The organism is Modestobacter excelsi (genome assembly GCF_005930495.1).
GTDB classification, from domain to species: Bacteria; Actinomycetota; Actinomycetes; order Mycobacteriales; family Geodermatophilaceae; genus Modestobacter; species Modestobacter excelsi.
Genome location: NZ_SJEX01000004.1, coordinates 1 through 57,671, shown reverse-complemented (window position 1 = coordinate 57,671; position 57,671 = coordinate 1). Strand labels below are relative to the sequence as shown.

General features: G+C 72.7%; 48 protein-coding genes, 2 tRNA genes and 3 pseudogenes (1 of these 53 running past the window's edge). 34 read left to right on the top strand and 19 right to left on the bottom strand.

Annotated elements, in window-relative coordinates; genetic code table 11:
• Nucleotides 1–226, bottom strand: partial view of a CCA tRNA nucleotidyltransferase gene (locus FHL80_RS02690; protein ID WP_246078414.1) — the start only. 1,277 nt of this gene lie to the left of the window's left edge; only the first 226 of its 1,503 coding nucleotides appear in the window; it begins with the start codon at nt 224–226; its stop codon lies off the left edge, out of view.
• Nucleotides 227–284: 58 nt separating this feature from the next.
• Between FHL80_RS02690 and FHL80_RS02685 the strand changes: the two genes are divergently transcribed.
• From FHL80_RS02685 to FHL80_RS02645, 9 genes are all read left to right on the top strand, one after another.
• Nucleotides 285–761: an NUDIX hydrolase gene (locus tag FHL80_RS02685; RefSeq protein WP_138731919.1), complete on the top strand. Its 477-nt coding sequence runs from the start codon at nt 285–287 to the stop codon at nt 759–761.
• Nucleotides 758–3,052, top strand: a complete 2,295-nt coding sequence (locus FHL80_RS02680; protein WP_138731918.1) for a DUF6049 family protein — start codon at nt 758–760, stop codon at nt 3,050–3,052. The genes FHL80_RS02685 and FHL80_RS02680 overlap by 4 nt, the downstream gene beginning before the upstream one ends.
• A complete protein-coding gene (gene murJ / locus FHL80_RS02675; RefSeq protein ID WP_138731917.1) occupies nt 3,049–5,019 on the top strand; it encodes a murein biosynthesis integral membrane protein MurJ in 1,971 nt (656 codons plus the stop codon). The genes FHL80_RS02680 and murJ overlap by 4 nt, the downstream gene beginning before the upstream one ends.
• A gap of 70 nt (nt 5,020–5,089) precedes the next feature.
• Entirely contained in the window at nt 5,090–6,706 is a 1,617-nt protein-coding gene (locus tag FHL80_RS02670) for a hypothetical protein (protein WP_138731916.1), read from the top strand.
• Nucleotides 6,707–6,741: 35 nt separating this feature from the next.
• Nucleotides 6,742–7,758, top strand: coding sequence for a thioredoxin-disulfide reductase (trxB, locus tag FHL80_RS02665; protein ID WP_246078413.1), 1,017 nt, complete (start codon nt 6,742–6,744; stop codon nt 7,756–7,758).
• A gap of 34 nt (nt 7,759–7,792) precedes the next feature.
• Nucleotides 7,793–8,122 (top strand): thioredoxin, encoded by a 330-nt coding sequence (gene trxA, locus FHL80_RS02660; protein ID WP_014743508.1) that lies wholly within the window; start codon nt 7,793–7,795, stop codon nt 8,120–8,122.
• Between the two features lie 152 nt (nt 8,123–8,274).
• Nucleotides 8,275–9,405 (top strand): N-acetylmuramoyl-L-alanine amidase, encoded by a 1,131-nt coding sequence (locus tag FHL80_RS02655; protein WP_138731915.1) that lies wholly within the window; start codon nt 8,275–8,277, stop codon nt 9,403–9,405.
• A gap of 52 nt (nt 9,406–9,457) precedes the next feature.
• The gene (locus FHL80_RS02650) at nt 9,458–10,840 is read left to right on the top strand and encodes an aminotransferase-like domain-containing protein (protein ID WP_216870366.1); all 1,383 of its coding nucleotides are present in this window, start codon (nt 9,458–9,460) and stop codon (nt 10,838–10,840) included.
• Nucleotides 10,837–11,817, top strand: coding sequence for a D-alanine--D-alanine ligase family protein (locus FHL80_RS02645; protein ID WP_138731914.1), 981 nt, complete (start codon nt 10,837–10,839; stop codon nt 11,815–11,817). Before FHL80_RS02650 ends, FHL80_RS02645 begins: the two co-directional genes overlap by 4 nt.
• 51 nt (nt 11,818–11,868) lie before the next feature.
• Here FHL80_RS02645 and FHL80_RS02640 read toward each other — a convergent pair whose 3' ends face one another.
• The 8 genes from FHL80_RS02640 to rpmH form a co-directional block, all read right to left on the bottom strand.
• The gene (locus FHL80_RS02640; protein WP_138731913.1) at nt 11,869–12,918 is read right to left on the bottom strand and encodes a ParB/RepB/Spo0J family partition protein; all 1,050 of its coding nucleotides are present in this window, start codon (nt 12,916–12,918) and stop codon (nt 11,869–11,871) included.
• Nucleotides 12,919–12,985: 67 nt separating this feature from the next.
• A complete protein-coding gene (locus FHL80_RS02635; protein ID WP_138731912.1) occupies nt 12,986–14,047 on the bottom strand; it encodes a ParA family protein in 1,062 nt (353 codons plus the stop codon).
• Nucleotides 14,048–14,117: 70 nt separating this feature from the next.
• Nucleotides 14,118–14,810, bottom strand: coding sequence for a 16S rRNA (guanine(527)-N(7))-methyltransferase RsmG (gene rsmG / locus FHL80_RS02630; RefSeq protein ID WP_138731911.1), 693 nt, complete (start codon nt 14,808–14,810; stop codon nt 14,118–14,120).
• Complete coding sequence (locus FHL80_RS02625; RefSeq protein WP_138731910.1) at nt 14,807–15,478, bottom strand: Jag family protein; 672 nt, start codon at nt 15,476–15,478, stop codon at nt 14,807–14,809. Before FHL80_RS02625 ends, rsmG begins: the two co-directional genes overlap by 4 nt.
• A gap of 68 nt (nt 15,479–15,546) precedes the next feature.
• Nucleotides 15,547–16,677, bottom strand: a complete 1,131-nt coding sequence (yidC, locus tag FHL80_RS02620) for a membrane protein insertase YidC (protein ID WP_246078412.1) — start codon at nt 16,675–16,677, stop codon at nt 15,547–15,549.
• A complete protein-coding gene (gene yidD / locus FHL80_RS02615) occupies nt 16,670–17,047 on the bottom strand; it encodes a membrane protein insertion efficiency factor YidD (RefSeq protein WP_138731909.1) in 378 nt (125 codons plus the stop codon). The genes yidC and yidD overlap by 8 nt, the downstream gene beginning before the upstream one ends.
• Nucleotides 17,044–17,460: a ribonuclease P protein component gene (gene rnpA, locus FHL80_RS02610; protein WP_138731908.1), complete on the bottom strand. Its 417-nt coding sequence runs from the start codon at nt 17,458–17,460 to the stop codon at nt 17,044–17,046. The genes yidD and rnpA overlap by 4 nt, the downstream gene beginning before the upstream one ends.
• Before the next feature lies 1 nt (nt 17,461).
• The gene (rpmH, locus tag FHL80_RS02605) at nt 17,462–17,599 is read right to left on the bottom strand and encodes a 50S ribosomal protein L34 (RefSeq protein ID WP_014743519.1); all 138 of its coding nucleotides are present in this window, start codon (nt 17,597–17,599) and stop codon (nt 17,462–17,464) included.
• 676 nt (nt 17,600–18,275) lie between these two features.
• On the opposite strand from rpmH, the gene dnaA reads away from it, so the two are divergent.
• The 14 genes and pseudogenes from dnaA (at nt 18,276) to FHL80_RS02535 (ending at nt 35,411) form a co-directional block, all read left to right on the top strand.
• Nucleotides 18,276–20,135, top strand: a complete 1,860-nt coding sequence (dnaA, locus tag FHL80_RS02600) for a chromosomal replication initiator protein DnaA (RefSeq protein WP_138731907.1) — start codon at nt 18,276–18,278, stop codon at nt 20,133–20,135.
• A 608-nt stretch (nt 20,136–20,743) separates the two neighbouring features.
• The gene (gene dnaN, locus FHL80_RS02595; protein WP_138731906.1) at nt 20,744–21,904 is read left to right on the top strand and encodes a DNA polymerase III subunit beta; all 1,161 of its coding nucleotides are present in this window, start codon (nt 20,744–20,746) and stop codon (nt 21,902–21,904) included.
• A 133-nt stretch (nt 21,905–22,037) separates the two neighbouring features.
• Nucleotides 22,038–22,991 (top strand): annotated as a pseudogene (gene gnd, locus FHL80_RS02590) (phosphogluconate dehydrogenase (NAD(+)-dependent, decarboxylating)); the annotation flags it as partial.
• Nucleotides 22,992–23,042: 51 nt separating this feature from the next.
• Nucleotides 23,043–24,239: a DNA replication/repair protein RecF gene (gene recF / locus FHL80_RS02585; protein WP_138731904.1), complete on the top strand. Its 1,197-nt coding sequence runs from the start codon at nt 23,043–23,045 to the stop codon at nt 24,237–24,239.
• Nucleotides 24,232–24,732, top strand: coding sequence for a DciA family protein (locus FHL80_RS02580; RefSeq protein WP_138731903.1), 501 nt, complete (start codon nt 24,232–24,234; stop codon nt 24,730–24,732). The genes recF and FHL80_RS02580 overlap by 8 nt, the downstream gene beginning before the upstream one ends.
• Nucleotides 24,733–24,762: 30 nt before the next feature.
• Entirely contained in the window at nt 24,763–25,605 is an 843-nt protein-coding gene (locus tag FHL80_RS02575) for a hypothetical protein (protein WP_138731902.1), read from the top strand.
• Nucleotides 25,488–27,392 (top strand): ABC transporter ATP-binding protein, encoded by a 1,905-nt coding sequence (locus tag FHL80_RS02570; protein ID WP_246078411.1) that lies wholly within the window; start codon nt 25,488–25,490, stop codon nt 27,390–27,392. Before FHL80_RS02575 ends, FHL80_RS02570 begins: the two co-directional genes overlap by 118 nt.
• Before the next feature lie 88 nt (nt 27,393–27,480).
• Entirely contained in the window at nt 27,481–28,884 is a 1,404-nt protein-coding gene (locus FHL80_RS02565) for an APC family permease (protein WP_138731901.1), read from the top strand.
• A gap of 280 nt (nt 28,885–29,164) precedes the next feature.
• On the top strand, nt 29,165–31,201 hold the full coding sequence (gene gyrB / locus FHL80_RS02560; protein WP_138731900.1) for a DNA topoisomerase (ATP-hydrolyzing) subunit B: 2,037 nt from the start codon (nt 29,165–29,167) through the stop codon (nt 31,199–31,201).
• Nucleotides 31,202–31,322: 121 nt separating this feature from the next.
• On the top strand, nt 31,323–33,791 hold the full coding sequence (gene gyrA, locus FHL80_RS02550) for a DNA gyrase subunit A (RefSeq protein WP_138731899.1): 2,469 nt from the start codon (nt 31,323–31,325) through the stop codon (nt 33,789–33,791).
• A gap of 156 nt (nt 33,792–33,947) precedes the next feature.
• Nucleotides 33,948–34,904 (top strand): DUF3566 domain-containing protein, encoded by a 957-nt coding sequence (locus tag FHL80_RS25185; protein ID WP_216870365.1) that lies wholly within the window; start codon nt 33,948–33,950, stop codon nt 34,902–34,904.
• A 58-nt stretch (nt 34,905–34,962) separates the two neighbouring features.
• Nucleotides 34,963–35,036 (top strand) — tRNA-Ile (locus FHL80_RS02540).
• 116 nt (nt 35,037–35,152) lie between these two features.
• Nucleotides 35,153–35,296 (top strand): DLW-39 family protein, encoded by a 144-nt coding sequence (locus tag FHL80_RS25180; protein ID WP_216870364.1) that lies wholly within the window; start codon nt 35,153–35,155, stop codon nt 35,294–35,296.
• Between the two features lie 42 nt (nt 35,297–35,338).
• Nucleotides 35,339–35,411: transfer RNA gene (locus FHL80_RS02535), tRNA-Ala, on the top strand.
• Between the two features lie 205 nt (nt 35,412–35,616).
• Here the strand turns inward: FHL80_RS02535 and FHL80_RS02530 are convergent.
• The 5 genes and pseudogenes from FHL80_RS02530 to FHL80_RS02515 form a co-directional block, all read right to left on the bottom strand.
• A pseudogene (locus FHL80_RS02530) lies at nt 35,617–36,585 on the bottom strand (tyrosine-type recombinase/integrase); the annotation flags it as partial.
• 105 nt (nt 36,586–36,690) lie between these two features.
• Complete coding sequence (locus FHL80_RS02525; RefSeq protein WP_138731898.1) at nt 36,691–36,915, bottom strand: helix-turn-helix transcriptional regulator; 225 nt, start codon at nt 36,913–36,915, stop codon at nt 36,691–36,693.
• A 269-nt stretch (nt 36,916–37,184) separates the two neighbouring features.
• Nucleotides 37,185–39,856, bottom strand: a pseudogene (mobF, locus tag FHL80_RS02520) (MobF family relaxase); the annotation flags it as partial.
• A 1,308-nt stretch (nt 39,857–41,164) separates the two neighbouring features.
• Entirely contained in the window at nt 41,165–41,317 is a 153-nt protein-coding gene (locus tag FHL80_RS25175; protein ID WP_216870363.1) for a hypothetical protein, read from the bottom strand.
• 164 nt (nt 41,318–41,481) lie between these two features.
• Complete coding sequence (locus FHL80_RS02515) at nt 41,482–41,943, bottom strand: hypothetical protein (RefSeq protein ID WP_138731897.1); 462 nt, start codon at nt 41,941–41,943, stop codon at nt 41,482–41,484.
• 191 nt (nt 41,944–42,134) lie between these two features.
• On the opposite strand from FHL80_RS02515, the gene FHL80_RS02510 reads away from it, so the two are divergent.
• The 3 genes from FHL80_RS02510 (at nt 42,135) to FHL80_RS02500 (ending at nt 44,940) form a co-directional block, all read left to right on the top strand.
• A complete protein-coding gene (locus tag FHL80_RS02510) occupies nt 42,135–42,437 on the top strand; it encodes a putative quinol monooxygenase (RefSeq protein ID WP_138731896.1) in 303 nt (100 codons plus the stop codon).
• Between the two features lie 129 nt (nt 42,438–42,566).
• A complete protein-coding gene (fucP, locus tag FHL80_RS02505; RefSeq protein WP_138731895.1) occupies nt 42,567–43,907 on the top strand; it encodes an L-fucose:H+ symporter permease in 1,341 nt (446 codons plus the stop codon).
• Nucleotides 43,908–43,974: 67 nt separating this feature from the next.
• The gene (locus FHL80_RS02500) at nt 43,975–44,940 is read left to right on the top strand and encodes a carbohydrate kinase family protein (protein WP_138731894.1); all 966 of its coding nucleotides are present in this window, start codon (nt 43,975–43,977) and stop codon (nt 44,938–44,940) included.
• 34 nt (nt 44,941–44,974) lie between these two features.
• Here the strand turns inward: FHL80_RS02500 and glgA are convergent, their stop codons facing one another.
• Nucleotides 44,975–46,213, bottom strand: coding sequence for a glycogen synthase (gene glgA / locus FHL80_RS02495; RefSeq protein WP_246078410.1), 1,239 nt, complete (start codon nt 46,211–46,213; stop codon nt 44,975–44,977).
• Here glgA and glgC point away from each other — a divergent pair.
• Entirely contained in the window at nt 46,100–47,518 is a 1,419-nt protein-coding gene (glgC, locus tag FHL80_RS02490) for a glucose-1-phosphate adenylyltransferase (RefSeq protein ID WP_281283420.1), read from the top strand. The two genes, glgA and glgC, sit on opposite strands and share 114 nt — an antisense overlap.
• An 86-nt stretch (nt 47,519–47,604) precedes the next feature.
• Nucleotides 47,605–49,248: a phosphoglucomutase (alpha-D-glucose-1,6-bisphosphate-dependent) gene (pgm, locus tag FHL80_RS02485; protein ID WP_138731892.1), complete on the top strand. Its 1,644-nt coding sequence runs from the start codon at nt 47,605–47,607 to the stop codon at nt 49,246–49,248.
• 752 nt (nt 49,249–50,000) lie between these two features.
• Here the strand turns inward: pgm and FHL80_RS26885 are convergent.
• Entirely contained in the window at nt 50,001–50,396 is a 396-nt protein-coding gene (locus FHL80_RS26885) for an ATP-binding cassette domain-containing protein (protein WP_342777308.1), read from the bottom strand.
• Nucleotides 50,397–50,563: 167 nt separating this feature from the next.
• On the bottom strand, nt 50,564–51,019 hold the full coding sequence (locus FHL80_RS02475; protein ID WP_281283419.1) for a DUF6326 family protein: 456 nt from the start codon (nt 51,017–51,019) through the stop codon (nt 50,564–50,566).
• Nucleotides 51,020–51,303: 284 nt separating this feature from the next.
• Here FHL80_RS02475 and FHL80_RS02470 point away from each other — a divergent pair, with 284 nt between their 5' ends.
• From FHL80_RS02470 to FHL80_RS02455, 4 genes are all read left to right on the top strand, one after another.
• The gene (locus FHL80_RS02470) at nt 51,304–52,368 is read left to right on the top strand and encodes a sensor histidine kinase (RefSeq protein WP_246078408.1); all 1,065 of its coding nucleotides are present in this window, start codon (nt 51,304–51,306) and stop codon (nt 52,366–52,368) included.
• Nucleotides 52,365–53,012 carry a response regulator gene (locus FHL80_RS02465; protein WP_138731889.1) on the top strand — a complete coding sequence of 216 codons (648 nt, stop codon included), beginning with the start codon at nt 52,365–52,367 and terminating at the stop codon, nt 53,010–53,012. Before FHL80_RS02470 ends, FHL80_RS02465 begins: the two co-directional genes overlap by 4 nt.
• A 179-nt stretch (nt 53,013–53,191) precedes the next feature.
• A complete protein-coding gene (locus FHL80_RS02460) occupies nt 53,192–53,728 on the top strand; it encodes a peptidylprolyl isomerase (protein ID WP_138731888.1) in 537 nt (178 codons plus the stop codon).
• A 143-nt stretch (nt 53,729–53,871) separates the two neighbouring features.
• Entirely contained in the window at nt 53,872–54,615 is a 744-nt protein-coding gene (locus FHL80_RS02455; RefSeq protein WP_138731887.1) for a rhomboid family intramembrane serine protease, read from the top strand.
• A gap of 7 nt (nt 54,616–54,622) precedes the next feature.
• Here FHL80_RS02455 and FHL80_RS02450 read toward each other — a convergent pair whose 3' ends face one another.
• Both FHL80_RS02450 and crgA read right to left on the bottom strand, forming a co-directional pair.
• Nucleotides 54,623–55,024, bottom strand: coding sequence for a PH domain-containing protein (locus FHL80_RS02450; protein WP_138731886.1), 402 nt, complete (start codon nt 55,022–55,024; stop codon nt 54,623–54,625).
• A gap of 597 nt (nt 55,025–55,621) precedes the next feature.
• Nucleotides 55,622–55,894, bottom strand: coding sequence for a cell division protein CrgA (crgA, locus tag FHL80_RS02445; RefSeq protein ID WP_138731885.1), 273 nt, complete (start codon nt 55,892–55,894; stop codon nt 55,622–55,624).
• Nucleotides 55,895–56,049: 155 nt separating this feature from the next.
• Here crgA and FHL80_RS02440 point away from each other — a divergent pair, with 155 nt between their 5' ends.
• The gene (locus FHL80_RS02440) at nt 56,050–56,805 is read left to right on the top strand and encodes a DUF881 domain-containing protein (protein ID WP_138731884.1); all 756 of its coding nucleotides are present in this window, start codon (nt 56,050–56,052) and stop codon (nt 56,803–56,805) included.
• A gap of 56 nt (nt 56,806–56,861) precedes the next feature.
• The gene (locus FHL80_RS02435; protein ID WP_216870362.1) at nt 56,862–57,527 is read left to right on the top strand and encodes an aminodeoxychorismate/anthranilate synthase component II; all 666 of its coding nucleotides are present in this window, start codon (nt 56,862–56,864) and stop codon (nt 57,525–57,527) included.
• The last annotated feature ends 144 nt before the right edge of the window (nt 57,528–57,671 follow it).

Here is a 57,671-nt window from a genome sequence, read left to right as displayed (position 1 = left end):
TGGTCAGGTCGAGGTCACCGGGGGCCACGGGCGCGCCGGTCGACCCGGCGGCGAGCAGGGCGTCCCGCACCGAGCCACCGACGAGGTGGACCTGGTGACCGGCGGCGGTGAAGCGCCGGCCGAGCTCGACCAGCACGGGGGAGACCTCGACCAGGTCGCGCACCGTCTGCTGCACCGCCGGCGGGACGGGCAGGGGCTCGGGACGGCGGGGCGGCTCTGCGGACACGACGGTCGAGGGTAGTGGCCAGCCGGGTACGGGCCGTCGCGCGCGCTACCCTCCTGGCATGGCTGGGACGGGCGGGCGGCAGCGCCCCGGCCGCCGGCTGCGCCGGGTCGACGAGACCTCGGCCGGAGGTCTGGTGGTCGCCGATGACGACGGCACCGGCCCGCGCGCGGCCTTGATCGGCCGCACCGACCGCCGTGGCCGCCTGCTCTGGTCCCTCCCCAAGGGGCACATCGAGGAGGGCGAGACGCCCGAGGACACCGCCGTCCGCGAGGTGGCCGAGGAGACCGGGATCCTCGGCGAGGTGGTCGCCCCGCTCGGGATCATCGACTTCTGGTTCGTCGCCGACGGCCGGCGGGTGCACAAGACGGTGCACCACTTCCTGCTGCGGGCTGTCGGGGGCGCGCTCTCCGACGCCGACGTGGAGGTCACCGAGGTCGCCTGGGTGCCGCTGACCGAACTGGGTGGGCGGCTGGCCTATGCCGACGAGCGCGCGCTGGTGGAGCGCGCGCCGGGCCTGCTGGCCGACAGCGCGTGAGACGGCGGGCCGCCGGCCGCGCCGACGGCCGCCCCTCGACCCCCGCCCTGCTGCTGGTCGCCGGCGCCGCGCTGCTGGCCGGGCTGCCGGCGGCGCCGGCCGCGGCTGCCCCGGCGCCGGACGGTGCACCCGACGGCCGCCCGGTGCAGATCACGGTGGACCGGCTCGAGCCCCGCACCGTCGTCCCCGGTTCCCCGATCGAGGTCAGCGGCACCCTGGTCAACGACAGCACCGAGACCTGGTCGGACCTGTCGGTCCGGGTGCAGCGCGGCGACGTCCTGACCACCCGGGACGCGCTGGTCGGCGAGCTGGCCGACCCCAGCGAGGCGACCACCGTGACGGCGCCCTTCCTCGAGGTCCCCGGCGACCTCGAGCCGGGCCGCTCGCTGTCCTTCGACTACACGACCACCGCGGACGTCCTGCAGCTCACCGCCGACGGCGTCTACCCGGTGCTGGTCAACCTCAACGGCACCCGCGAGGACGGCGGCCCGGAGCGGGTCGGTCAGCTCTCCACCCACGTCGTGGTCGGCCCGCCGCTGCCCACCGCCCGCACCTCGGTGGCCTGGCTCTGGCCGATCACCGACCGCCCGCACCGCGACGCGACCGGCCGGTTCGCCGACGATGACCTGGCCGGCGAGGTGGCCGACGGCGGCCGGCTGGACCGCGTCGTCCGGGTGGTCGAGCAGCTGCCGACGGTCCCCGGCGCCGATCCGGCCGAGACCGACCCGGCGGTCCCGGTGACCCTGGCCGTGGACCCCGCACTGCTCGAGGAGCTGTCGCTGATGGCGGCCGGTCCCTACACCGTCGGGGACGACGACGGCACCGGCACCGCGGACGCCGGGGAGCTGCTCGACCGGCTGCGCGCCGTCGCCGGGGAGCACCCGGTCGTCGCGCTGCCCTACGCCGACGTCGACGCCGACGCGCTGGTGGCCACCGGCCAGTCGGCGGTCGTCACCCGCAGCCTGCCCGGCACGGCCGAGGGCACCGCTCAGCAGCCCGCCGACGACGGGGGTGCGCTGACCCCGGCCGACCCGACCGCCGGCAGCACCGACGGCGCGGCGGGGACCGGCGCGGGAGCGGCGATCGTCCGCGAGGTGCTCGGCGTCGCGCCGCGGACCGACCTGGCGTGGGCGGCCGGCGGCGCGCTGTCCGGCCCCACCCTGGACACGCTGCAGGCCGGCGGGGTGGACATCGTCGTGCTGTCCGACGAGGGCCTGTCCGACGGCGAGCAGGCCGTCGGCGCCGGCGGTGCGCCCGCCGCCGCCCGCAGCAGCCAGCACGCCGCCTCCGGCGACGTGACGACGCTGGTCGCCGACAGCCGGCTCACCGGGATCGTCGCCGAGGCCACCCCCGACTCCGGCGTGGGCCGGCTCACCGAGCAGCGCTACCTGGCCGAGCTGGGGGCGCTGAGCCGCCAGCTGGCCGCGCGGGAGGCCGGCACGCAGCAGACCGTGCTCGTCGCCCCGCCCCGCGCGGTGGACCCGGACCCGGCCGTCGTCACGGCGATGATGGCCGACACCGTCAGCCAGCCGTGGCTGGCGGCCGTCCCGGTGGACGCGCTGACCACCGGGCCGGAGGTGGCCACCGGCGACCTGGTGGCCAGCACCGCCGTCCTCCCGGCCGAGGGGATGACCGAGATCGCCGAGACCTCCCGGGTCCGCGACGACTTCGCGGCCGCCGTCGTCGGCGACCCGGACACCGTGCTCGCCGGCTACGACGCGGCGATCGCCCGGACCGGCTCCGCCGAGTGGCGCGGGGACGACGAGGGGTTCGCCGCCGCCGCGGCGGACCTGCGGGACACCGTCGCCCACCTGCGCGCCCAGGTGACCCTGCTGTCGCCGGTCGACGGCACCTACAGCCTGGCCTCCAGCGACGCCCCGCTGGTGCTCACCGTGCAGAACGACCTGCCGTTCGCCGTCGAGGTGCGGCTGGAGCTGCGCACCCGCGGCAACGTGGGCCTGACGACCGACGACATCGGGGTCACCACGCTGCAGCCCTCCTCGCGCACGCCGCTGCAGGTCCCCGCGCACGTGCGGCAGTCCGGCGGCTTCGCGGTCAGCGCGCGACTGACCACGCCCGGCGGCGGCCCGCTCGGCGAGGCCGTGACGATGCAGGTGAAGAGCACGGCCTACGGCTGGATCACCCTCGGCATCACCTTCGGCGCGGCGGCCCTGCTGGCGCTGCTGTTCCTGCGCCGGGCGGTGCGCTTCGTGCTCAAGCGCCGCCGCGGCGAGCCGGAGGACCAGTCCCCGCTGGACGCCGCCGTGCCGCCCACCCGGAGCCCGGTGTGAGCGAGCCGAGGACCGACGTGCCGGCGGGCGAGCGGCCGCGGCCGGCGGCCCCGCTGCCCCCGCCGCCGTACAAGAACACCACCCCGGTGCCGGCACCGGCGCCGGAACCGGGGCCGCCGGCCGCCCGGCCGCGACCGCTGCCGCCCGTGCCGCCTCCTGCCGCACGGCAGGCACCGCCCGTCGCCGACGCACCCCGCCGGCGCACCGGCCTGCCCCCGGTACCGCCGCCGACCCGGGTGCGCCGGTTCGTGCCCGGGCCCGACGACACCCAGCTCATCCCCGCCTTCCCGCCGGTCCGTCAGGTCCCGGACGAGGAGGACGCCGCGGCGACCGAGCTGCGGGAGGGCCGTCCCGGCGCGAGCGGCGGGATCCTCCGGGCCGCCGGGACCATGGCGGTGGCCACGCTGGTCAGCCGGCTCACCGGCCTGCTGCGCACCGTCGTCATCGCCGCTGCCCTCGGCGTCCTCGCCGTCAACGACGCGTACAACACCGCGAACACGCTGCCCAACCTGGTCTACGAGCTGCTGCTGGGGGGCGTCCTGTCCTCCGTCGTCGTGCCGCTGCTGGTCTTCGCCCAGGAGAAGGACGACGACGGCGGGGTGGGCTACGCCCAGCGGCTGCTGACCATCGCGACCGCCGGGTTGGTGGTGATGACCGGCCTGGCGGTGCTGGCCGCGCCGCTGCTCACCCGGCTGTCGGGGATCGCCGGCGACGACGACCAGGTGGACCTCGCCAACTGGCTGGCCCGGCTGCTGCTCGTGGAGATCGTCTTCTACGGGCTGGGTGCGCTGGCCACGGCGATCCTCAACTCGCGCGGTGTCTTCGGTCCCCCCGCGTGGGCGCCGGTGCTCAACAACGTCGTGGTGATCGCCACCGGGTTCCTGTTCATCGCCGCCAGCGGCCCCGGTGACCTCGGCCCGGCCACGATCAGCGACTACCAGGTGTGGCTGCTCGGCATCGGCACGACCGCCGGCATCGCCGTGCAGTCGCTGGTGCTGCTCCCGCTGCTGAGGAAGGCGGGCGTGCCGCTGCGCCCCCGCTGGGGGCTGCGCGGGACCGGCCTGAAGGAGGCCGGCTCGCTGGGGCTGTGGGTGGTCGGCTACGCCGCCATCAGCCAGGTCGGCGTCATCGTGGCCATGCGGATCGCCAACGCCGCCCAGCGGGACGGCGGGCTGGGCTCCAGCGCGTTCGCCATCGCCAGCCTGCTGTTCCAGATGCCCTACGGGATCATCGGCGTCGCGCTGCTCACCGCGCTGCTGCCCCGGATGAGCCGGGCCGCGGCCCGGCACGACCTCGACGGGGTGGTCGCCGACCTGACCCTGGGCACCCGGCTCTCGGCGACCGGTCTGCTGCCGGTCACCGCGGTGCTGGTGGTGCTCGGCCCGGCGGTGGCGACGGTGGCCTTCGCCTACGGCAACACCAGCGTCGACCAGGCGCACGCCATCGGCGTCGCCCTGGCCTGGGGCGCCTTCGGGTTGCTGCCGATGGCGGTCACCCTGCTGCAGCTGCGCGTCTTCTACGCCATGAAGGACGCCCGCACGCCCACCTTCATCCAGCTGGCGATGGTCGCCGTCCGGGTGCCGCTGCTGCTGCTCGTGCCGGCCGTGGTGGAGCCCGAGCACGTCGTCGCCGGCCTGATGATCGCCACCAGCACCACCTACCTGATGGGCTGGCTGGCCGGCAGCATCGCGCTGCGCCGCACGCTCGGGGTGCGCAGCGGTCCGGACGCCGCCCGCACGGTGGCCCGGATGGCGATGGTCTCGGTGGTCGCCGGGGTGCTGGGCTGGGCTGCGGTGTCGCTGGCCGGCCGGTCGCTCGGCGAGTCGGTGCCGGGGTCGCTCGGGGCCGTGGTCCTGGGTACCGTTGTCATCGGCAGCGCGGTGGTCGCGGGTGCCGTGCTGGTCGGCGTCCCGGAGCTGCGGGACGCGGTGGCCGGCGTCCGGGCGCGGCTCGGGCGCTCACGGTGACGCGGGTGTCCGGCGCCCGACCCGGGGACGCCGTCCCCGGCAACGAGCGAGCAGGGGGTCGGCAGCGTCCGTGACGTCGACGACAACGGGCCTGCCCGACCGCTACCGCCCGCTCGACCAGGTGGCCCCCGACGAGGAGACCCCCACCGGGGTCATCCGTTCCTGGCGCGCCCGTGACCGGGTGCTCAACCGCGACGTGGCGCTGCGGGTGCACACCCCCGGCGGCCCGGCCGCCCGGGAGTGGATCACCCGCGCGCTGACCGCCGGCGGGCTGGCCACCCCGGCCCTGGCGATGGTCTACGACGCCGCCGAGGGCACCGGGGGCACCGAGCCCGGCGGCGCCGCCTACGTGGTCAACGAGTGGATCGAGGGCACCCGGCTCTCCGACCGGCTGGCCACCGACGGCCCACTGCCCGAGCGCGAGGCCCGGTCGCTGGTGCGCCGCCTCGCCGAGGGCGTCGCCGAGGCGCACCGGGTCGGCCTGGCGGTCGGCGGGCTGACCCCCGAGCACGTGGTGCTCCGGCCCGGCGGGCTGGTCGGGCTGCTGTCGGTCCCCGCGGCCAGCGGCACCGAGAAGGGCGACATCGCCGCCCTGGGCGCGCTGCTGGAGCTCTGCCTCACCGGCTCCCGGCCCCAGGACGCCGGCCGCGCCGGCATCGCCTCACCCGACCTGGCCGCCCTGGTCCGCCGGGCGCGGTCCGACGACCCGGCCACCGGGCTGTCCAACGTCAGCACCATGGTGGCGCTGCTCGCCGTGCCGCCCCGGCCGGGCACCGGCCCGCAGGAGGCCGTCCGGCCCGACGGGTACACCGACAGCGGCTGGATGCGCCGGCTCCGCGAGCGCCGGGAGGACGCCCCGGACGACGGGCCGGTGCGCCTGGAGCGGGGCGCCCTGCCCCCGGTGCCCGGTGCGGTGCCCGGCCGGCCGTTCCCGTCCCGGCCCGCCGCACCCGCCGCCGAGGAGGACGACCTCGACTGGGGCGAGACCTTCGCCACCGACGAGGACGCACCCGTCGACGGGCGCCGCGCCGCGACGAGCGCGCGCCGGAGGCTGGCCGTCGTCGGGCTGCCGCTGCTCGCGCTCGCCCTGGTGATCGCCTTCGCGCTGTGGTTCGGCAACAACGTGCTGTCCGTGGCCGGCAGCGTCGACCAGGAGGGGTCCACCCCGAGCGCCTCCGCCGGCGCCGGTACCGGCACGACGTCCGCCTCCGCGCCGAGCAGCGCGGCCGCCCCGGTGGCCGGCGCCGCCGTCCCGGTGACTACCGCGACGATCTACGACCCCTTCGGCGACGGCGACCCGGACAACGACGACGACGTGCAGCTCAGCGTCGACGGCGACCCCGCGACCGCGTGGTCGACCGTGACCTACCGCAGGGCGGCCTTCGGCAACCTCAAGCCCGGCGTCGGCGTCGTGTACGACCTGGGCAGCGACCAGGCGCTGGCCGGCGTCAGGCTCACCACCACGCTGCCCGGCTCCACCGTCCAGGTGCGCACCGGCAGCAGCCCCGACGGCGACCTGGAGGCCTTCCCGGTCGCGGGCACGGCCACGCTGGCCGGCACCGACGACATCGCCTTCAGCGCCCCCGTGACGGCCCGCTACGTGCTGGTGTGGGTCACCGGCCTGACCGGCGTCCCGGACGGCTTCCAGGCCGACCTGGCCGAGGTCGCCGTCACCGCCGCGGGCTGACGCGGGCGGGGAATGCCGCACCCACCCTGTCCGTTGTGCCGCCCGTGACGAGCAACGACACCTCCCCCGGCCTGACGGTCCCGACCAGCGCCGCGCCGGCCATCCCCCCGGCCGAGCACGACGGGATCCGCGACCTGATCATCATCGGGTCCGGTCCGGCGGGGTACACCGCGGCGACCTACGCCGCCCGGGCGAACCTGCACCCGCTGGTGTTCGAGGGCTCCCAGTTCGGTGGCGCGCTGATGACCACCACCGAGGTCGAGAACTTCCCGGGCTTCCCCGAGGGCATCCAGGGCCCGCAGCTGATGGACGACATGCGCACCCAGGCCGAGCGCTTCGGCGCCGAGCTCGTGGCGCGGGACGTCTCCGAGGTCGACCTCACGGCCGACCCGAAGGTCGTCAAGGTCGGCGACGAGGTGCACCTGGCCCACGCGGTCATCGTGGCCACCGGGTCGAAGTACCGGTACCTGGGCCTGGACAACGAGCAGCGGCTGCTCGGCCGCGGCGTCTCGGCCTGTGCCACCTGTGACGGGTTCTTCTTCCGCGACCAGGACATCGTCGTGGTCGGCGGCGGTGACTCCGCGATGGAGGAGGCGACCTTCCTCACCCGGTTCGCCAAGTCGGTCACCCTGGTGCACCGTCGTCCCGAGCTGCGCGCCTCGAAGATCATGCAGAAGCGCGCCCAGGACAACGAGAAGATCCGCTGGGCGCTGGGCAAGCAGGTCACCGACGTGCACGGCGACACCACCGTCGAGGCGGTCGAGCTGACCGACGTCGCCACCGGCGCGACCGAGCAGCTGCCGGTGTCCGGCCTGTTCGTCGCGATCGGCCACGACCCGCGCACCGAGCTGTTCGTCGGTCAGCTGAAGCTGGACGACGAGGGGTACGTCGTCGTCGACCACCCGACGACCCGGACCAACATCGACGGCGTCTTCGCCTGCGGCGACGTCGTGGACCACATCTACCGGCAGGCGATCACCTCGGCCGGCACCGGTGCCGCCGCCGCGATCGATGCCGAGCGCTGGCTCGCCGAGACCTTCGACGAGCGCTGAACTCCTCCATCCCCTCACAACAAGGAGCACCTCCATGGCCGGCAAGAACACCGTGACCGTCACCGACGCCAGCTTCGCCAGCGACGTCCTGGGCAGCGACAAGCCCGTCCTCGTCGACTTCTGGGCCGAGTGGTGCGGGCCGTGCAAGATGGTCGCCCCGGTGCTCGAGGAGATCGCGGCCGAGCACGCCGACAAGCTGACGATCGCCAAGCTCAACATCGACGAGAACCCGCAGATCGCCCGGGACTACCAGGTGATGTCGATCCCGACGATGACCGTCTTCCAGGGCGGCAAGCCGGTCAAGAGCATCATCGGCGCGAAGCCCAAGGGCGCCATCCTGTCGGACCTGTCCGACTACCTCTGAGGGAGGGCCCGCCAGCCGGCGGGCCGACCCGATCCACCGAGGCCCGCCCGTCCTCCCGGACCGGCGGGCCTCGGCGGTCCGTGCGGGGATGCCACAATCGTCGGGGAGCACCACCCCGCCCGATCCCAGAGGACAGGAGCGACGACCGCCGCATGGACGTCCTGCGACCCGGCAGCACCGGTCCCGTCGTGGCCGAGGTGCAGGCAGTCCTCCGGTCCCTCGAGCTGCTCGACGGCCAGCCCACCCAGGCACCCGAGTACGACCAGGCGACCGAGCTCGCCGTCCGGCACTTCCAGCAGGTCCGCGGGCTGTCCGTCGACGGCCGGGTGGGCGATGAGACCTACCGGGCGCTGAACGAGGCCCGTTGGTCGCTGGGCGACCGGCTGCTGCGCTACGACCCCGAGCACCCGGCCCGCGGCGACGACGTCCGCCGGCTGCAGGAGCTGCTGCTCGAGCTCGGCTACGACGCCGGCCGCGCCGACGGCATCCTGGGCGCGGAGACCGAGTCCGGGCTGCGCACGTTCCAGCGCGACTACGGCCTGACCGCCGACGGCACCTGCGGCCCGGCCACGCTGCGCGCGCTCAAGCAGCTCGGCCGCCGGGTCACCGGTGGCCGACCGCAGCTGCTGCGGCAGAGCGCCTCGATGGTCGAGTCCGGCTCGCACCTCATCGGCCGGGTCATCGTCATCGACCCCGGTCACGGCGGCGAGGACACCGGCTACACCGCAGGGGAGACCACCGAGGCCGATCTGGTCTTCGACCTCGCCTCCCGGATCGAGGGCCGGCTGGCCGCCGCGGGCGCCACCGTCTACCTGACCCGCGGTCGGGCCGGTGACCCCGTCGTCGGGGACCGCACCGCGTTCGCCAACGAGACCCGTGCCGACCTGTTCCTCTCCCTGCACATGGAGGCGCACGGCTCGGCGCACGCCCGGGGCGTGGCCAGCTACTACTACGGCACCGGGTCCGGAGCCAGCTCCACGGTGGGCGAGGAGTTCGCCAACCTGGTCCGGCGCGAGGTCATCGCCCGCACCGGGATGCTGGACTGCGGCTCGCACCCGAAGACCTGGGACATCCTGCGGATGACCCGGATGCCCGCCGTCCGGATCGACTGCGGCTACCTGTCCCACCCGGTCGACCGGCTGCTCCTGCTCGACGCCCGCACCCGCAGCACGGTGGCCCAGGCCGTCGTCGCCGCCGTCCAGCGGCTGTTCCTGCCCGCCGACGCCGACCCGGCGACCGGCACGTTCCTGCTGCCGCCCCGGATGAGCTCGCCGACGGCCTAGGGTCGCGGCGCGCCGCGTCGGGGACGGACCGGTCCCGCCTACACTCCGACGGGTGACCCCTCCTGTGCCCGACCCTGCGGTCGGAACCGGTCAGGCCGGGGCGTACTCCAGCGGTGCGTCCCCGCACGTCTCCCCGCGGCACCCGCGGCTGGACCCCCTGGCAGACCGGTACGCAGCACGCACCCACGGCATGAAGAGCTCGGAGATCCGGGCGCTGTTCTCCGTGGTCAGCCGCCCCGAGGTCGTCTCGCTGGCCGGCGGCATGCCGGCCGTCACCGCCCTGCCGCTCGACGCGGTCGGCTCGATGATCGGCGAGCTCGTCTCCGGGATGGGCGCCCAGACCCTGCAGTACGGCTCCGGCCAGGGCGACCCGCGGCTGCGCGAGCGGATCTGCGACGTGATGGCCCTGGAGGGCATCACCGACGCCCGGCCCAGCGAGGTCGTCGTCACCGTCGGCTCCCAGCAGGGGCTGGACCTGGTCACCCGGGTGTTCGTCGACCCCGGTGACGTCATCCTGGCCGAGGCGCCGTCCTACGTCGGTGCGCTGGGCGTCTTCCAGGCCGCGCAGGCGCGGGTCCGGCACGTCGCCATGGACGACGACGGACTGGTCCCCGAGGCGCTGGAGCAGGCGCTGCTGGAGTGCCGGGCCCGCGGCGAGCGGGTCAAGTTCCTCTACACCGTGCCGAACTTCCACAACCCGGCCGGCATCACCCTCTCCGAGCCCCGCCGCGAGCGGGTCATCGCGATCGCCGAGCAGTACGACCTGCTGGTCATCGAGGACAACCCCTACGGGCTGCTGGGCTTCGACCACGAGCCGATGCGCGCGCTGCGGGCCCGCAACGAGGAACGGGTCATCTACCTCGGCTCGTTCTCCAAGACCTTCTCCCCGGGCCTGCGGGTCGGCTGGGTGCTGGCCCCGCTCGCCGTCCGCGAGAAGCTCGTGCTGGCCACCGAGGCGCAGGTGCTCTGCCCGCCGTCGCTGACCCAGTACGCCGTCGCCCGGTACCTGGACACCCAGCCGTGGCGCGAGCAGATCAAGGTCTTCACCGAGCTCTACCGGGAGCGCCGCGACGCCACCCTGGAGTCGCTGACCGCCCTCATGCCCCCCGGCACCACCTGGACCCGGCCGGACGGCGGCTTCTACGTGTGGCTGAAGCTGCCGCACGGGCTGGACGCCAAGCTCATGCAGCCCCGGGCAGTGGCCGCGCACGTCGCCTACGTGCCGGGCATCGGCTTCTACGCCGACGGCCAGGGCCGGGAGTACATGCGGCTGTCCTACTGCTACCCCGAGCCGGACCGGATCCGGGAGGGCGTGCGCCGGCTGGCCCGGGTCATCGAGGCCGAGCTGGACCTGCACTCCACCTTCGACGCGGTGGACACCGGCACGTTCCGCGCCGTGTCCACCCCCCACGCAGACGAGGACCGTCACCCATGAGCGAGCCGGCCGCCGCACCGGTGGAGGCACCCCGCAAGGACCCGCTGCGCGCTCTCGTGCTCGCCGGCGGGCTGACCTTCGAGCGGGAGGTCAGCATCAACTCCGGCGGCCAGGTCGTCGAGGCGCTCAGCCGCGCCGGGGTCGAGGCCGAACTGCACGACGCGGACGCCGAGCTGCTCCCCGGGCTGTCGGGGGCGCCGGTGGACGCGGTGTTCATCGCCCTGCACGGCGCCACCGGCGAGGACGGCGCGCTGCGCGCGGTGCTGGACCTGGCCGGCGTGCCCTACGTCGGCTCACCGGCCGCCGCCTGCCGGCTGGCCTGGGACAAGCCGGCCGCCAAGTCGGTGGTGGGGTCGGCCGGCGTCTCGACGCCGGACTGGGTCGCGCTCCCGCACAGCACGTTCCGCGAGCTGGGCGCCGGCGCGGTGCTGGACCTCATCGTGGCCCGGCTCGGGCTGCCGCTGATGGTCAAGCCGGCCTCGGGCGGCTCCGCCCTCGGCGTGCAGAAGGTCAGCCGGGTCGAGGACCTGCCGGCGGCGATGGTGAGCTGCTTCGCCTACGGCGACACGGTGATGGTCGAGCGCTTCGTCGACGGGGTCGAGCTGGCGCTGTCCGTCATCGACCTGGGGGAGGGGCCCGAGGCACTGCCGGCGGTCGAGATCGCCCCCGAGTCCGGCGTCTTCGACTACACCTCGCGCTACACCCCCGGGATGACGGAGTACCACTCCCCGGCCCGGGTCTCCGGGGCCGTCGCGGCACGCGCGGCCGAGGTCGCGCTGCGGGTGCACGAGGTCCTCGGCCTCGCCGGGCTGTCCCGCACCGACGCCATCGTCACCCCGGACGGCGAGGTGCACTTCCTCGAGGTGAACGTCTCACCGGGGCTGACCGAGACGTCGATGTTCCCGATGGCGGTCGAGGCGGCCGGGTACCAGCTCGGTGACGTCCTCGGCCGGCTCCTCGCCCGCGCGGCCGAGTAGAGCTCCGGTCCCGGCCGTTCCGTCAGTGACGGAACGGCCGGAAAGGCCAGGTCAGGGCTGCGCCGCCCGCCCGGTGAGGTCCGGTGCCATCATGCCGACGATCCGCTGCAGGTCGTCCACCGAGCCGAACTCGACCACGATCCGGCCCTTGGCCCGGCCGATCTGGACCTTCACCTTGGTCTCGAAGACGTCGGAGAGCCGCCCGGCGAGGTCCTCGACCCCGGGGGCGGAGAGCTTGCGGGCCGTCCGGCGGGCGGCCGTCGGGCTCTCGGCGACGGCCATGGCGACCGCCTCCTCGGTCGCGCGCACCGACATGCCCTCGGCGACGATCCGGGTGGCGAGCGCGTCCTGCGCCCCGGCCTCCGGCAGCCCCAGCAGCGCCCGGGCGTGCCCGGCGGAGATCACCCCGGCCGCGACCCGGGTCTGCACCTTCACCGGCAGCTTCAGCAGCCGGATGGTGTTGGTGACCTGGGAGCGGCTGCGGCCGATCTTGCTGGCCAGCTCCTCGTGCGTGGCGCCGAACTCCTCCAGCAGCTGCTGGTAGGCGGCGGCCTCCTCCAGCGGGTTGAGCTGCACCCGGTGGATGTTCTCCAGCAGGGCGTCCCGGAGCATCGCGTCGTCGGTGGTGTCCCGGACGATGGCCGGCACCGTCTCCAGGCCGGCGGCCCGGGAGGCGCGCAGCCGGCGCTCGCCCATGATGAGCTCGTAGCGGCCCTCACCGGCCTCGCGGACGACGATCGGCTGGAGCAGGCCGAACTCGCGCACCGAGTGGGTGAGCTCCTCCAGCGCCTCGTCGTCGAAGACCTGGCGCGGCTGCTTGGGGTTGGGGACCACCTCGTCGACCGGGAGCTCGCGCAGGAAGGCACCGGGGACGCCCGCCACGTCCTCGAGGACCCGGGCCGGCAGCTCGTGGACCGACGCGGTGCGCCCCTCGTCGCCGTCCGGGGGCGTGGCGCCGGTCTGCTCGACCGCAGCGGCCCCCGCCGCCTCAGCAGCCTCGGCCGCCTCGGCTGCCCGGGCCGCCGGCGTCGCCGTCGGTGCGGGCGCGCTGGTGGGGATGAGAGCCGCCAGGCCCCGGCCGAGACCGCCGCGCTTCGTCACAGGTCCTCCTCGCAGGTGCCCGGGGTCCGCAGCAGCGGCCGGGCGGTGAGCTGGGTGCCCACGGTCGTCACGTGGCGTGCCGTCCGCGGGGAGCAGAGGTGGCCACCGGCTCGCCGAGCACCAGCGCGGCCACCGACGGGGGACCGGCCACCGGGGGCGGCGGGGCGGCCTTCGGCGGCGCCGGGGCCGGCGGCAGGGCGACGCCCCGCTGGGCGAACTCGCGCGCGGCCTCGACGTAGCTGGTGGCCCCCCGGGACCCCGGGTCGTAGGTGAGCACCGACTGGCCGTAGCCCGGCGCCTCGCTGACCCGGACGTTGCGCGGGATGACCGTGCCGAGCACCAGGTCGCCGAAGTGGTTGCGCACCTCGTCGGCCACCTGGTCGGCGAGCTTGGTCCGCCCGTCGTACATGGTGAGCAGGATGGTGCCCACCGAGATGCCGGGGTTCAGGTGCGCCCGGACCAGGTCGATGTTGGCGAGGAGCTGACCGAGGCCCTCGAGCGCGTAGTACTCGCACTGGATGGGGATGAGCACCTCGTCCCCCGCGACGAGCGCGTTGAGGGTCAGCAGCCCCAGCGACGGCGGGCAGTCGATGAGGACGTAGTGCGGGCGCTCCTCGGCGGGGAGCTCGTGCAGGTACGTCTCGATCGAGCGGCGCAGCCGGTGTTCCCGGGCGACGACGGAGACCAGCTCGATCTCGGCACCGGCCAGGTCGATCGTCGCCGGCACGCAGAGCAGGTTCGGGCTGGCGGTGGTCGGGTGGACGACCTCGGCCAGGGTGTTGTCCCCGATCAGGGCGTCGTAGATCGACAGCGTCCCGACCGTGTGCTCCACCCCGAGGGCGGTGCTGGCGTTCCCCTGCGGGTCCAGGTCGATGACCAGGGTGCGCAGCCCGTACATGGCCAGGGCCACGCCCAGGTTGACCGTCGAGGTGGTCTTGCCGACGCCGCCCTTCTGGTTGGCGATCGTGACCACCCGGATCCGTCCGGGGGCGGGGAAGGGGTCCTGGTCGGCGGCGTGGAGCACCCGGGTGGCCCGCATCGCCTCCATGGCGATGGGGCTGTCGAACTCGGGCGTGACCGCCACGTCAGCGGCGAGACTGGTGCGCAGTCGCTCGCCGGGGTCCGTCATCGGTGCATCCTCCTCACCGCCGTGTTCCACGTGGAACGGCGTCTGCGTGTTCCACGTGGAACTCGACCGCTCAGCCGGTCGGGCGCGGCCGTCGCGGCGCTCCACCGCGCGTCATCACCACCACGGTAGTGGCTGCGGCACCCAGGTCGACACCGACGGCCCGTGTCCGCACGTCCTGCATCCCGGCCGCCTCCAGCTCGGGCACCAGGTCGGGGACCTCGGCTGCCGCGCGGGCCCCCACGAGGGCGATCAACTGGGTGCCCGGGGCCAGCAGCCCGCGGCACCAGCCGACCAGCCGGGGCAGTGGCGCGACCGCCCGGGCGGTGACCACGTCCACCGGGCCGACGGCGCGGACCACCGAGCGCTCCTCGGCCCGCCCGCGGACGATCCGCCAGGGCGTGCCCAGCGCGGTGACGACGTCCTGCAGGAACTCCACCCGCCGGGCCATCGGCTCCACCAGGGTGAGGGTGAGGTCCGGACGGGCCAGCCCCAGCGGGATGCCGGGCAGCCCGGCGCCGCTTCCGACGTCGACCACCCGTGCCCCGGCCGGCACCGCCTCGGCCAGCGCGGCGCTGTTGAGCACGTGCCGGTCCCACAGCCGCGACACCTCCCGCGGGCCGATCAACCCGCGGACGACCCCGTCCCCGGCGAGCATGGCCACGTACCGCTCGGCGGCACCGACGGCGTCCCCGAAGACGCCGGCAGCAGCCGCCGGAGGTTCCGGAACCGGCTGGTTCTGGATGTCGCCGGAGGGGTCGCTCACTGGTCCGGCAGGACCACGACGCGCCGGTTCGGCTCCTCGCCCTCCGACTCGCTGTGCACCCCGGCCGCGGCGGCGATGACGTCGTGCACGACCTTGCGCTCGAACGGGTTCATCGCCGCGAGCCGCTCGGGCTGGCCGCTCTGGGCCACCCGCTCGGCCGCGGCGGCGGCGAGGCTGGTCAGGTCGGCGCGGCGCTTGGCGCGGAACCCGCCGATGTCGAGCATCAACCGGCTGCGGACCCCGGTGGACTGGGCCACGGCGAGCCGGGTGAGCTCCTGCAGCGCCTCCAGCGTCGCGCCGTCCGGCCCGATCAGGGTCTTGAGCTGACCGCCGACGACCGCGACCGAGGCCCGGTCGCCCTCGACGTCGAGGTCGATGTCCCCGTCGACGTCCAGGATGTCCAGCAGTCGCTCGAGATAGTCGCCGGCCACGTCGCCCTCGCGGACCAGCAGGCTCTCGCCCTGCTCGGCGTCGTCCTGGTCCTCGTCGTCCTCGTCCTCGTCCTCGAGGTCGAGGTCGATCGGCTCGACGACGGCGTCGGCAGAGGCGGCGTCGGCGTCGGGCAGGGCCGGGTCACCGGCACCGCCGGTCTGGGGGAGCACCGCGTCCGAGGTCGCCTCGGCCGTCGTCACGGTGTCGGTTCCGGTGTGGTTGTCGGGTGCACTCACGGGGGTCCTCCAAGGTCGTGCAGGCGGCCGGGCGAACCCGGTGGTCGAGGGGCGGCGGGCCGCGCCGGTCAGCGGCGTTTGCGCTTGCCGCGGTTGGCCGGCCCGGCCGAGCGGCTACCGGTCGAGCCGGAGCGCGGTCGGTTGCCACCGCCGGCCGGACGACCGTTGGCCGTGCTGCCCGTCGCGCTCTCCCGGGGGCCGTCGACCGAGCCGTCGAGGGGGTCGTCCAGCCCGGCGTCCCCGGGCGCCACGCCGGTCGGCGGGACGTCCACCGGGTCGCCGTCGGTGCCCACGGTCGAGGTGGGGGCTGCGGTGGCCGGACGGCCGGGCTTGGGCCGGACCGGCTTGACGCCGGGCTTGGGTGCGAGCGCCTTCGGGTCGATCTGCGGCTTCTCGGCGGCGGCCTTGGCCAGCGCGTCCGGCGACCCGGGCGGGGGCAGCTTCTTCAGGATGTAGAACTGCTGGCCCAGGGTCCACAGGTTGTTGGTGAACCAGTAGAGGAGCACGCCGACCGGGAAGAAGAAGCCGGAGACGAAGAGGCTGATCGGCATGCCGTAGAGCAGCAGCTTCTGCACCATCGCGGCCTGGCCCTCGACCGGACCGGAACGCTTCTGGATCTGCTTCTGCGTGAAGAACGTCGTGAAGCACATGATGACGATCAGGACGACGCAGACGATCCGGATGTTGGTGTAGCTCGCCGGGATGTCGAGGATCTGGCTCTGCTTCGGCTCCTGCATGTTGAAGGAGCTCGAGATCGGCGCCCCGAACAGCTTGGCGACCGCTGCCTGGCGGGTGAGATCGGTGGACCAGCTGTACAGACCCTCGGAGGTCGGCGTCAGCCGGCGGAGGACGTGGAAGAGCGCGATGAAGACCGGGATCTGCGGGAGCAGCGGCAGGCAGCCGGCCAGCGGGTTGACCCCGCGCTCCTTCTGCAGCGCCATCATCGCGGTGCTGAAGCCCTGCTTGTCACTGCCGTACTGCTTGCGCAGCTTCTGGATCTCCGGCTGGATCTCCTGCATCGCCCGCTGGCTCTTGACCTGCTTGACGAACAACCGGAACAGCAGCACCCGGATGGTGATGACCAGGAAGACGATCGACAGGGCCCAGCTCAGACCGCCGGCGGGGTCGAGGAAGTTCGAGAACAGCGAGTGCCAGGTCTTCATCACCCACGAGATCGCGGTGTACAGCCAGTCAAGCAACGCCAGCCTCCTGCTGCGCTGACCGGCCAGGGGCCGGCGGGGTGGCACCGTGGCGACGATCGGGGTCGTCGGCCGGCGGCACCGGTGGAGTGGTCGGGTCCGACGCCGCTGTGCACGACGAGTGGGTGGGCTCAGCAGTTCCAGCGCGCGGCGGGACCAGGTCGACCCCGCCGGGGTGCCACGGCGCGCACTTGGCGAGCCGGCGCACGGCCAGCCAGGTGCCGCGTCCGGCGCCGTGGACCTCGATCGCCTCGGCGGCGTAGGTGCTGCAGCTGGGTTCGAAACGGCACCGCGGCGGGAACGCCGGGCTGATCGCCCGCTGGTAGAAGCGGACCGCCGCCAGCAGCGCGCGGGCAGGGGCGGCGGTCATGGCCGGCGCGCCCGCGGGGCGCCCGGGCGGTCGCCGAGCAACCGGTCCAGGCCGGCGTCCAGGTCGCGCCCGAGCACCGCGGAACCGGCGTCGGCCGCCTCCGGGCGGGCCCGCACCACCAGGTCGGCCGTGGCCGGCAACCGGTGCAGCCGGGCGCCGAGCAGGTGCCGCAGCTGGCGGGTCACCCGGTGCCGGCAGACCGAGTTGCCGACGGACCTGCCGACCACGAAACCGGCCCGCGGCCCGGCCGGGGGGTCCAGCGGACCCCCGGACCGGACGACGGGCCGGGTCGTGTCGGCTGGTCGTTCAGGGAGGTAGTGCAGCACCAGGGTGGGACGCCCGGCACGTCGGCCGGACCGCACCACCGCGGTGAACTCCGGCCGCCGGCGCAGGCGTGCCTGCGCAGGCAGCACCTCAGGCGGAGAGCTTGGCGCGACCCTTGGACCGGCGACCGGCGAGGATGGCGCGGCCGGCCCGGGTCCGCATCCGCAGCCGGAAGCCGTGGGTCTTGGACCGGCGACGGTTGTTCGGCTGGAACGTGCGCTTGCTCACGAGGGACTCCTACTGCTGACGACGTCGGGGCGGCGCGGACCCGGGTGGGCCCCGCACGCGCGGGCACGGGTGGTCGTCGGCCGGGAGGCCGTCCGACCGGCCCCGTGCCCGGGGCTGGTCTGCCGTGCGCAGACTCGGGACGGCCCCCGGAACGGGGACCAGCACCGGGTCCAGTGCACAGACTCCGACCAGCATAGCCGAGACGCACCGCGGACCGCGGCGGGCTGCGGCGGGCTGCGGCGCTGGCCGGACCGCTCATGGTGGACCAGCTCCGGTCCGCAGCGGTACCGGACACGCCGGGCTCCCGGAGGTCGCCGCACCGACGTCGTTGCCGGGCTGTGGATGGAGCTGTTAGCGTCCCGGTCGCTCCGCGTTGGACGAACGGTGGCCGGTTCGTACGCCGACCCCGTCGCCCCGCCGGTCCCGCGCCCCTTCCCCCGACGTCCGAACAGGGCGCCGACCAGCGACGACGCCGGACCCCCGGTCCTGGACCCCGGGTCCGGGGACCAGGTGTCGCCGGGCGTGCACAGACTGTGGACACTCGTGTGGACAGCGCGCCTCCGGACGTCCACAGCTGGGGACCGGACGGGGGATCCAGCAGGACGTCGGCACACCCGTCCCACCTGTGGACGACGGCGCCGGGCGACGACAGAAGGCACGGGAAGGGACACAGTCGATGGCCGACTCCACGGTCGACCTGGCGACGGTCTGGGACCAGATCCGCGAGCGGCTCTCCACCAGCCTGTCCCCGCAGCAGAACGCGATGCTCAACCTCACCCGCCCGCTCGGGCTGGTCGAGGACACCGCGGTGCTCGCCGCTCCCAACGAGTTCACCCAGACCGTGCTCGAGTCACGGATGCGCATGCAGCTGGCCGAGGCGCTGTCGGCGGAGTTCGGCCGGGCCATCCGGGTGGCCGTCCAGCTCGAGGACGTGCCCGGACCCACGCCGGCCGCGGCGCCCTCGCCGGTCCGCCGGGCCGAGGCGCCCGACGACCGCCGCTGGGCCCTCGCCGACCGGGAGCGGCTCACCCCGGTGAGCCCGACCCCGGACTGGTCGGCCGACGACCGGCTGGCCCAGGACCAGCTCGCCCAGGACCGCCTCGCCCACGACCGCGCCTCGGCCGAGCTCGCCGCCCGCGAGCGGGCCGCCTCCGACCGCGCCGCGGAGGACCGTGCCGACCGCGACCGGGTCGACGACGGGCGCAGCGCCTTCGGGGTGCGCGCCGACGCCGCCCGGGCCGAGGCGTGGCTGCCGGAGTCCGGGGACGGCCGCGACTGGTCCCGCGGGTCCGCGCGCCCGGTCGCCGAGGAGGGCCCGGGGGAGTGGCAGTCCGGCGACAGCGGCCCCGGGGTCGGGGTGCAGGCCCGGCTGGCGCCCTGGGACCGGGAGGCCGACGACGACGGCGGCCGCAGCCAGGACACCGACCGTCGACCTGCCGAGCGCGGCGGACGGGGGCAGGGCGCCGTCCCGCTGTTCGCCGACCGCCGGCCGGCCGGGCTGGACCCGGGCCTGAACGCCAAGTACGTCTTCGACAGCTTCGTCATCGGCAACAGCAACCGGTTCGCCCACGCGGCGGCGGTCGCCGTCGCCGAGGCGCCGGCGCGGGCCTACAACCCGCTGTTCATCTACGGCGACTCCGGGCTGGGCAAGACCCACCTGCTGCACGCGATCGGTCACTACGCCGCCCGGATGTTCCCCAACGTGCGGGTGCGGTACGTCAGCACCGAGGAGTTCACCAACGAGTTCATCAACCTGGTGCACTCCGGCCGGGCCGAGGACTTCCGCCGTCGCTACCGGGACATCGACTTCCTGCTGATCGACGACATCCAGTTCCTGGAGCGCGCCGAGCGCACCCAGGAGGAGTTCTTCCACACCTTCAACACGCTGCACAACGCCAGCAAGCAGATCGTCATCACCTCCGACCGGGCGCCGAAGAAGCTGACGACGCTGGAGGACCGGCTGCGGACCCGCTTCGAGTGGGGGCTGATCACCGACGTCCAGGCGCCGGACCTGGAGACCCGGATCGCCATCCTGCGGAAGAAGGCGTGGGGCGAGCGGCTGCAGGCGCCGGACGCCGTCCTGGAGTTCATCGCCAGCAAGGTGCAGACCAACATCCGCGAGCTCGAGGGCGCGCTGATCCGGGTCACCGCCTTCGCCAGCCTGAACAAGCAGCCGGTCGACCTGGCGCTCGCCGAGCTGGTGCTCAAGGACCTGATCAGCGACGAGCAGGGCCCGCAGATCACCGCGGCGATCATCATGGCGGCCACCGCGGAGTACTTCTCCGTGACGATGGAGGAGCTGCAGGGCTCCAACCGCAGCCGCACGCTGGTCAACGCCCGGCAGATCGCGATGTACCTGTGCCGGGAGCTGACCGAGCTGTCCCTGCCACGCATCGGTGCCTCGTTCGGCGGCAAGGACCACACCACGGTCATGCACGCGGTCAAGAAGATCACCGGCCTGATGAGCGAGCGACGGGCCACCTACACGCAGGTCACCGAGCTCACCGCACGGATCAAGAGCCGCGCCCGGCAGTGACCGTCTGTCCACCGCGGGTGGGTCACCCGTTGGCGTGACTTGTCGCCTTGTCCCCAGTTCTGTGCACAGGTTGGGGATCACCGGGTCCGGGGGTCCGTCCGCAGGTCCCGGGCGGGGTGCCGACCCGTGACGCCCTGTCACCGTCCGTCGGTCGCGCGCGCCGGCCGACTCGTCGTCCCCGCCGTGTCCACATGTCGACCCGTGGACCGGTGGACGCCCGCCGACGTGCCCACCGGGTGGGGACGGACCTGGGTGTGACCAGGGGATCGGCGGTGGAGACCGACCGGTGACGGTGCACAGCTGTCGAGTTGTCCACGTGTCGACACAGGGACACGGTCATCTGCCCACAGCGGGCCAACAGGGCCGTTTCCGGGCTGACCAGCGGAAAGGGGCCCGATCCCCAGGGTCCACAGCCGTGATGAAGAAGATGAAGTACTTCTCCCAGGATGTCCTTGAACCACATTCTGGGTGGGGACGCGGCTCCAGAGCACTGCTCTCAGGAGAGGGGCTGGCCACGCAGGGGGTCGCTCGGGAGAGGATGAGCGCCGCAGCCGCACCGGAGGAGCCGGGCGGACGAGCAGCGCACGTCGGCAAGGGGTGGGTCTGAGATGAAGTTCCGGGTGGCACGAGAGGTGCTCGCCGAGGCCGTGGCGTGGACGGCGCGCAGCCTGCCGCCGCGTCCGTCGGTGCCGGTGCTCGCCGGGATCCTGCTGGAGGTCGAGGGCAGCCAGCTGTCGGTCTCCGGCTTCGACTACGAGGTCTCGGCCCGCTCGGAGGTCGACGTGCAGTCCAGCGAGGGCGGCCGCACGCTGGTCCCGGGCCGCCTCCTCGCCGAGATCACCCGCGCCCTGCCGCCGCACCCGGTCGACGTCGTCGCGGAGGGCGCCCGGCTCGCCATCTCCTGCGGCAACGCCAAGTTCAGCCTGCCGACGCTGCCGGTCGAGGACTACCCGTCGCTGCCCTCGCTGCCCTCCACCGCGGGGACGGTCGACAGCGACGCCTTCGCCGAGGCGGTGAGCCAGGTGGCCGTGGCCGCCGGCCGCGACGACACCCTGCCGATGCTCACCGGGGTCCGGCTGGAGATCGAGGACGACCTGGTCACCCTCGCCGCCACCGACCGCTACCGGCTGGCGGTGCGCGAGTTCGCCTGGCGGCCGGAGTCGTCCGGGCTCTCCGCGGCCGTCCTGGTGCCGGCCCGCACGCTCGCCGACGCGGCCAAGACGCTGACCAGCGGCCCGGAGGTCACGCTGTCGCTGTCCTCCGGTGGCTCCGGCGGGGGCATTCTCGGCCTGTCGGGCAAGGACCGGCAGACCACCACCCGGCTGCTGGACGCCGAGTTCGTCAAGTACCGGGCGATCATGCCCAGCGAGTCCGCGTCGTTCGCGACGCTGCCGGTCGGGCTGTTCACCGACGCCGCCAAGCGCGTCGCCCTGGTGGCCGAGCGCGGCACCCCGCTGCGCTGCGAGTTCACCCCCGGCCAGGTCACGCTGCGCGCGGGTGGCACCGACGACGAGGGCCAGGCCGAGGAGCGGTGCGACGTCGAGTTCGACGGGGACCCGCTGACCATCGGCTTCAACCCGACGTTCCTGCTCGACGGGCTGGCTGCGGTGCACACCGACCGGGCCCGGATGGACTTCACCACCGCGCTGAAGCCCGCCGTCCTCTCCGGGGTGGCCGAGCCCACCTCCGACGCCGGCGACAGCGGCAAGCCGGCGGAGCGGGGCGGCAGCTACCGCTACCTGATCATGCCGGTGCGCCTCCCCGGCTGACGCTCGCCGAGGCCGGGTGTGCGGGGCGCGGACGGGACGAGCACGATGAGGTTGCCGGGCCCCGCAGTGCAGCGCGCGCCCACCGAGACCTGCTGCGGACGACCGCGGCACACGAGCGAGACATCGATCTGAGGAGCGGGACGTGCAGCTGGGGCTGGTCGGGCTGGGCAAGATGGGCAGCAACATGGCCGAGCGCGTGCGGCGCGCCGGTCACGAGGTGATCGGGTACGACCGGGCACCGGGCGGGCGGGACGTCGACAGCCTGCAGGGTCTGGTCGACGCCCTCGAGGCGCCCCGGGTGGTCTGGGTGATGGTCCCGGCCGGGGACCCGACCCGGGCGACGGTGCGCCAGCTCGGTGAGCTGCTGAGCCCCGGCGACGTGGTCGTCGACGGCGGCAACTCCAAGTTCACCGAGGACAAGGTGCACGCCGAGGAGCTGGCCGAGAAGGGCATCGGCTACGTCGACGCCGGGGTCTCCGGTGGCGTGTGGGGCCTGCAGAACGGCTACGCGCTGATGGTCGGCGGCTCCGCGGAGGACGTCGCGAAGGTCCAGCCGGTGTTCGACGCGCTCAAGCCGCCGGCGCCGCACGACGAGCAGGGCAACGAGATGCCCGGCGTCGGTTTCGTGCACGCCGGTCCGGTCGGCGCCGGGCACTTCTCCAAGATGGTCCACAACGGCATCGAGTACGCGATGATGCAGGCCTACGGCGAGGGCTACGAGCTGCTGGCGGCCGTCGACCTGGTCGAGGACGTCCCCGGTGTCATCGCCTCCTGGACCCAGGGCACCGTCATCCGCTCCTGGCTGCTGGACCTGCTGGTCAAGGCGCTGCAGGAGGACCCGGGCCTGGACAAGATCACCGGTTACGCGGAGGACTCCGGCGAGGGCCGGTGGACCGTGGAGCAGGCCATCGAGCACGCCGTCCCGATGCCGGCGATCTCCGCGTCGCTGTTCGCCCGGTTCGCCTCCCGGCAGGACGACTCGCCGACCATGAAGGCCGTCGCCGCGCTGCGCAACCAGTTCGGCGGGCACGCCGTGCACAGCGTCGACACCCGGGGCAACAACCCGGTGGCCGAGAAGCCGGCCTGATGACGGACCCCCGTGCCCACGGGGGCCGCTCCCTCACGTCACCCAGCTGAGGTGTACCTCCGGCACCTGCAGGTCGGTCAGTTCCGCAGCTGGGAACTGGCCGACCTGGCGTTGACGCCCGGCCCCACCGTGCTGGTCGGCCGCAACGGGCAGGGCAAGACCAACCTGGTCGAGGCCGTCGGCTACCTGGCCACGCTGGGCAGCCACCGGGTCTCCGCCGACGCTCCCCTCGTGCGGCACGGCGCGACCCAGGCGGTGGTGCGGGCGGCACTGCGCAAGGACGAGCGGGAGCTGCTGGTCGAGGTGGAGATCAACCCCGGCCGGGCCAACCGGGTCCGGGTCAACCGGGCCCCGCTGACCCGGCCGCGGGACCTCCTCGGGCTGGTCAGGACCGTGCTCTTCGCGCCCGAGGACCTCGCGCTGGTCCGCGGCGACCCGGCCGAGCGCCGCCGGTTCCTCGACGACCTGCTGGTCAGCCGCACGCCGCGGCTCGCCGGGGTGCGCAGCGACTACGACCGGGTGCTCAAGCAGCGCAACGCCCTGCTGAAGACGGCGAAGCTGGCCCGCGGCAACGCCCTGGCCACCCTCGACGTCTGGGACGGGCACCTGACCGACCTCGGCGGGCAGCTGCTGGCCGCACGGCTGCAGCTGGTCGCCGACCTGGCCCCCTACGTCGCCGACTCCTACGCCGGGGTCGCCGGCCCGGGCGCAGACCGGGCGGCGCTGGGCTACAGCAGCACCGTCCCGCTGGCCGGCGACGGTGCGCCCGTGGACCCGGCGCGGGCCCTGCCCGGAGCCGAGGAGCTGTCCGCGGCGCTGCGCGACCGGATCGCCGAGCGGCGCAAGGACGAGGTCGACCGGGGCATCACCCTCGTCGGCCCGCACCGCGACGACCTGGTGCTGCACCTCGGTCCGGCACCGGCCAAGGGGTACGCCAGCCACGGGGAGTCCTGGTCGTTCGCGCTGGCGGTGAAGCTGGCCTGCTTCGCCCTGCTGCGGGCCGAGGGCGACGACCCGATCCTGCTGCTCGACGACGTGTTCGCCGAGCTGGACGCCGGCCGCCGGTCGGCCCTGGCCGAGGTGGCCGGGAGTGCGGAGCAGACGCTGATCACCGCCGCCGTCGCCGAGGACGTGCCGGCGGCGTTGCGCGGCACCCGCGTGCAGGTCGCTGCTGGCACGCTGCAGGTGCTGGCCGACGGCCGGCGGGACGACGGGGTGCGGCAGGACCAGGAGGTGCACGGTGGCTGAGGAACGACCGGCCCGGCCCTCGGACATCGCCCGGGCGGCGCTGGAGGCCGCACGCGCGGCCTCGGCCGCCCGGCCGCAGCCCACCCGCCGGCGGGTCGCCGGCCCGCGCCGCCGCTGGACCGGACCGGGACCGGGGGCGGACGACCCGCAGCCGCTCGCCTCGCTGGTCGACGCCCTCGTCGCCCAGCAGGACTGGACGGCGCAGACCAAGGTCGGCGCCGTCTTCGGCCGCTGGGACGCCCTGGTCGGCCCGGACATCGCCGCGCACTGCCGGCCGGAGTCGCTGAACGAGGGCGAGCTGCTGGTGGTGGCCGAGTCCACGGCCTGGGCCACCCAGCTCCGGCTGCTCGCCCCCTCGATCCTGGGTCGGCTGCGGGCCGGCGTCGGCGGGGACGTCGTGACCACGCTGCGCGTTGTGGGTCCGACGGCACCCAGCTGGAAGAAGGGCCCGCGCACGGTCCGCGGCCGCGGACCCCGGGACACCTACGGCTGACCAGCGCACGACGAGAAGGAGCACCCGGCGATGAGCACCCCGCGCGACCGCGACGGAGACGCGTTCGACGACGGCCGGGCCGACGGCCCTGCGGGCTGGCAGGAGCCGGCGCACCTCGGCGGCGGGAAGGACACCCCGGACAGCTGGCGGCCCGCGGGCTGGGACCTCCCCGCCGCCGAGCCCGATCGCCCGAGCACCGAGCAGCCGGCCGCCCGGCAGCAGCCGTGGCAGCCGCCGGCGGCCGACCAGCGCACGTCCGACGCACCCGACCTCACCACCGGGCAACCGATCATGGTCCCGCCCGCCGATCCGTGGGGCACGCAGGCCTGGGCGATGAGCGTGGGCTGGGTGCTGTCCGACGGCACCGCCCCCGAGGACGCCGCGCTGACCGCGCTGGCCTCCACCGCCCCGGTGCGCCCGGGCCGGGAGGACCGGGCCGGCCACGTACTCCGGGGCCGCGGGAACGGGCTGGACCTGGTCGCCTTCGACATCGTGTCGCCGGTCGGGCGCCAGGGGGTGGTCACCCACGCGGTCACCGCCGCCCCGGTGCTCGGCGAGGTCCCGGCGTTCCGGCTCTCACCGGCGCGGATGTGGCGGCACGGGGTCGGCGGGCTCGTGCAGGTGCCCAGCCCCGACCCCGAGTTCGACCGTCGCTGGGTGCTGCTCGCGGCCGAGGACGGCCCCCAGGTGCGCCGGCTCGTCGAGGACCCGGTGGTCCGTCAGCTGCTGCTCGGCAGCGACGACGGCGACGAGCTGTGGTCCGCGGTGGGCTTCGTGGCCGCCGTCCGGCCCGACGGCAACCGGCCGCAGCTGATCGAGCACCACGCCCGGCTGCTCGCCGCGGTCGTCGGCGCGCTGGCGGCCGCGACCTGAGCAGCGACGCCGGCGCGAGCGCGGAGGACCGGCCGGCCTCCGCCGGGCTGCACGAGCTGCTGCCGCTGCTGCGCCCGCACCGCGCCGCCCTGCTCGGTGCGGCGGGGCTGTCGCTGGTCTCCGCGGGGGCCGCGCTCGCCCAGCCGGCGCTGGTCGGCCGGGTGATCGGCGCGGTCGGCTCCGGGAGGGCGGTGCTGCCCGGGGTCCTCGCGCTGGTCGTCGTGCTGGTCGCGGCGTCGGTGCTCGGCGCCGGTCAGCGGTACCTGCTGCAGCGCACGGCGGAGGGCGTGGTGCTGAGCACCCGCCGGCAGCTGGTCGACCGGTTGCTGCGCCTGCCCGTCGCGGAGTACGACCGCCGGCGCACCGGTGACCTGATGTCGCGGGTCGGCTCGGACACCACGCTGCTGCGCGCCACCGTCACCAGCGGCGTCGTCGAGCTGGCCGGTTCGGTGGTCGTCGGCGTCGGTGCCCTGGTGGCGATGGCGCTGGTCGACGCCTGGTTGCTGCTGGTCACCGTGCTCGCGGTCGGCGTCGGGGTGACGACCGCGGTGCTCGCCTCCCGCCGGGTGCGCACGCTGTCCCGACAGGCGCAGGAGCAGGTCGGGGCGATGAGCGCCGCGGTGGAACGGGCGCTGTCCGCCGTCCGCACCATCCGGGCCAGCGGGGCGACCGAGCGGGAGGTGGCCACCGTCGGGGTGAGCGCCGAGCGCGCGTTCACCGCCGGCGTCCAGGTGGCCCGGCTGCAGGCCCTGGTGTCCCCGGCCGGCTCGATCGCCGTCCAGGGCGCCTTCCTGGCCGTCCTCGGCCTCGGCGGCTACCGGGTCGCGACCGGCTCCATCGCCGTCGCCGACCTGGTGTCCTTCATCCTGTACCTGTTCCTGCTGGTCATGCCGCTGGGCCAGCTGATCGGCTCGTACACCCAGCTGCAGACCGGCCTGGGCGCGCTGGCCCGGGTGCAGGAGGTGCTCGCCCTCGAGCCGGAGCACGACGACCTGCCCGAGCGGCCCGCCGCCGGCGGGGCGGTGGCGGTGCTGCGCACCCCCCGGGCCGGCGACCCGGTCCCGCTGCTCGAGCTGGACGGCGTGGGGTTCGGCTACCCGGACGGGACGCCGGTGCTGCACGGGGTGTCCTTCGCCGTGCCGGCCGGCAGCCGCACCGCCCTGGTCGGCCCGTCCGGAGCGGGCAAGTCGACCGTGCTGGCGCTGGTCGAGGGCTTCTACCCGCTCTCGGCCGGGTCGGTCCGCTGGGCGGGCACCGACGTGCGCGAGCTGCCCCGGGCGGCGTTGCGCGCCCGGATGGGCTACGTCGAGCAGGAGGCGCCGGTGCTCGCCGGCACCGTGCGGGAGAACCTGCTCCTGGCCGCCCCCGACGCCGGTGACGACCGGTTGTGGCAGGCGCTGGCCGACGTCGGGCTGACCGGGGTGGTGCGCCGCTCGCCCCGCGGGCTGGACGTCGCCGTCGGCGACGACGGGGTGCTGCTCTCCGGCGGGGAGCGGCAGCGGCTGGCGATCGCCCGGTCGCTGCTGTCCCGCCCGGCGCTGCTGCTGCTCGACGAGCCGACGGCCAGCCTGGACGCCCGCAACGAGGGCCTGCTGCGGGACACGCTCGCCGCCGCGGCCGCCGACCGGGCGCTGCTGGTGGTGGCGCACCGGCTGTCCACCGTGGTCGACAGCGACCAGATCGTCGTCCTGGACGGCGGCCGGGTGGTCGCGGTGGGCACCCACCTGGAACTGGTGGACAGCAGCCCGCTCTACCGCGAGCTCGCCACCGCGCAGCTGCTCGTGTAGCGGTTCCACGTGGAACGTGCGCTCCGGTCGACAGCACGGTGCGCGCACAGCACCATCACAGCCACCACCCACCGAGGAGGCGGCACCGATGGCGGACACCGTGCGCACCGAGACCGGTCAGCCGAGCCTCAAGCGGGTGATGGGGCCGGGGCTCCTGCTGCTGTTCATCGTCGGCGACATCCTGGGCACCGGGATCTACGCGCTGACCGGCCAGGTCGCCGCCCAGGTGGGCGGTGTGGTGTGGCTGCCGTTCCTGGTCGCCTTCCTCGTCGCACTGGTCACCGCCTTCAGCTACCTGGAGCTGGTCACCAAGTACCCGCAGGCGGCGGGCGCGGCGCTGTACACGCACAAGGCGTTCGGCATCCACTTCGTCACGTTCCTGGTCGCCTTCACCGTGATGAGCTCGGGCATCACCTCCGCCTCGACCGCGGCCCGGGCGTTCAGCGCCAACGCCGCCGAGGTGTTCGGCCTCGGCATCACCGACGGCATCGGGATCACCCTGATCGGGCTGGCGTTCATGGGCCTGGTCGCGTTGGTCAACCACCGCGGCGTCGGCGAGAGCGTGAAGGCCAACGTGGTGCTCACCTGCGTGGAGCTGACCGGCCTGCTGATCGTGATCGGCGTGGGCCTGTGGGCGCTCGGCGTGGGCGAGGGCAACTTCTCCCGGGTCACCGAGATCGACACCGGCGACCGGTCGCTGATCGGCGGGGTCATCGCCGCGACCGGGCTGGCGTTCTTCGCGATGGTCGGGTTCGAGGACTCGGTCAACATGGCCGAGGAGTGCCACCAGCCGCGGCGGATCTTCCCCAAGGTGCTGCTCGCCGGCCTGCTCGCCACCGGCCTGATCTACGTGCTGGTGTCGGTCTCGGCGATCGCGCTGGTGCCGGCCGACGCGCTCAGCGAGGGCGACACCCCGCTGCTGCAGGTGGTCGAGGCCGGGGCGCCGGGCTTCCCGCTCGGCCTGTTCGGGGTCATCACGATGTTCGCCGTCGCCAACTCGGCACTGATCAACATGCTGATGGCCAGCAGGCTCGTCTACGGGATGAGCAACCAGGGCGTGCTCCCGCCGCTGCTGGGCAGGGTGCACGCCACCCGCCGCACCCCCACCACCGCGATCCTGTTCACCACCGCCCTGGCGTTCGGGCTGATCACCTTCGTCGGCGCGGTGCCCGCGCTGGGCGGCACGACGGCGCTGCTGCTGCTCGGCGTCTTCACCGTGGTCAACGTCGCGGTGCTGGTGCTCCGCACGGACGAGGTGGACGGCGACCACTTCCGCACGCCCACCGTGCTCCCGGTGATCGGTGCGCTGGCCTGCGGGTTCCTGGCCACGCCGTGGGCCGGCCGCCCCACGGAGCAGTACCGGATCGCCGGGATCCTGCTCGGCATCGGCGTCCTGCTCTGGGTGGTGACCGTGCTCGTGCAGCGGCGCACCGGGCGGGCGGCGCCGCCGCTGGACCCGGACCGGTTCACCAAGGGCGGTCCGGTCAACTGAGGAAGGACCCCGTCCTCCCACCCTTCGCAGGCTCGGGGCGGTGCCCTGGACGGGGCCGTGGACGGCGTGTCGGCCCGGAGGCCGACACAGGTGGTACCTGATGTGCCGGGAGGGGCTCTCGCGGGACCTGAGGGCGTGGACGGCGGGTCCTGGCCGCGCTGACCCGGTACTCTGGAGGGGACACACCCCCAGCAGCCCCCTGAGAGCCGTCCTGCGCCGGTCGACGTCTGCGTCGACGTGGTCGCCACGGCTGATCGGTTGCGCAAGAGAAGGGCCCCACGTGGTCGCAGCGCCGCAGAACGAGACCGCCTACTCCGGTAGTTCCATCACCGTCCTCGAGGGCCTGGAGGCGGTCCGCAAGCGCCCCGGCATGTACATCGGCTCGACCGGCGAGCGCGGCCTGCACCACATGGTGTGGGAGGTCGTGGACAACGCCGTCGACGAGTCGCTGGCCGGCTACTGCGACACCGTCCGGGTGACCCTGCTGGCCGACGGCGGCGTGCGGGTCGAGGACAACGGCCGTGGCATCCCGGTCGACATGCACCCGGTGGAGAAGCGCCCGACCGTCGAGGTCGTGCTGACCATCCTGCACGCCGGCGGCAAGTTCGACGGCAAGAGCTACGGCGTCTCCGGCGGTCTGCACGGCGTCGGCGTCACCGTCGTCAACGCGCTCTCCTCCGAGCTGGACGTGACCATCTGGCGCAACGGCACCGAGTGGCACCAGCACTACGTCGAGAACAAGCCGGGCGCGCTCGAGGAGGTCGGCCCCACCAGCAAGCAGGGCACGGCGATCACGTTCTGGGCCGACCCGACGATCTTCGAGACGACGACCTACTCGTTCGACACGATCAGCCGCCGGCTGCAGGAGATGGCCTTCCTCAACAAGGGCCTGAGCATCGTCCTGCGCGACGAGCGGCCCGGTCAGGGCAAGGCCGACACCGGTCTGGCCGAGGAGACCTCCATCGTCGAGGAGGCCCCGGCCCCGGGCCACGAGGACGAGGCGTTCGAGCCGACCGAGGTCACCTACCGCTACGACGGCGGCCTGGTCGACTACGTCACCTACATCAACCGCCGCAAGAGCGCGATCCACCGCTCGGTGATCAGCTTCGCCGCCGACGGCGTGGGCAAGAACGACACCGCGATGTCCCTCGACGTCGCCATGCAGTGGTCCGATGCGTACTCCGAGTCGGTGCACACCTTCGCCAACATCATCAACACCCACGAGGGCGGCACGCACGAGGAGGGCTTCCGGGCGGCGCTCACCTCGATCGTCAACCGGTACGCCAAGGAGAAGGGCATCCTCAAGGCCAAGGACGACGCGCTGACCGGCGACGACATCCGTGAGGGCCTGGCCGCCATCGTGTCGGTGAAGCTCGGCGACCCGCAGTTCGAGGGCCAGACGAAGACCAAGCTCGGCAACACCGAGGTCAAGGGCTTCGTGCAGAAGGTCTGCAACGACCAGATCGGGCACTGGTTCGAGGCCAACCCGGCCGAGGCCAAGGTCATCATCACCAAGGCCGCCTCGGCCGCCCGCGCCCGCCGGGCCGCGCAGGACGCCCGCAAGCTGGCCCGCAAGAGCCTGCTCTCGGTCAGCGGCCTGCCCGGCAAGCTGTCGGACTGCCGCTCGACCGATCCGCGCAACTCCGAGGTCTACATCGTCGAGGGCGACTCGGCCGGCGGCTCGGCGAAGTCCGGCCGCGACTCGATGTACCAGGCGATCCTGCCCATCCGCGGCAAGATCATCAACGTCGAGAAGGCGCGCATCGACCGGGTGCTGAAGAACACCGAGGTCCAGTCGATGATCACCGCCTTCGGCACCGGCATCCACGACGAGTTCGACCTGACCAAGCTCCGCTATCACAAGATCATCCTGATGGCGGACGCCGACGTCGACGGCCAGCACATCACCACGCTGCTGCTGACCCTGCTGTTCCGCTTCATGCGGCCGCTGGTCGAGGCCGGCCACGTCTACCTCGCCGCTCCTCCGCTGTACAAGATCAAGTGGGGCGGCAAGATCGGCATCGAGTACGCCTACTCCGACCGCGAGCGCGACGCGCTGCTCAAGGCCGGTGCCGAGGCGGGTCGCAAGATCCCCAAGGACGACGGCATCCAGCGGTTCAAGGGCCTCGGCGAGATGGACGCCAAGGAGCTGTGGGAGACCACCATGGACCCCGACACCCGGATCCTGCGCCAGGTCACCCTGGACGACGCAGCCGCGGCCGACGAGCTGTTCAGCGTGCTGATGGGTGAGGACGTCGAGGCCCGGCGCAGCTTCATCACCCGCAACGCCAAGGACGTCCGCTTCCTCGACGTGTAATGAAGGACCCCGCGGCCCCCCACCACTCGCAGGCTCGCGGTGGGCCCCTGCAGCGGGGCCGTTCCAGCACCTCACCAGGGCACTTGTCCCCTGCTGTGTATCGACTTGTGGAGAACCAGACGTGACAGAGACCCCCAGCCGCGACCGCGTCGAGCCGGTGGACCTGCAGTACGAGATGCAGCGCAGCTACATCGACTACGCGATGTCGGTCATCGTGGGCCGGGCGCTGCCCGAGGTCCGCGACGGCCTCAAGCCCGTCCACCGCCGGGTGCTCTACGCCATGTACGACCAGGGCTTCCGCCCCGACCGGGCCACCGTCAAGTGCGCCCGCGTCGTCGGTGAGGTGATGGGCAACTACCACCCGCACGGTGACTCGGCGATCTACGACGCCCTCGTGCGGCTGGCCCAGCCCTGGTCCATGCGGTACCCGCTGATCGACGGCCAGGGCAACTTCGGCTCCCCAGGCAATGACCCTGCGGCAGCGATGCGCTACACGGAGGCGCGATTGACGCCGCTGGCCATGGAGATGCTGCGGGACATCGACGAGGAGACCGTCGACTTCCAGCCCAACTACGACGGCACCAAGCAGGAGCCGCTGGTCCTGCCCGGTCGCTTCCCGAACCTGCTGGTCAACGGCTCGGCGGGCATCGCCGTCGGGATGGCGACCAACATGCCGCCGCACAACCTGCGCGAGGTCGCCGACGCCGTCTTCTGGGTGCTCGACCACCCCGAGGCGGAGGCCGAGGAGGCACTCACCGCCTGCATGGAGCGGGTCAAGGGCCCGGACTTCCCCACCCACGGGCTGATCGTCGGCCGCGAGGGCATCGAGGACGCCTACCGCACCGGTCGCGGCTCGGTCCGGATGCGCGCGGTCGTCACCGTCGAGGAGGACTCCCGGGGCCGGGTGCAGCTCGTCGTCACCGAGCTGCCCTACCAGGTCAACCCGGACAACCTCGCCGAGGCGATCGCCGACGGCGTCCGTGACGGCCGGCTGCAGGGCATCTCCGAGATCGCCGACGAGTCCAGCGACCGGGTCGGCCGCCGGCTGGTCATCACGCTCCGCCGGGACGCCGTCGCCAAGGTGGTGCTGAACAACCTCTACAAGCACACCCAGCTGCAGACGACGTTCGGCTGCAACATGCTGTCCATCGTCGACGGCGTCCCGCGGACGCTGCGGCTCGACGAGCTCGTCCGGTTCTGGGTGGCCCACCAGGTCGAGGTCATCGTCCGGCGCACCCGGTACCGGCTGCGCAAGGCCGAGGAGCGCGCGCACATCCTGCGCGGCTACGCGAAGGCGCTGGACCAGCTCGACGCGGTCATCGCCCTCATCCGGGCCAGCGAGTCGGCCGAGGCCGCCCGCAGCGGGCTGATGGAGCTGCTGGACGTCGACGAGATCCAGGCGGTCTCGATCCTCGACCTGCAGCTGCGCCGGCTGGCCGCGCTGGAGCGGCAGCGGATCCTGGACGAGCTCGCCGAGATCGAGGCCCGGATCGCGGACCTGCAGGCGATCCTGGACTCCCCTGAGCGGCAGCGGCAGATCATCCGCGACGAGCTCGCCGAGATCGTCGAGAAGTACGGCGACGACCGGCGCACCCAGCTCGTGGCCAACGACGGCGACGTGTCGATGGAGGACCTCATCGCCGAGGAGCAGGTGGTCGTCACGATCACCCGCACCGGCTACGCCAAGCGCACCAAGGCCGACCTGTACCGCTCCCAGCGGCGCGGTGGCAAGGGCGTGATGGGTGCGCAGCTCAAGCAGGACGACCTGGTGCAGCAGTTCTTCGTGGGCTCCACCCACGACTGGATCCTGTTCTTCACCAACAAGGGCCGGGTCTACCGGGCCAAGGCCTACGAGCTGCCGGAGGCCGCCCGCACCGCCCGCGGTGCGCACGTGGCCAACATCCTGGCGTTCCAGCCGGACGAGAAGATCGCCCAGGTCATCCAGATCAAGGACTACTCCGTCGCGCCGTACCTGGTGCTGGCCACCTCGCGCGGGCAGGTGAAGAAGACCCGGCTGACCGACTTCGACTCCCCCCGCAGCGGCGGCGTCATCGCGATCAACCTCCGCGAGGACGACGAGCTGGTGGGCGCCGCGCTGATCGACCCGGAGCAGAACCTGCTGCTGGTGACCCGCAAGGCGATGTCGATCTGCTTCAAGGCCGACGACGCCCAGCTGCGCCCGATGGGCCGGGCCACCGAGGGCGTGCGCGGCATCTCGCTCTCCGACGACGACCAACTGCTGTCGATGATCGTCGTCGCCGAGGGCGTCGACGTGCTGGTCGCCACCGAGGGCGGGTACGCCAAGCGGACCGGCATCGAGCACTACCCCGAGCAGAACCGCGGCGGCAAGGGCGTGCTCACCGCCGACCCCAAGGCCCGCAAGGGCGCGCTCGTCGGTGCGCTGTCGGTGGTGCTCGGCGACGAGCTCTACGCCATCACCTCCGGTGGCGGGGTGATCCGGACCCCGGTGAACGGCGTCCGGCACACCCGGGACCGCGCGACGATGGGTGTCAAGCTCATGAACTTGCCTGAGGACGTGTCGATCGTGGCTATCGCGCGTACGACGGACAACGACGAGCCCGACGCCTAGGGTGGGGCGGATGCCAGACCCGGGTCAGGGACGTCGCCGTCCCAGCTCCAGGCTGTGCAACGACCACGGCAGTGACCGGTCCACCGCCCGCCCGTCAGGCGGTGGACCGGTGGGTGCAGCGACGCGGCCGAGGCCGCTGGGGGACAGGAGACTCAGATGAGCGACCGAGGGCGCAGTTCGGTGCGTACCGGGACCCGGAGCGGTTCCGGCACGTCCGACGGGGTGCCGGAGGTCGCTGCCCCCGTCGACGCCCCCCGCGACCGGGAGGCCGCCCCGTCCCCGGCCGGCGCGACCGTCGTCGGCTCGCCGCCGGCCGGCACCCGTGCGGCGTCCTCCCCGGCTCCGGCCGAGTCGACGGAGAAGCCGGACGCCACCGTGCGGGCACGGATCCCCGACGCCGCGCCCACCCAGGCCCCGGTCTCGACCACCAAGAACCCGGTCTCGACGACGAAGGCCCCGGCCAAGGGTGCGGACGCCCCGGCGCCGCCGGCGGCGCACCCGGTCACGCCGCTGGGTCCCACGGCGACCCCCGCGCCGCCGGTGCCGCCGGTCACCGGGACCAACCGCGCCGTCCGCGGCCAGGGCCCGCTGCCGGTGGACGCGACCCAGGCGGTCACCGTCAGCCCCGTCGCCGCCCGGCCCCCGGACACCTCCTCGCGCCCGGCGACCCGCACCCCGGACGGCGACCGGTCCTCCGCGGAGGCGACCGCCCGGACCGGCAAGGTGCGCGGCGCGGGCCGCGGTCCACGCCGGGCCCGGCTCCAGCTGCGCCACATCGACACCTGGTCGGCGCTGAAGATCTCGCTGGTCGTCTCGATCGCGCTGTTCTTCGTCTGGATGATCGCCGTCGCCGTCCTCTACGGCGTCCTCGGCGGTCTGGGCGTCTTCGACACCCTCAACGACCTCATCGGGCAGCTCAGCAGCTCCTCGGGCGAGGCGGCCGGCAGCGGCGGCGACGTCATCTCGGGCACGGTCGTCCTCGGCGGCGCGGCGGTGATCGGTGCGGTGAACATCGTGCTGCTGACCGCGCTGTGCACGGTGGCGGCGTTCGTCTACAACCTCTGCTCGGACCTCGTCGGTGGCCTCGAGGTCACCCTCGCCGAGCGGGACTAGCAGCAGGACCCCGTGTCGGGGAGCTGCCGACCGCCAGGTAAGCTCCTCCACGGTCCACGGGCCTGTAGCTCAGGCGGTTAGAGCGCATCCCTGATAAGGATGAGGCCGGAGGTTCAAGTCCTCCCAGGCCCACCCGTGCACCGACGGCGGGCGGTCGGCACCCTTCTCCGGGGGCCGGTCTCCCGCCCCCGGACGCCCGCAGCGGTCACCGGAGCCGCGACGGTCACCACCGATCGAGGAGGTCCCGCGTGCTGAAGAAGCTGGCGATGGCAGCGTTGGCTGCCAGTGCCGTGGTCGCCGTCCGCAAGCGCAGCGCCGGCAAGGGCGAGGCCGACCTGTGGGCCGAGGCCACCAGCGGGCCCGACGCGGTCAGCACCCCCCGTATGTCCTGACCAGCACCGCCTGAACCGGCGGCGCGGCTCGCCGCGCTCCCCGGGGACGTAGCTCAATTGGCAGAGCACCGCCTTTGCAAGGCGGGGGTTAGGGGTTCGATTCCCCTCGTCTCCACTCCTCTGACCTCCGGATTCACCTCCGTCGGGGGCTCGGGCGAGCCCTCCGACGGGGTCTCAGTCCGCAAAAAGTCCGCAACTCGTCCGCGGGATGCGGCCCGCAGGGCGTCCAGCCGGTCGGCCACGTCGTCCAGGTCGTCGTCGAACAGGTCGGCATAGCGGTCCAGGGTCATGGCCGCCGAGGCGTGCCCGAGCATCCGCTGCACCGCCTTGACGTTGGCGCCGGCCTTGATCGCCAAGGAGGCGGCGGTGTGCCGCAGCTCGTGCGGGGTGAGACCGCGCTCCCCGATGGCCTCGGCGGCCGCGTCGAACCACGCCGAACGGGCGTTGCGGTTTCGCAGCACCGCCCCCTGTGGTGACGGGAAAGCCAACTCGCCCGAGGACCGGATCACCACCGTGCGGGCGAGCTCCTCGACGAGGAACCGCGGCAGGGGAACCGAGCGGCGCGCATGGGTCTTCGGGGTACCCCAAGCGAGCGTCCTGCCGTCGACCTCGGTGACCGCCTCCTCAATCAGGACCCGTCGGCGCAGCAGGTCGAAGTTCCGCACCCGCAGCGCGGCCAGCTCCGACCAGCGCAGTCCGCAGTAGCCGAGCACCAAGACCGCGACCCGGCCGGGACCGGCGGCGTCGGCGAGGGCCTCGAGCTGCTCCGCGGTGAGATACCGCCGGCGCTGCTGCCCCAGCGGGGGCAGAGCCACCCCCAGCGCGGGGTTGACCGCCAGCCGCCGGTCCCGGACGGCGAGCCCCAGGATGCCGGACAGGACGCCCTGCGCCTTACGGACCGAGGCGCCGGCCAGACCCGCGGCGGAAAGCTCGGACAGCCAGGCCTGGACGTCGCCGAAGGTCACCCGGATCAGCGGCACCTCCCCCCAGCGCGGCATGACGTGCGTCCTTAAGACGTCGGCGTAGCGGGCGCGAGAGGTGGGCTTGAGGTTGATCTTCCCCGCCAGCCAGATGGGGGCCAACTCGCCCACGGTCAGCCGGGCCCGCTTCGGGTCGACGTAGGTGCCGGTCTGCACGGCCGCGGTCACCTCGTCGAGCCACCGCTGGGCATCGACTTTCCGCTTGAAGTGGCGAGCGTGCTCCTTGCCCTGCTCGTCCCGGTACCGCGGCCGGTACGTACCGTCAGGTCTGCGCGCGATCGACGCCACCACCGACCACCTCCTCGTCATTGCCGGGCCGGCGACGGCAGCGCCCCGTATGCCACCGTGCCGCCCATATGCGGTTCTGTCAGCGGATCCCGACGCATCTGTGGACGGATGTGAACGCGGGCCCGCTCACGGCCGGCGGTCCGCACCGGCGGCCGCTCCGTCGTGCTGGGCGTCGATCCAGCTGCGCAGGTCGTTGGAGCGGTAGAGGACGCGGCGGCCGAGGCGGAAGCTGCGCGGGCCGGTGCCCAGGTGGCGCCAGTATCGGAGGGTGGCGACCGGGGCGCGGAGGAGCTCGGCGGCCTCGGTAAGGGTGAGCAGTTCGGGTTCGTGGCTGGCGGGATGGTCGGACATGGAGGACTCCGGTCTGGTCGGGTGAGCTGTGCTCCGTCACGGGAGCAGGCGCCGATCCGGAGCTGACGCTGACAGCCGACCACCGCACGCTGCAGGGAACCTCCAGTCGTTCCCCGCGTCCGTCGTCCGCCGTCACGGGCGCCGGCCCGCGATCATCGCCGAATGCCCGGGGTGGTGCCACCGCGGGTGCTGGACGGTCTCCGACGCTCCGCCTCGGGCCGGGGAACGCCCGATGCCGGGGCAGCCGGCCACCCAGGCGTCGGTGCGGGGCGGTCGAGCGGTTGCGAACGGGCGTAGCGGGCGGCTTCTCGAGCGGCGAGCTCGGCAGCGTGGCCGGGGCCGAGGTCGGCCCGGTTGCGGCCGAAGACGGTGATCCACTGCTCCCGGGCCTCGGCCAACTCGGCTGCGATGAGGTGAGCGGTGTTGCCCGCCCTGCCGCGGGTCATGCCGACGTAGGCCGCGGCGGCACCGGTCCGATCCCCGATCACCACGTGGGCCGCGCTGACGGTCTCTCCCTGCACCCCGTACACGGTGCTGGCGTAGGCCAGCTCCACCTGCTCGGCGACGTAGCCGGCGGGCAGCACGCGGACGTCCGCACCGGTGGGGGTGACATCGCCGCCCGGCATGCCAACGGGCGGCGATGTGGGGGTGACCAGCACGCTACCGCGCCGGCCCACCGCGGTGACGGTCCAGGTGTCCCGGTTGGCCACGTCCAGGCCGCGATCGTTGCGGCGGGTGGTAATCCGATCGCCGGCGCCGATCCGCTGCCCCGCCCGCGTGATCACGACGGTCGTGTCGTCGACCCGGCCGTCGGCGACCAGCCGGCTCCGGATCGCTGCGTTGAGCTCGCCGACCTGCTCGCGAGTGTCCGCCACCACGGCGATGTCGGCTACCCGGCCGGCGTCGGCGACGGTCGCGGCCAGCGCGTCCTGCAGCGCCCCGGGGTCGGGGTGCAGGCGGATCCGGCCGCCGGCGTGCAGGGCATCGAAGACCGCGCCCGGGTTGTCACCCCGCCGCATCGCCAGGGTCAGCGCGGCGTACTCCCGGTCCGGAACGGTCCGGGCGGTGGAGTCCGTGCGGGTGAAGCGGTGCACCGACTCCAGGGTCAGGCAGGCGCCCGGGTCGGCAGCGCCGGCGGCGAGGTCGAGGACGCCGCCGCGGCCGACGGCGGCGAGTTGGTGGCTGTCGCCGAGAAGGGCCAGGCGCGCCTGGCACTCGTCGGCGACGGTGAGCAGCGCGCGCGCGGTGTCCTGATCGAGCATGCCGGCCTCGTCGATCACCAGCAGATCCCCGGGCCGCAGCCGGTTCCTCTCATCCGGCCCGGTGTAGGCCCGGCCGCTGATCAAATCCTGGTCGCCGACGGCGAGTCGGGTCCAGTGGCTGTGCTCATCCCAGCGCCAGCCGTAGGCGAAGGCCAGAGACGCCGCCGACCCGGCTGCCGCACCGACCTCCGCACGCGCGACCTTGGCCGCCTTCAGCGTCGGGGTGACCACCACCAGTCGCCGCCCCTGCCGCTCGAGCAGGTGGCGGGTGGCGGCCAGCGTGACCGTCTTGCCCGCGCCGGCCGCGCCCTGGACCACCACCAGCCGCCGGTCGCCGGCCAGGACCGCGACCATCGAGGCCTGACGGGAATCCAGCCCCCGGAGCACGCCCCTGGGCAGCGGCTCCAGCTGCGCGGCCTCGTGGCGCGGCTGGCCGCAGCGGGCGGCGAACCGGCTGATCAGGTCCGCCTCGACGCCCAACACCGCCCGCGAGGTCCAGAACCGGATGTGCTCGGGCACCCCGTCGCCCTGCAGCAGCGGGACGCAGCGCGCCAGGGCGCGGGCGGTGAGGTCTTCGGCCAACTCCGTGCGGACTGCGGCCTCGGCCACGATGCCGTCGGCGGCGATCAGCCGCTCGGCCTCGCCGCGGAGGTCGGCTGCGTTCCAGGCGGAGCGGACCGCGGCCAGCCGGATGAGGATGCGCTCGGCACGGCGTCGCGGTCGAGCGCCCCGACCGGGGCGGCCCGCAGCTCGACCGGGCCGTCGGGGTCGCGGTGGCCGAGGGCGGCGAGTTCGGCCAGCCACCCGGCCGTGATGTCCTCGCCCGGTTGCGGGGTGACCTTGTCCGGGCGGCCGTCGGCCCAAGCTCGCGCGTCCCAGGCCCGCCGCAGTGCCGGTCCCGGGTGCTGACCCGGGTGCGCCTGCGTCCACTCCCGTTCGTAGCGGTCCCGATGGCGCCCGATTTGCGCCGCCCGGGCGCTGAAGGGACCGACGTAGCCGGCCAGCTCCGGTATCTCTCCAGTCGCGTCCACGGTGTAGCCGTGGGCGGCCAGAGCAGCCCGAAAGTCTGGGTCGGTGACGACCGCGGCATGACCGATCCCGTTGACCGCGGCAAGGGAGTCCCGGACACCGACGGTGTGCAGACCGCGCCACTTCTCGGCGGCCAGCACCCGGGCATTGATCTGTAAGTGCAGATGCCGGTGCGGATCGCCGCCCCGGGAGGTGTAGTGCCGCACCGTCACCGCCTCCAGTGTTTCGACCAGCACCTGCACCTGGCCGCCCCGGGGGCCCACCCGGGTCGTCGCATGCCCGGACAGCCAGCCGATGACCTGACCGGCGGCACGGTCCTGCGCGGCGTCGTAGGCCTCGGCAATCTCTGGGTGGAGCGCCGCAGCCAGCGACCAGGACTTCGGGCCGTTGACCACAACCTCGACGAACCGCACGGCCCGCTCGTCGTCCCGCAGTCGCCCCCGCGACACCGCGGTCTCGGGGTCCAGGCCGGCTACCCACGCCTCGTAGCCATCACCGGACAGCGGAGGCAGTTCCTCCACCCGACCAGCGGCGGCCGCGAAGCGGCGCGCGATACCAGTGTCCTCGGCCAAGTAGTAGTCATCGGCCCGGCCGCGACCAGCCTCCACATATCGGCGGGCAACGGCCGCCGCACCGGCGTACACCTTCATTCCGCCATGCAATTACCAACACCGCCCGACAATGACCAACACGTCACCCCTGCAATCGCAACGGGCCCCGCAAAGCGGGGCCCGAACTACCTACATTGGTAGCATGCGTGCCGTCTGGAGTGAAGGGTTTGCCGGCAGTCAACAAGGGACGGTCGTTGCGGATCACAGAAGCCGTGTTCACCGAGTCTTGAAACTTGTCGACTGTTACGGATCGACTTGTCCGGCATGCGGGAGGTGCGATGTCTCGTGATCTTGAAAGCCCTGGTAGAGCCTGGAGGAGGTGTCGGACCTGACGCAGGCGCTTACGGGGGGACTCGCGAGCCCGACGCTGCGGAGGTCGGTCATCGGCCGTCGCTCTGATTGTCAGTCCCGCGGAAACAATGCCGGCTGCTGGTCAGGCCGATTGTGCAGTCCCGGTGGCACTCACCATGCCAAGAGACCACCCCGCTTGCCCGGGGCGCATGAGGTGTATCGGCTCGCGACCTTGGATCGCTGGCCTCGGGGATGAGAATGCTGTGGTCGTCCGGCAACGCCGTTTCGAATAAGTGCAGGTGAGCCGGTTGAGGTGTATGGCGCGGGGTTCTCGGGTGCCCTTGATTGCGGCTGTGAGCGCGTGGGTCTGTGTCCTGGTAGACGGCCTCCGGACGCCCATCGGTCATATCGGGGGAGGAGATGACTTCAGACGCCGCACCCGCGAAGCGCCGGCTCCGTTTTGGGCCGGCGGCGGGTACGAGTGCGCCCGTGGTCACCGGGCGGCATCGGCTTGGGCGCGCTGCCGCTGTCACCCCGCGCTTCTGAGTGCCTGACCAGGGCGGACATGCCGGGCTTGTGCCCGGGGCGCTGACGCGCCGGTGCAGGTCAACTTGTTCACGGGCCTGTGTTGGACCGGAATCTTGTTCGGCCCGTTGCGTGGCCCGGTGGGCTGACGTAGGCGGGCGGTCTCTGCGGGCATTTCCGCCTGGCCAGGCACACCAACATCGCCGCCGCTCAACGAGACGCCGCCTGGAACCCGACCGCAATTAGCAACGCCCTCGCGCAGCATGATCACCGAGGCAGCGGCAGGTCAGCCAGTCGACTACCGACTTTGACGTGGCCGTGGCAGAGGCCCGGGGCGATGGTGTGTCCAAGGGGCGACTTGGTGCACAGCCCACCGGATCCGACTGCATCTGTCATGAGCCACGCGCGCGGTACGCGGATCACGGAGAGGGAGCCGGGGGAGCGTGCGCTGGAACGGGAACAGCTCTCCGCGACGGCGTCGTCGAGGAGAGCTGCGAGGGGAATTCTCGGCCCGGCTGGCGGGCCGGTGAGTCACGCGCTGATGCGCGCCTTGGCGTCAAGGCCGGTGGCGAAGGCCGGGTGCTGCGCGGCCAGTTCGCCGGCCTGTCCGAGCCCGGTGAGGGGACTGGACGGCAGGTAGGCATTGAGGTTCCGGCGGGCGACCTCGACGAGGTGGGTGGTCAAACGAGACATGGTGCTGGCACCTCTTCTCCGTGTGTTCCATCAGTGACACCACGGATAGCTATGAAGGCCCGTGCACTGTTCCAGTCGTCCGCGTGACGTCGCGCACGCCCGAGAGTGGAAGGCAGATGCGGCCGGTGGTGACCAGGCGGGTGGTCCGCGAGGGCTCACATGTCCCTGGCGGGCACGTGGGTGACCGGCAGGTGGAACTTCTGCTCCAGCCGAGCGGGCAGGTCCTGGTGCAGCCAGCGGGACAATCGGGCCGGGAGCGTCGACACGATGATCTCGTCGAACTCGCCGGCGGCCGTGGCCTCCTCGACCGCCCGCAGGGGATCGGGGTCACCCACCGTGCCGCTCGCGCGTACCTCCGCGGCGGTCAGCTTTTGTACGGCGGCGTCCAGCTTGGCCTGGGCCATCCTCCGCGCCTCACTCGGCGGAGCAGGCAAGGTCGGGGTGCCACCCATGACGGGCATCGGGATTGGCATGGCGTTGGACGCGAGGTCCTTCACCGGCGTCGCCGGCACCACGAGCCAAAACTCGGCGGGCCCTGCGGCCACGCGCTCACGGATGAGCTCCATGAGCTCGTCGCTGTCGAGCGACTGGTTCGCCACGACCAGGTAGCGGGACATGGTCTCCTCCGGACGAACCGGGCCACCTGGTGCGCCTGGGTCGGCGCCAGGGGATCCAACGGCGAAACCGTACCGCTCATCGCGGGCCGGGAGAACGGGTGCAGCCCGGGCTGGACGACCTCGAGCCGCCCCGGTCCCGACCACGCCTCGCACCCTGCCACAGGGCTCGGCCCGGGTGTAGGAACGCGCCCATGACTGAACAGGACCGCGCGCTGTTCCTCGTCGTCACCATCAAGCCCCGGGAGGACAAGCGTGCCGAGGCCGAGGAGCAACTGCAGTCCATGCGCCGGCAGACCCTCAGGGAGCCCGGCTGCGTTTTCATGCACCTCGTGCAGCCGCAGGACGACCCGGACAACTGGGTGATGCTGGAGATGTTCCGTTCCCGTGCCGCCTGGGACGAGCACATGCGCCAGCCCTACAACACCGAGGGCAACCGCATTCTCGAGGACCTGCTCCGCGAACCGTCGGACCTGCGCCTGATGGACGAGAGGTAGCGGCTCCGCGGCTGCAGACGGGCGCTGGGGGCGGGTGGAATGTGGTGGGACTGCCCGCTAGTCTCCCTTCGCGGGCTGTGACACCGGTCACAAAGACTCTTTGACCCACGTCGGTGAGGGGTGGACTCTATGGCCCGACCGTCCGAAGTCCAGCAGCAGCCGAACGTCGGAGGCCCGGCCAAGGCGGGGCTGGTCTATCCGGGCTTCGCCGTTCCGTTCGTCCTGCTTGTTGCCTGCTTCGCTGCCTGGGGTTCCGCGGCGAACCTCACGGACGTCCTCGTGGGCGTGTTCCGGCACATCTTCACGATGTCGAACTTCCAGTCCGCGTTGGTGCAGTTCGCCTACTACGGCGCGTACTTCGCACTGGCCATCCCCGCCGCCCTCATCAACCGGCGGTTCGGCTACAAGACCGGTGTGCTGACCGGACTGGGGCTGGCCACGGTCGGCGGGTTGCTCTTCATCCCAGCGAGCAAGCTGCTCGCCTACGGGTTTTTCCTCGTCGCGCTGTTCGTGCTCGCTGCGGGGTTGTCCATCCTGGAGACCTCGGCCAACCCGTTCGTGATCGCGATGGGCCCGGAGATCAGCGCGACGCAGCGGCTGAACCTCGCCCAGGCGTTCAACCCGGTGGGTGCGAACATCGGCGTCCTGCTGGGGGCCGTGCTCATCTTGCCCAACATCACGTCGGAGGCGGAGAAGGCCTCCATGACGGCGCAACAGCTCGAACGTGCCCAGGAACAGGACCTGTCCCTGGTGCTCGGGCCCTACGTCGGGATCGCCTGCGCGCTAGCGCTCATCTGGCTGCTCATCGCCTTCCGGAAGATCTCCACGCCCGACGAGCACGCCCACTTCGGGCTGGAGCAGTCGTCGGGCGGGGCGTTGAGCCGCCTGTGGCACAACCGCCACTACCGCTTCGGGGTGGTCGCACAGTTCGCCAATGTCGGTGCCCAGGTCTGCGCGTGGTCGTTCACCATCCAGTACGCCCAGGACGTCGCGGGCATCTCCACCGACAACTCAGGGTGGTTCCTGCAAGCCAGCCTGATCCTCTTCCTCGTCTCACGCTTCGTCATGACGTACCTGCTGGGGATCATCCGGCCGACGAGGCTGCTCCTCGCCATGGCGGGGCTCGGGGTCGTGCTCTGCCTGGTGGCCGTGTTCTCGCCGAACATGCTCGGCCTGCTCGCCGTCGTCGGCATCTCGCTGAGCCTGTCGCTGATGTTCCCGACGATCTACGGCGTGGCGCTGCAGGGACTGGGCCCGGACACCAAGTTTGGTGCCGCGGGTCTGGTCATGGCCATCCTGGGAGGCGCGCTCGTGACCCCGGTCATGGGCCTGGTCATGGATCATGCAGACACGAACGTCGGTTTCCTGGTCCCCGCCATCTGCCTCGCGGTCGTGGCGGCGTACGCGCTGTTCGACCTCCGGTCCTCTCGGCACGGTGGCCCTCTCGTGACCGAGGGCGCCGCGCACTGACCGGGCTGGCCTCCCTCGCCCGCCGGCCTCCGGTCAGGCACACGTTCTCGTCGACAGGAGCAGGCGGATGTTCGTGGTGATCGGGGAAGCCCTCGTCGACCTAGTCGGGCAACGGGGCAGCCGAACGCTGGTTGCGCACCCCGGCGGGAGTCCAGCCAACGTCGCCCTGGGGCTCGCCCGCCTGGGGGATCAGGTCGCCCTGATGACGCGCCTCGGGCGGGACGCCTTCGGGGAGATGGTCGCCGCGCACCTGACGGCGAGTGGTGTCCGGGTCGACGGCGGGCGCGACGACGGCGCGAAGACGAGCCTGGCCGTGGCCAGCCTGGCCGCCGGGGTCGCCGCCTACGACTTCCGCATCGAGTGGGACATCGGTGACCTGGCCCCGCTCCCGGTCGAGACCCGGTGCGTCCACACGGGCTCTTTGGCGACCGTACTGGCGCCCGGCGCAGGCCAGGTGACGGATCTCCTGGAGCGTGAGCGCGAGCGGGGGAGGGTGACGATCTCCTACGACCCCAACGTGCGCCCTGCCCTCCTGGGATCTCCGGAGGAGGCGAGGCCGGGGATCGAGCACCTCGTGGCTCTGTCGGACGTGGTCAAGGTCAGCGACGAGGACCTGCACTGGCTGTATCCCGACCGCCCGGACGAGGACGTGGCGAGGGACTGGCTGGCGCTCGGTGCGCCCTTGGTCGTCGTCACCCGGGGCGGTGCGGGCGTTTTCGCGGTCACGGCCCACCTGGAGCTCACCCGACCGGCCACCCGGATCGACCTGGTCGATACCGTGGGGGCGGGTGATTCCTTCAGCGCTGGACTCCTGGACGGGCTGCGACGTGCGGATCTCATCGGTGGTGCTCGCAAGGAGGCGCTGGCGAGGATCGACGAGTCGAGCTTGATCAGTATCCTGGATGAGGCCAGCCTCATCGCGTCGATCACCTGCTCGCGTCCGGGGGCCGATCCGCCGACCTGGGCGGAGGTGGAGGCGGCGCGCGGTGCTCGGCCGCCAGCACGGCAGTCGACCGGCATCGGTCCGGGCTGACCGCGCCGCCTTTGTCCTCCGGCTGGTCGGTGGGTCAGCCGGCCCGCAGGGACCGGTACAGCTCGACCGTTCGCTCGGCGATCGTCGTCCACGAGAAGTGGTCGACCGCCCGGCGTCGCCCGGCTTCTCCCATCGCCGCCGCGCGGGAGGGGTCCTCGAGTAGCTGCGTGATCGCCGCGGCGAGGTCGCTGGTGAACCGGTCCGGGTCCGAGGGTGTGCCGCTGCCATCCGGCGCCTGCTCGATGGGCACGAGCAGGCCCGTCTCGCCGTCGGCTACGACCTCGGGAATGCCACCGGTCGCCGTGGCGACGACGGCGGCCCGGCAGGCCATGGCCTCGAGGTTGACGATGCCCATTGGCTCGTAGATCGACGGGCAGACGAAGACGGTCGTGTGGCTGAGGACCTGGATGACGTCGGGCTTGGGCAGCATGTCGGCGACCCACACCACCCCGTTCCGGATGCCGCGCAGTTCCTCGACCAAGGCCGTCACCTCGGCGCTGATCTCCGGGGTGTCGGGCGCGCCGGCGAGCAGGACGAGCTGCGCGTCCGCCGGCAGGTCCCTTGCGGCCCGCAGCAGGTAGGGGAGCCCCTTCTGGCGGGTGATCCGGCCGACGAACACCACGCTGGGTCGGTCGGGGTCGATACTCAGGCGGGTCAGGACGTCGATGTCCGGGTCGGGTGCGTACTCCGCCGTGTCGATGCCGTTGTGCACCACCGTGACGCGGTCTGGGTCGACTCCCGGGTAGGCCGCCAGGACGTCGCGGCGCATCCCGGCCGACACCGCGATCACGGCGTCGGCGGCCTCCAGTGCGGTTCGTTCCGCCCAGGACGACAGTGCGTAGCCACCGCCGAGCTGCTCGGCCTTCCAGGGTCGTAGGGGTTCGAGGCTGTGCGTGGAGACGACGTGCGGGACGCCGTGCAGCAGCTTGGCCACGTGACCGGCCAGGTTCGCGTACCAGGTATGGCTGTGAACCACGTCGGTGCCCGCGCAGCCCGCCGCCATCTCGAGGTCCACGCCCAGGGTGCGCAGTGCGGGGTTGGCACCGTCGAGCCCGGGTGGATCGGCGTACGAGGTGACCCCTGCCTCGCCCCGCGGACCGCCGAAGCAGTGCACCCGTACGTCTACGTGTGGACGGAGCTCACGAGCTAGGTACTCCACGTGCACCCCGGCACCGCCGTACACCTCCGGCGGGTACTCGCGGGTCAGCAGGTCGACCCGCAGGCCGGTACCGGTGGTCTGGGAACCGGCGTCGGCCGGTGTGTCCTGCGTCACGCGCCGACCCTAGGGCCACACGGCCCTGATTGCCCCTGGTCGGGCGATAGTAGGAGGGCTACGTTCCGCCGTGTGGCGACTGAGGTGCTCGCGATGGTGCTGGCCGGTGGCGAGGGCAAGCGGCTGATGCCGTTGACTGCCGACCGGGCCAAGCCGGCGGTGCCGTTCGGCGGCATGTACCGAATGATCGACTTCGTCCTGTCCAACCTGGTCAACGGCGGCTACCGCAAGCTGGTGGTACTGACCCAGTACAAGAGCCACTCTCTGGACCGGCACATCAGCAAGACGTGGCGGCTGTCGACGCTGCTGGGCGGCTATGTGGCGCCGGTACCCGCACAACAGCGGCTCGGCCCTCAGTGGTTCGCCGGGTCCGCCGACGCCATCCACCAGAGCATGAACCTGATCAACGACGAGCAGCCTAAGTACGTCGTCGTGTTCGGGGCGGACAACATCTACCGGATGGACCCGCAGCAGATGCTGGACCAGCACATCGAGTCCGGCGCGGGGGTGACGGTGGCGGCCATCCGCCAGCCGCTGGCCATGGCCGACCAGTTCGGGGTCATCGAGGTCGACGCGGACGGCCGCCGCATCTCGGCGTTCCGGGAGAAGCCGGCCGACGCACACGGTCTGCCGGACGCGCCGCACGAGGTCTTCGCCTCGATGGGCAACTACGTGTTCACCACCAGCGTCCTCGTGGACGCGGTAACCCAGGATGCTCAGGACCCCGACAGCAAGCACGACATGGGCGGGAGCATCGTCCCCATGCTGGTCGAGCGCGGCGAGGCGGCCGTGTACGACTTCCGCGACAACGACGTCCCCGGGCAGCGCGAAAGCGAGCGCGGGTACTGGCGCGACGTCGGGACGCTGGACAGCTACTACGACGCCCACATGGACCTGATCTCCGTCAACCCCGAATTCAGCCTCGCCAACCCGGAGTGGCCGATCTTCACCGACCCCCAGACCTTTCCTCCGGCACGCACTGTGCACGGCTCGCATGGCCGCGTCGGCAGTGCGATGGAGTGCCTGCTGGCGCCTGGCTCCGTCGTGTCGGGCTCCACCGTGAGCCGGTCCGTCCTGTCCCCGGGAGCGCACGTGCACTCCTGGGCCCAGGTCGACTCCTCGGTGCTCATGCACGGTGTTCAGGTCGGGCGGAACGCCATCGTGCGCAACGCGATCCTGGACAAGAACGTCGTGATACACGAGGGCGCGAAGGTCGGGGTCGACCTGGCCCGGGACCGGGAGCTGTACACGGTGTCGGAGAACGGGATCGTCGTCATAGGCAAAGGCCAACAGGTCGTGCCCTGAGCCTCCGCCGACGTGAGCCACCAGCCCTCGAGCGTCGGCAGACCTCGCGCGACACCGGTGACCGATCGCATCCCAGGAGGTCCGGAATGGCAGTCTCCGAGCGGGCGGGCCTTCAGGCCGGGCCGGATGATCTAGTCGACGTCGCGCGACTGGTGACGGCGTATTACACCGAGCATCCTGATCCAGGCGACCCCGGGCAGCGGGTGAGCTTTGGGACCTCGGGGCACCGCGGCTCGTCCCTGCATGCAGCCTTCAACGACGACCACATCGCTGCGACCACCCAGGCGATCTGCGACTTCCGGCGAGCAGCGGGTACGGACGGCCCGCTCTTCCTCGCCAAGGACACCCATGCGCTCTCCGAACCGGCATGGGCAAGCGCATTGGAGGTGCTGGCCGGCAACGGAGTTTACGTCCTCGTCGACAGCCGCGACGCCTACACGCCGACCCCGGCGCTGTCGCACGCCGTGCTCACCTACAACCGGGAGCGGGCCGGCGGGCTGGCCGACGGCATCGTCATCACGCCGTCGCACAATCCACCGGCCGACGGCGGGTTCAAGTACAACCCGCCGGACGGCGGACCGGCGGGGAGCGACATCACGTCCGCCGTTCAAGACGCCGCCAACCAGCACCTCCGCGAAGGTCTGCGGGGCGTGCGCCGGGTGCCACTGACCAGGGCGCGTGCGGCTGAGACGACCGGCACGTACGACTTCCTCGCCGGCTACGTCGACGACCTGCCCTCGGTCCTCGACCTCGACGCCGTGCGTCAGGCCGGCGTGCGTATCGGCGCTGACCCGCTCGGTGGCGCGAGCGTGCACTACTGGGGGGAGATCGCGAACCGGCACCGCCTGGACCTGACGGTGGTCAACCCGCTCGTCGATCCGACGTGGCGTTTCATGACCCTGGACTGGGACGGCAAAATCCGCATGGACTGCAGTTCGCCCTACGCCATGGCGTCGCTTATCGAGCGCCGGACCGAGTTCCAGGTGTCGACCGGCAACGACGCCGACGCGGACCGGCACGGCATCGTGACCCCCGAATCCGGACTGCTCGCCCCCAACGCCTACCTCAGCGTCGCGATCGAGTACCTGTTCGGGCATCGGGAGGGTTGGCCGCCAGCCGCTGCTGTCGGCAAGACGCTCGTGAGCTCGTCCATGATCGATCGCGTGGCCGCCGCGCTGTCGCGCGCACTGCTGGAGGTCCCCGTGGGCTTCAAGTGGTTCGTGCCAGGTCTCCTCGACGGGTCGGTCGCCTTCGGCGGCGAGGAGTCGGCGGGCGCGTCGTTCCTGCGCAGGGACGGCAGGACATGGACAACGGACAAGGACGGGCTGCTGCTGTGCCTCCTGGCCGCCGAGATCACCGCAGTTACGGGCAGCTCGCCCGGTGAGCTGTACCGCCGGCTCACCGACCGTTTCGGCGAGCCGGCGTACGCACGCATCGACGCGCCGGCAGACCGAGCGCAGAAAGCGGTCCTCGGGAAGTTGTCACCGGAGCAGGTAACCGCGACCGAGCTCGCGGGGGAGCCGATCACCGCAAGGATGACCAGCGCGCCGGGAAATGGAGCCTCCCTCGGCGGGCTCAAGGTGACCACCCAGTCGGGCTGGTTCGCCGCGCGGCCATCCGGCACCGAAGACGTCTACAAGATCTACGCAGAAAGCTTTTTCGGTCCAGAGCACCTGAAGATGATCCAGAAGGAAGCGCAGGACATCGTGTCGTCGGTGATCGGCGGATAGCCGCCGCGACTCCTCGGGCGGCCGCGCCGGGCGCCGTTTCCGGCAAGGGAACTCGGTGCGTAGCCCAAACGCATTTCCCCTGTCGGCGGCGGACGTAGACCCCCATCTCTCAGCCACCTGGAGCAACGAGGCTTCGAGACGGCAGGTCCCACGCCTCGGCAACGGCCCCCTCGAACCTGTTACGCCGCACGCGCCCTCGCCACCTTCCCGCGTCTCCACCTCTACACCGTCCGCCCGAGCGGACTTCGCTACGCCGCGACAGACGCTCGAGTCGGGGTGCAGTGGTGCAGTGGTGCATGGAGATGGGAGCGAAGCGCAGAACCCCCAGTGGCGCACCGTGCTCGCCGAGTCCGAGGGGATCGACCAGCTCTGTACCGTTTCTGGTTCGAAAATTCGCCACCGCCGACAGTTGGACGGTGAGGCCGGGTCCACCGCGTCGAGGCAGGACGCGGGCAGTCAGCCGAGCGTCCAGCCCGCTTTCCCATAACCAGCTCTCCTCCGACTGCGCAGCGCCGGGGAAGGGTGGGCCGTAGGCCCATCCCGCAGGGACGCGCAGCGCCCTTCCGGCGGCCGGCGCAGTTGGGCAGGCTCGCGGGGGTGGGGCGGGTGCTTTCCCAGAGCGCTTCATGCGAGGCGGCTGCTGCGGCGACCCGCAGTCCGCACAGAGTCCGCAGATGGTCCGCAGAACGGCCAGAATTGGGCAACGACTCTCGACAGCGGCCATCGGCGGAAGTGCTGGTCAAGTCCCGGTTTCAGTCACAGCCCATTGCGCCAAACCACCCCTCGATCGGTTTTGCAAGGCGGGGGTTAGGGGTTCGATTCCCCTCGTCTCCACCAGCCTGACCTCCGGATCCACCTCCGTCGGGGGCTCGGTCGGGCCCTCCGAAGTCGTAGTGGGTGGCGGCCATGGAGCGCACGTGCGAGCGGGCGCTGCGGCCGGGGTGCACGGCACGTGCCTCCAGCAGGGCGCCGACCTCCCGTAGCGGGGCACGGTGCTGCCGGTGGGGCTTGCCGTCGACGGTGACGGTGCCCGACGTCGGCCGGTCCAGTCCCATGATCATGCGCATGGTCGTGGACCTGCCAGCGCCGTTCGGGCCGAGGAACCCGGTGACGGTCCCGGGCGCGATCGTGACGCTGAGGGAGTGCACGGCGGTGGTGTCGCAGTAGCGCCTGGTGAGCTCGCGTGCCTCGATCACGACCGGGACCGTTCTGGGGGATGGGGTGGGACGGAGTTCTCAGCAGCGGACGTCGAGGCAGGTGACCGTGCCCGCGGGTGGCGCGAGCGAAGGACGGTCGAGCCCCGGGGCGGGCACGGTCAGGCCTGCTGCGGCGTGCGGAGTGGCTCGCTGTCGAGGCTGGCTGCCAGGGTCGCCGGTGATGCGGTGCGGCGGGGCCAGGTCCAGGCGGAGCGCAGGATGAAGGCCAGGAGCAGCACCTCGAGTCCGATGGAGAGGCCGTAGAAGAAGGCCCAGTCCCAGGACTCCCCTGCCGCGTTGTACATCGAGTAGGGGATGTACAGCGATGCAACGACGAGGTTCGTGGCGCGGTTCACCCGGGCGGGCAGCGTCATGGAGAGCATCACCATCAGGGCCGGGATCGCCACGGACGCGAGCATCACGGTCAGGATCGTCGGGCTGATGTCGAACGTGAAGACGGTGCCGGCCAGGATGTCGTCGACGACGCCGGGCTTGTACAGATGGAAGTAGTCGACGTAGATGTACAGGAACATGCAGCTGGTCCATGCTGCTGCGAGTTCGGCCTGCACGGGCATGCGCAGATCTTCCAGCGCGGTGTGGGATCGAGGCGTTCTCATCACAGTGCTCCTTGCCTTGATCGGGTGGGTGCTCCCACCTTCACGAATGGCGGCGGCGGGCACATCAGCCCCGGAGCCTGATCCGACCTGGCCGTTGGCACAGCCGAGCTCTTGTACTTTCGGCCGATACCCCGATCACGGGGGCTGCCTAGGCTGATCAGATGGCCACCAACGCACTCCACGCGCTGTGGGCCGAGCCTCGACCCACGAATGCCCCGGGCCGGGGGCCGCGGGACTGGGCCTTGGTCGCAGCACTGGTCGGCTGGTCCGTGGTGGAAGCGGTGCTTCGCCAGGACCTGGCGCCGCGCCCGGTGCTGCTGCTCTATGCGCTCGCGGTCATCGGGCCGCTGCTGTGGCGACGCACGCACCCGCTCGTCGCGGTTGCGATCTCCTTCGGCACGTTGACGATCGTCGACATCGTCAGGATCCTCACCGGGTCGCAAGGCGCCCCGCTGAACAGCACCGCCGCGGCGCTGATCCTGGCCTACGCCCTGTTCCGGTGGGGCTCCGGTCGGGAAGCCGCAATCGGCCTCGGCGTCATCCTGCTCTGGCAGCCCATCACCCGCGTCGCCGACCCCATGAGCTCGGTGGAGACGGTCGGAGGTTACGGGTTCTTCCTGTTCGCCGCCGCGCTCGGCGCCGCGATCCGCTATCGCACGAAGTTCCGCATCCGCGACATCGACCAGGCCAAGGCCCGCGAACGCGAGCAGCTGGCGCGCGAGCTGCACGACACCGTCGCCCACCACGTGTCGGGCATCGCCATCCAGGCCCAAGCAGGACGTGCCATCGCGGCCTCCCACCCCGAGCGTGCCATCGAGGCCCTGGCCATCATCGAGGACGCAGCGACCCGCACCCTCACCGAGCTGCGCGCCATCGTCGGCGTGCTCCGCGCCACACAGGACACCGAGTTCGCGCCGCAGCCCGGCGTGGCCGAGGTCGAGCAGCTCGCCACCGATGGCCAGACGCGTCCCTGCGTCGAGGTGACGCTCTCCGGCGAGTTCGACGACCTCAGCCCGGCGGTCGGGGCCGCGATCTACCGCCTGGCCCAGGAGTCCATCACCAACGCTCGACGGCACGCCCGCCACGCGACCCAGGTCACCGTCGCCGTCACAGGCGACGCCGACCGGGTACGACTCACCATCGACGACGACGGCTCCGCCGCTGGCGGCCGCGCCCCAGCGGGCTACGGACTGGTGGGCATGCGGGAACGCGCTTCACTGCTCGGCGGCACCTTCCACGCAGGCCCCGCCGCCGAGCGGGGCTGGCGGGTGGAGGCGGTCCTGCCCCGAACCGGCACGCCACGATGAGCATCAGGGTCCTCATCGCCGACGACCAGCCCATCGTGCGCACCGGGCTGACGATGCTGCTCGACGCCCAACCCGACATCGACGTGGTCGGCGCGGCCGCCGACGGGCGCGAGGCAGTCCGCCTGGCGCTCCAGCTGCGCCCCAACGTCGGCCTGTTCGACATCCGGATGCCGCTGATGGACGGCATCGAAGCCACCCGACGCCTCGCCGGCCACGACGTCACCGACCCCCTGCCGATCGTGGTCATCACCACCTTCGACCTCGACGAGTACGTCCACGGGGCGCTCAGAGCCGGCGCCCGCGGGTTCCTGCTGAAGGACGCCGGACCCGCCCTGCTGACCCAGGCCATCCACGCCGCCGCCGACGGAGACGCACTGATCGCACCCAGCGTGACTGTCCGACTGCTCGCAGCGTTCGCTCACGCACAGACCTCACCACCGAGGCAGCCGATGGAACCGCTCACCGCCCGCGAGGAGGAAGTCCTCGTGCCTGTAGCCCAGGGCCGCACCAACAACGAGATCGCCAGCGAGCTCTACATCACCCCGAGCACCGTCAAAGCCCACCTCGCCAGCCTCATGCGAAAACTCGGCGCCCGAAACCGCGTCGAGGTCGCCATGTGGGCCCACGAGACCGGCCGCATCTGACGCCGCCAGCTCCCGCCGCCGTTCGCCGCAACCCCCCACAGCGTCACGGAGCGGCGTGCACCCCTCGGAGGGACGCTGCGTCCTCTCACGCGAACTGCTCCCCCACCGCTGGCCCTCGTCTCCACCCCTCCGGCCGACCCCTCGGCACGCCGCTGCGCAGCAGTGGGAGAGTGGTGCCCGTGACTGAACAGACTGCTCCCGCACGGCGCGCCGTCCTGCACACCAACCGGGGCGACATCACCGTCGACCTGTTCCCCGACCACGCCCCGAAGACGGTCGCGAACTTCGCCGACCTGGCCGAGGGCGCCAAGGAGTGGACGCACCCGAGGACCCGCGCCAAGACCACCGACAAGCTCTACGACGGCACGGTCTTCCACCGGGTCATCGAGGGCTTCATGATCCAGGGCGGCGACCCGCTCGGCCAGGGCATCGGTGGCCCCGGCTACCAGTTCGGCGACGAGTTCCACCCCGACCTGGCGTTCAACCGGCCCTACCTGCTGGCCATGGCGAACGCCGGCCCGGGCACCAACGGCTCGCAGTTCTTCATCACCGTCGGCCCCACGCCGCACCTGAACCGCAAGCACACGATCTTCGGCGAGGTGGCCGACGACGCCAGCCGCCAGGTCGTCGACGCCATCGCCACCACCCCCACCGCCCGCGGTGACCGGCCGGTCGAGGACGTGGTCATCAACTCCGTCGAGGTGCAGCGCAGCTGAGCGCTCCCGACGGCACGGACGACACCGGAGGCGCCGGCGCGGGCAACCCGTCGCCGGCGCCTCCGGCGACGTGCTACCGCCACCCCGACCGCCCGACCGGCGTGCGATGCGTGCGCTGCGGTCGGCCGATCTGCCCGGAGTGCATGAACCCCGCCGCCGTCGGGTTCCAGTGCCCGGACGACGTAGCTGCGGGCAACGCCGGGGTGCGCCAGCCCCGCCGCGGCGGTGGGCTGCAGCGCGCCGGACGCCGCTGGGGCCCGGTCACGCTGACCCTCATCGGCGTCAACGTCGCGATGTTCGTGCTCACCGCCGTCCTCACCGGCACCGGTGGGCAGGACCCGCTGCAGAACTACCGCACCGAGCTCTTCCAGGACCTGGCCCAGGTGCCGGTGTTCGTGGAGATGGGCGACTGGTGGCGGCCGTTCACCGCGGCGTTCCTGCACTACGGCGTGCTGCACCTGGGGCTGAACATGCTGTCCCTGCTGGTGTTCGGCTCCGAGCTGGAACGCCTGCTCGGCCGGGGCCGCTACCTGACCGTCTACCTGGTGTCGATCGCCGGCGGGGCGGCGGCCATCCAGCTGCTGGGCGCCCCCTTCGGTCAGGTCGCGGGTGCCTCCACCGCCATCTACGGCCTGATGGGCGCCTTGGGCGTGGTGCTGGTGCACCAGAAGCAGGACCTCCGGGGCATCCTGACCCTGCTGGGGATCAACCTGGTGATCAGCTTCCTGCCCGGTGTCTCGCTGATCGGGCACCTGGGCGGTCTCGTCGGGGGAGCCGCTGCCGCGGCGGTGCTGGTCGCCGCCCGCCGTCGCCCGCCGCTGGCGATCGCCGGCATCGCCGCACTCGTCGTCGTCCTGCTGGTGCTGGTCTACGCCGGCGTGGGCTGACCGGATCTCACCCGGCCGCTCCGCCGGCCTGCAGCACCTCGGCCACCGTCTCCGGGTCGGTGCCCAGCTCGCGCCGTCCCAGCACCACCAGCACGGCGTCGTCCGAGCGGTCCTCCAGCTCGAGCGTGCGGGCCCGCATCCCCCACCGCCGCTGCACCCGCACCCGGGCCCGCACGTGCGGCCACGCGATCGTCGTGGGCCCGGCGAGCGCCCGCACCGTCACCCCGTCCGGGCCGGTCCGCACCCGCGGCCTGAGGAGGGCGTCCTGGGCGGCCAGGCCGAGCAGCAGCAGTGCGGCCCCGCCGACCAGCACCTGGCCGACCGGGTCGACCACGAGGACGGCGAAGGCCAGCCCCAGCCCGGCGACCGCGGTCGCGACGACCTCACCGGTCCGTGGCCCCCACTGCACGTCCCCAGCTTGGCAGGACCGGCCTCGCACCGCCGCCGTCCACAGGACCGTCCCCGTCGTCCCCCGGCCGGGCGCCCGGCGGACCGGGCGACACGGTCGGCGGGTTGTCGACAACACGCCGCTGCACGCCCGGGACCGGGCTGTCACGCTGCTCGTTTGCGTTCCTGGGCGACGGGTAGTAAGAGCTCAGGACACGGTTCTGAAGAAGTTGGTTGTCCACGTTTACCCACAGGTGTGTACACAACTGGGGACGGACTTCCAGCGGTGTAGTTACCCCCGTGCCCTTTCCGTCCCAACCGTCACATCGACGGCATCTGCGCAGGTCAGCGTGCCCGTGGGGGTCGTCCACACTCCACATGTCGTGGACAACCATGGGGACGGCCGAGCCGGCCACCTGTGGACGGACTCGCCCGCTGTACACAGCCCGGGGCGCCTGACAGGGCGCTGACCTGCGCGTTGTCCGCTTGTCGACATCCCGGAGCGGTCACTCAGCGCGTCCGTCCGGTGACCCAGCGCCGGTGGACAACCCGGGGGACGGCACAGGCCCCCGTCCCGGAGCGGGACGAGGGCCTGTGGACAGCGCGGTGGAGCGGTCGATCAGCGCCAGCGCATCGACATGACCAGCCCGGCGACCATGGCGCCGAACCCGATGGCGAAGTTCCAGGCGCCGAGGGACACCATGAACCCGATCCGGTCACCGGCGACGTAGTAGACGACGATCCACAGCAGGCCGATGAGCATCAGGGTGACCATGAGGACCGCGTACCAGCGAGGGCTGGGCTCCACGGCGCGGGCACGGGCCGCGCGGGAGGGCAGCACACCCTCCGGCGGGGTGTACACCGACTTCTTGCGCACCTTCGACTTGGGCACCGTACGGACTCCCTCGCTGGGCCGGTGGCCTGTCGCCCCGGCGTGAACTCATCCCAGCCTAAGCTGCCCTGGCGAGCACACCCGTCCGGTGCACGGGGCGCGTCATCCTGCGGGGCGGGTGCCCGGCGCCGCCGGACGCCGGCCAGGAGGTGAGCATGTCGCGGTCACCCCGGTGGCGACGGCTCTCGCTGTGGACGGCGCTGGTCCCCGTCGTCGCCCTGGTGGCCGGCCTCCTCTTCGCCACCTCCAGCCGGACGGCGCTCGGCACCGACCTGCGGGCGGGGGAGAGCTCGCAGCTCCCCGGGCTCATCCAGCAGCGGGACGCCGACGTCGCCCGGCAGCAGGAGGAGCTCGCCCGGCTGCAGCAGCAGGTGCAGGCCCTCACCGACCAGGCGGCCTCACGCAACAGCGAGGTCGCGGCCGCGCAGGCCGAGGGCGCCCAGGGGACGACCTCCGCCGGCCTGACCGCGCTGGAGGGTCCGGGCCTGTCGGTCACCCTGGACGACGCGCCGCCGGAGCCCAACGGCGCCCAGCCCGGCAACACCAGCCCGGACAACCTGGTCATCCACCAGTCCGACGTGCAGGGCGTGGTCAACGCGATGTGGGCCGCCGGGGCGGACGGCGTGGCCATCATGGGGCAGCGGCTGATCGCGACCAGCGCCGTGATCTGCGTCGGCAACACGCTGCTGCTGCAGGGCCGCACCTACTCCCCGCCGTTCGTCGTCACCGCCATCGGGGACGCAGCGCAGATGCGCCAGCGGCTGGCGGCCTCCTACGAGGTGCAGCTGCTCGAGGCCGCCGTGGACCAGTTCGGCCTGACCTACCAGGTGTCCGACCAGCGCCAGGTCAACCTGCCCGCCTACGAGGGACCCCTGGAGCTCCAGTACGCCACCACGGCCCCCACCGACTGACGAAGCGGCCAGGGGGGCGGGTGACGGCGGCGTGGTGGGCCGTGTACACCTGATGCGTGGCCACCCTCGACGCCCCGCGGCCGGTGCTCGTCGTCGACAACTTCGACAGCTTCGTCTACAACCTCGTGCAGTACCTCGGCCAGCTGGGCGTGCCCAGCGTCGTCCGGCGCAACGACGCCGTGACGGTCGCCGAGCTGGCCGACCTCGACGTCGCCGGTGTGCTGCTCTCGCCGGGCCCCGGGACGCCCACCGACGCCGGGGTGACCGTGCCGATGGTGCGCGCCGCCGCAGGGGCCGGGCTGCCCGTCCTGGGGGTGTGCCTGGGCCACCAGGCCATCGCCGAGGCGTTCGGCGGCGTCGTCGGCCGCGCGCCTGAGTTGCTGCACGGGAAGACCAGCCAGGTGGTGCACGACGGCGTCGGCGTCCTCGCCGGGCTGGCGTCACCGTTCACCGCCACCCGCTACCACTCACTGGCCGTGGAGGCCGACAGCGTGCCCGCCGAGCTCGAGGTCACCGGCCGGACCCCGTCGGGCATCGTCATGGCGCTGCGGCACCGGGAGCTGCCGATCGAGGGCGTCCAGTTCCACCCCGAGTCGGTGCTGACCGAGGGCGGCCACCAGCTGCTGGCCAACTGGCTGACCGGCTGCGGGCTGGCGCCCGACCCTGCCCGGGTGGCCGCCGCCGAGGCAACCGCCCACCGCCTCACCGTTGCGACCGTCTAGAAGGACCACCCGTCCCCACACGCCTCGCGAGCTCGGCGTGGGCCCCTGACGGTTGGCCGGGGGCGCTCCGCCGTTACGTCGTCGGGCTCGCTGGCGGCGTGGTGGCCGCGGGGGCCGGCGGTGCCGTCGACGGCGGGGTGGTCG

Coding starts and splice junctions, on each gene's coding strand:
- FHL80_RS02685 (WP_138731919.1), top strand. CDS start 285: ATGGCTGGGACGGGCGGGCGGCAGCGCCCCGGCCGCCGGCTGCGCCGG.
- trxA (WP_014743508.1), top strand. CDS start 7,793: ATGGCCGGCAAGAACACCGTGACCGTCACCGACGCCAGCTTCGCCAGC.
- FHL80_RS02655 (WP_138731915.1), top strand. CDS start 8,275: ATGGACGTCCTGCGACCCGGCAGCACCGGTCCCGTCGTGGCCGAGGTG.
- FHL80_RS02645 (WP_138731914.1), top strand. CDS start 10,837: ATGAGCGAGCCGGCCGCCGCACCGGTGGAGGCACCCCGCAAGGACCCG.
- FHL80_RS02635 (WP_138731912.1), bottom strand. CDS start 14,047: ATGACGGACCCCGGCGAGCGACTGCGCACCAGTCTCGCCGCTGACGTG.
- yidD (WP_138731909.1), bottom strand. CDS start 17,047: ATGACCGCCGCCCCTGCCCGCGCGCTGCTGGCGGCGGTCCGCTTCTAC.
- dnaA (WP_138731907.1), top strand. CDS start 18,276: ATGGCCGACTCCACGGTCGACCTGGCGACGGTCTGGGACCAGATCCGC.
- dnaN (WP_138731906.1), top strand. CDS start 20,744: ATGAAGTTCCGGGTGGCACGAGAGGTGCTCGCCGAGGCCGTGGCGTGG.
- FHL80_RS02575 (WP_138731902.1), top strand. CDS start 24,763: ATGAGCACCCCGCGCGACCGCGACGGAGACGCGTTCGACGACGGCCGG.
- FHL80_RS02565 (WP_138731901.1), top strand. CDS start 27,481: ATGGCGGACACCGTGCGCACCGAGACCGGTCAGCCGAGCCTCAAGCGG.
- FHL80_RS25185 (WP_216870365.1), top strand. CDS start 33,948: ATGAGCGACCGAGGGCGCAGTTCGGTGCGTACCGGGACCCGGAGCGGT.
- FHL80_RS02525 (WP_138731898.1), bottom strand. CDS start 36,915: ATGTCCGACCATCCCGCCAGCCACGAACCCGAACTGCTCACCCTTACC.
- FHL80_RS02515 (WP_138731897.1), bottom strand. CDS start 41,943: ATGTCCCGCTACCTGGTCGTGGCGAACCAGTCGCTCGACAGCGACGAG.
- FHL80_RS02510 (WP_138731896.1), top strand. CDS start 42,135: ATGACTGAACAGGACCGCGCGCTGTTCCTCGTCGTCACCATCAAGCCC.
- fucP (WP_138731895.1), top strand. CDS start 42,567: ATGGCCCGACCGTCCGAAGTCCAGCAGCAGCCGAACGTCGGAGGCCCG.
- FHL80_RS02500 (WP_138731894.1), top strand. CDS start 43,975: ATGTTCGTGGTGATCGGGGAAGCCCTCGTCGACCTAGTCGGGCAACGG.
- pgm (WP_138731892.1), top strand. CDS start 47,605: ATGGCAGTCTCCGAGCGGGCGGGCCTTCAGGCCGGGCCGGATGATCTA.
- FHL80_RS02475 (WP_281283419.1), bottom strand. CDS start 51,019: ATGCCCGTGCAGGCCGAACTCGCAGCAGCATGGACCAGCTGCATGTTC.
- FHL80_RS02465 (WP_138731889.1), top strand. CDS start 52,365: ATGAGCATCAGGGTCCTCATCGCCGACGACCAGCCCATCGTGCGCACC.
- FHL80_RS02455 (WP_138731887.1), top strand. CDS start 53,872: ATGAACCCCGCCGCCGTCGGGTTCCAGTGCCCGGACGACGTAGCTGCG.
- FHL80_RS02440 (WP_138731884.1), top strand. CDS start 56,050: ATGTCGCGGTCACCCCGGTGGCGACGGCTCTCGCTGTGGACGGCGCTG.